The sequence below is a fragment of the Pseudoxanthomonas sp. JC1303 genome (assembly GCF_058448525.1).
In genome coordinates this window covers 56,307-112,587 of sequence record NZ_CP185958.1, presented here as the reverse complement: position 1 = coordinate 112,587, position 56,281 = coordinate 56,307, and the positions used below count along the sequence as shown (strand labels likewise).

Below are 56,281 nucleotides of genomic sequence, written 5' to 3'. Positions count from 1 at the left end.
CGCACGAGGACATCAACCTGATCACGCTGCTGGTCGGGGCCAGCGCCGCGGGCCTGGAAGTGAAGTCCAAGCAGGGCCAGTGGGTGCCGTTCACCAGCGATGCGGACACCATCGTGGTCAACATCGGCGACATGCTGCAGCGCCTGACCAACCACGTGTATCCCTCGACCACGCACCGGGTGACCAATCCGCCGGGCGAGGAAGCGCGCAAGCCGCGTTACTCGGTGCCGTTCTTCCTGCACCCCAATCCGGATTTCCTGATCGACGTGCTGCCCTCGACGATCACCCCGGACAATCCCAAGCGCTATGCCGAGCCGATCACCGCCCAGGGCTACCTGGAAGAGCGCCTGCGCGAGATCAAACTGAAGTAAGCGGCATCGCGCGCAGGCTCATGTCTGCGCGCGCACCTTGCGGGAGCTGCGTGCCATCAGTTTCAACAGCCAGGCCTGCGGCAGGTGGCGCACCACCCGGTACAGCCAGCGGTAGCGCCAGCCCGGGATGACCAGCACCTGGCCGCGCTCGACGCCGTCGATGCCGGCGCGCACGACCTCCTCGGCGGTCAACCAGATCCAGCCGGGCATGCGCGACATCTGCTCGCGGGTGCCGGTGACATCGTGAAACTCCGACCAGGTGAAGCCTGGACACAGGGCGCAGACGTGCAGGCCGCGGTCGGCGTATTCCAGCGCCAGCGATTCGCTCATCGCTACCAGCCAGGCCTTGGCGGGGGCGTAGAGGGTCTGCCCGTCCGCACCCGGCACCAAGGCCGCGAACGAGGCCACGTTGATGACGTGTCCAGCGTCGCTGTCCAGCAGGTCCGGCAGCACCCGCCAGGTCAGCTCGCACAGCGAGGTCACCATCAGCTGCACGAAGCGTGCATGGGTGGCCCAGTCGCGGGTGAGGTAGCGTCCCGGCACGCCGTAGCCGGCGTTGTTCACCAGGATGCGCACTGACAGCCCGCGGCGCTGGATTTCCGCGTGGATGCGAGCAGGTGCGGCCGGGTCCTCCAGGTCCTCGGCGATGACCTGGACGTCCACCTGCGCGCCCAGTTCTGCGGCCAGCGCCTGGAGCCGGTCGAGCCGGCGTGCGGTGAGGATCAGCGGGACGCCGGCGGCAGCGTACTGACGGGCGAACTCGGCCCCGATCCCGCTGGATGCACCAGTGATCAGGGCGTAGCCCCTGGCGGATCGGGATGGCATCGTGACGGTCTCGGCGGGAGCGGGCAGCCAGTGTGCCTGAGCCCGTCCGCTTCCCGCAGGCGCCATGAAGACCGCAGCCGCGGCGGTGTGTGCCGCGGGCGTGCGCTCGTCGATATGCCTGATTGGTGGGGAATTTCCGCGATGTCACCGTGCTGGCTGCCGACCGTGCGGTGCGGCTGTCCCCAGCAGTCATCCGGGAGCGGGGCGGTCGCCACTCGCGCACCGCCGATGCCGCAGACGCCGGCGCGAAATCCGCACATGGCCCGACGCAGGAAGTGAGGTGCCTCCGCTTGCTGGCGGTCTGACCGGCGACCCGCGCAGCGGGGCATCCTCGCAGGGCCGCGACAGGGCGCACGGTATTCTGTCGTGCCCGAATCAGACAGGAGCTCCCATGCGCCGCAAGATCGTCGCTGGAAACTGGAAACTGCACGGCAGCCGCGGCTTCGCCACCCAATTGGTGGGCGAGGTGGTCCAGGCCCTTCCGCTTGAGGGCGTGGACGTGGTCGTCATGCCACCCCTGCCGTACCTGGGCGATCTGATCGAGGATTTCGAGGGCAAGGCGATCAGTTTCGGCGCCCAGGATGTCAGCCCCAACGAGAAGGGGGCCTACACCGGCGAGGTGTCCGCCTCGATGCTGGTGGATGTGGGGGCGCGCTACGGCCTTGTCGGTCATTCCGAGCGTCGCCAGTACCATCATGAGAGCAGCGAGCTGGTCGCCCGCAAGTTCCTGGCCGCCCGCAACGCTGGCCTGATGCCGGTGCTGTGTGTGGGCGAATCCCTGGAGCAGCGCGAAGCAGGGCAGACCGAAGCGGTGATCGCGTCCCAGCTCGAACCGGTCCTGGCGCTGGTGGGCGTGGGCGGGTTCGATGGCGCCGTGGTGGCCTACGAGCCGGTCTGGGCCATCGGCACCGGGCGCACGGCGTCGCCTCAGCAGGCGCAGGAGGTGCACGCGTTCATCCGTGGCATTGTGGCCAAGCACGATGCTAGAATCGCCGATTCGCTGCCCCTGCTGTATGGCGGCAGCGTCAAGCCCGACAACGCTGCGGAACTGTTTGCCCAGTCCGATGTCGATGGAGGGCTGGTCGGAGGCGCCTCGCTGGTGGCCGACGACTTTCTGGCCATCGCCCGTGCGGCGGCCAGGTGACCAGATGACTTTGCGGCCTCGTCGACCTTGTCGGCGGGGTCTTTGACGAGATGCCAGATCCATGTCGATGTTGATGCTGATCCTGAATGTGGTCTACGTGCTGGTGGCGGTTGCCATCATCGGCCTGGTGCTGATGCAGCGCGGGACCGGTGCCCAGGCGGGCTCCGGCTTTGGCGCGGGTGCGTCGGGGACGGTGTTCGGTTCGCGTGGTGCTTCCAACTTCCTGTCCAAGAGCACCAAGTGGCTGGCCGTGGCCTTCTTCGCCATCAGCCTGTTCATGGCATGGAGCGCCTCGCGCACCTCGCACACCACCTCTGTTGAGCAGGATCTTGGCCTGATGTCCGAGCAGCCCGCCGCGGCCGCGCCGGCGGCCCCGGGCGAAGTGGCGCCGTCGGCCAGCACGCCTCCGGCCATCCAGACTCCGGCCGCCTCCGCCCCGGCGACATCGGCTCCGGCCGAGTCGACGCCTGCCACCGGTTCGCCGGAACAGGCTCCCACTCAGGGCCAGTGACACGTACAATGCCGCCCCGGCCAAACGCCGGAACGGTGTAGCAGCTTTGCCCAGGTGGCGGAATTGGTAGACGCACTACCTTGAGGTGGTAGCGACGAGAGTCGTAGGGGTTCGAGTCCCCTCTTGGGCACCATATCCAGATGCAGGATCACGCTAGGGCCCTCCGGGGCCCTTTCGCGTATGAAGGCGATTGCGCAATGAGGCGCCGTGCCGTGGATCAGGTCGTCATGGACTGACGGAATCCTCATAAATCGTTTACTCAACAGTTCAGTGACCGCTACAATTGACGGGTTCGCAGCAGCGTCCGGTACGACACCGGAAGGGCGCGTTGCGAAGCGCCCGGCTTGGCCGGACCGGAGGACGGAGGACGCAAGGTCGTGTCCTTCTGGCGCCAGGCTCCTGCCAACACAGGGCCGCAAGCCCGGACCCGAATGCGACCGTCGCATGTTTCTGCCGCGCTGCAGCAGTAGACTTGCGGTGGCTGCCGGAACCCAAAGAGAGAACTGCGAGTGCTGGCCAACTATCTGCCGAACCTGCTTTTCCTGATTGTCGCCACCGGTATCGGCATTGCGCTGATGATCATCGGTCGCCTCATCGGCCCGCGGCGTCCTGACGCCGAAAAGCTCTCCCCCTACGAGTGCGGTTTCGAAGCATTCGAGGACGCGCGCATGAAGTTCGATGTGCGCTACTACCTGATCGCCATCCAGTTCATCGTCTTCGACCTGGAAATCATCTTCATCGTGCCGTGGACCCAGGTGTTCATGGACATCGGTGCGCGCTCCCTGGTCACCATGGGCCTGTTCGTGGGCATGCTGTTCCTGGGCTTCATTTACGTCTGGAAGAAGGGAGCGCTCGAATGGGAGTGATCCAAACCCTCGACAAGCTGATGACCAACCCGATCCCGGAAGGGCGGGTGGACGACATCTTGCGTCCCGAAGGGGAAAACCCGCTGCTGGAGAAGGGCTACGTCACCACCAGCGTCGATGCGCTGATGAACTGGGCCCGCACCGGTTCGATGTGGCCGATGACCTTCGGCCTGGCCTGCTGCGCGGTCGAGATGATGCATGCCGGCGCCGCGCGCCTGGACCTGGATCGCTACGGCGTCGTCTTCCGACCCAGCCCGCGCCAGTCCGACGTGATGATCGTGGCCGGCACCCTGGTCAATAAGATGGCCCCGGCGCTGCGCAAGGTCTACGACCAGATGCCCGAGCCCAAGTGGGTCATCTCGATGGGCAGCTGCGCCAACGGCGGTGGCTACTACCACTATTCCTACTCGGTGGTGCGCGGCTGCGACCGCATCGTGCCGGTCGACGTCTACGTGCCGGGCTGTCCGCCGACGGCCGAGGCGCTGGTCTACGGCATCCTGCAGCTGCAGAAGAAGATCTGGCGTACCCAGACCATCGCCCGCTGATCCACTCATCAAGAGCACGCAAAGCCCCCATGGCAGAGCAAGCCGATTACATCGACGAGTTGCGCACGCGTTTCACCGACGCGGCCGTGACCGTATCGCCCTCGGGCGAGACCACCATCGAAGTGCCGCACGCACAGTGGCATGACCTGTGCCTGGCGTTGCGCGACAGCTTTGGCTTCGAACAGCTGACCGATCTGTGCGGCGTGGACTATCTGGGTTTCGGCAGTGACGAGTGGGATACCTCGGACGTGTCGTCCCAGGGCTTCTCGCGCGGCGTGGAAGGCAAGGCCGTGGGTCGCTTCGCCTGGGGCGAGATGCCCACGGGGGAGGGCGCGGACCATGCCACCGGCCTGCCGATGCCGACCAATCGCTTCGCGGCGGTCGCCCACCTGATCTCCTACCAATACAACCGGCGCGTGCGCGTCCGCTGCTACGCCCCCAACGATGATGTGCCGGTGGTGGCCTCGGTCACCGACATCTGGCCGGGCGCCAACTGGTTCGAGCGCGAGGCCTTCGATCTGTTCGGTATCGTGTTCGCCGGGCATCCGGATCTGCGCCGCATCCTGACCGACTACGGCTTTGTCGGGCACCCGTTCCGAAAGGACTTCCCGCTGATCGGTAACGTCGAAGTGCGCTACGACGAGGAGCGCAAACGCGTGGTGTACGAGCCGGTCACCTCGGTCGAGCCGCGCGTCGGCGTGCCACGTGTGATCCGCGAGGACGCGCGCTACCAGACCGCCGCCGGCGAGACCGCGGCGCGGGAGAGCAGCAAGTGAACGCACACATCAAGCCATCCCACGTGGGCGCGGCCGGCGAGCCGGGCCAGGACAAGCAGGAAATCCGCAACTACACGATGAACTTCGGACCGCAGCATCCTGCGGCCCACGGCGTGTTGCGTTTGATCCTGGAAATGGACGGCGAGACCATCGTCCGCGCCGATCCCCATATCGGCCTGCTGCATCGGGGCACCGAGAAGCTGGCCGAATCCAAGCCCTTCAACCAGTCGATCGGCTACATGGATCGCCTGGACTACGTCTCGATGATGTGCAACGAGCATGCCTACGTGCGCGCGATCGAGACCCTGATGGGGATCCAGGCCCCCGAACGCGCGCAGTACATCCGCACGATGTTCGACGAGATCACCCGCATCCTGAACCACCTGATGTGGCTGGGCTCCAATGCGCTGGACCTGGGCGCGATGGCGGTGATGCTGTACTGCTTCCGCGAGCGCGAAGAGTTGATGGACTGCTATGAAGCGGTCTCCGGTGCGCGCATGCATGCCACCTACTATCGGCCGGGTGGCGTCTATCGCGACCTGCCGGGGCAGATGCCCAAGTACAAGGAGTCGCCCTGGCACAAGGGTGCGGCGCTCAAGCACCTCAATGCCGCGCGCGAAGGCTCGCTGCTGGACTTCCTCGAGGAGTTCACCCGCACCTTCCCCTCGCGCGTGGACGAATACGAGACCCTGCTGACCGACAACCGCATCTGGAAGCAGCGCACCGTCGGCATCGGCGTGGTCACGCCCGAACAGGCGCGCGCCTGGGGCATGACCGGGGTGATGCTGCGCGGTTCGGAGATCGAGTGGGACCTGCGCAAGAAGCAGCCCTACGCCAAGTACGACGCGGTGGATTTCGACATCCCGGTCGGCGTCAACGGCGACTGCTACGACCGCTATTTGGTCCGCGTGGCCGAGATGCGCGAGTCCAACCGCATCATCGCCCAGTGCGTGAAGTGGCTGAAGGCCAATCCGGGCCCGGTGATGGTCGAGAACTTCAAGGTCGCCCCGCCCAAGCGCGAGGCGATGAAGGACGACATGGAAGCGCTGATCCACCACTTCAAGCTGTTCTCCGAAGGCTATTGCGTGCCGGCCGGCGAGACCTACAGCGCGGTGGAGGCGCCCAAGGGCGAATTCGGCTGCTACCTGTTGTCCGACGGTGCCAACAAGCCCTTCCGCGTGCACCTGCGCGCGCCGGGCTTCGTGCACCTTTCTTCGATGGACGCGATCGTGGTCGGGCACATGCTGCCGGACGTGGTCGCGATGATCGGCACTTATGATCTTGTCTTTGGTGAGGTGGACCGATGAGGGCCACGGGTAATTTCGAGAACGCGCGCCATGTCGACCCGCAGGTCGTCCTGAGCGAGAAGACGCGCGCCCACATCGATCACTGGCTGACCAAGTTTCCGCCGGATCGCAAGCGCTCGGCCGTGCTGCAGGGCCTGCATGCCGCGCAGGAGCAGAACGGGGGCTGGCTGACCGACGAATTGATCGCCGGCGTGGCCAAGTACCTGGAGCTGCCGCCGGTGTGGGCCTACGAGGTGGCCAGCTTCTACTCGATGTTCGAGCTGGAGAAGGTCGGCCGCCACAACGTCGCCTTCTGCACCAACATCAGCTGCTGGCTCAACGGTGGTGAGGAACTGGCGCAGCACGCCGAGCGAAAGCTCGGCTGCAAGCGCGGGCAGTCCACCGCCGACGGCCGCATCTTCCTCAAGCGCGAGGAAGAGTGCCTGGCCGCGTGTTCGGCGGCACCGATGATGGTGATCAACGGCCACTACCACGAGCACCTCACGCCCGAAAAGGTCGATGAGTTGCTGGACGGCCTGGAGTAAGCGCATGGCACATTCCCACCACGCCCCCACCGGCCCGGTCGGTCCCGCACCGCAGCCGCACCAGGTGGTCTACACCACGCTGCATTACGACACCCCGTGGTCGTACGAAAGCTACCTCAAGACCGGTGGTTACGCCGCGCTGCGCAAGATCCTCGAAGAGAAGATCAGCCCGGCCGACGTGATCGAGATGGTCAAGGCTTCCAACCTGCGCGGCCGTGGCGGCGCCGGGTTCCCGACCGGCCTGAAGTGGTCCTTCATGCCCAAGGGCGACATGCAGAAGTACATCCTGTGCAACTCGGACGAGTCCGAGCCGGGCACCTGCAAGGATCGCGACATCCTGCGTTACAACCCGCATTCGGTGGTGGAGGGCATGGCCATCGCTTGCTACGCCACCGGTTCGACCGTGGGCTACAACTACCTGCGCGGCGAGTTCCACCACGAGCCCTTCGAGCATTTCGAGCAGGCCCTGGCCGATGCGTACGAGCATGGCTGGCTGGGCAAGGACATCCTTGGCAGCGGCGTGAACATCGACATCTACGGTGCGCTGGGTGCCGGTGCCTACATCTGTGGTGAAGAGACCGCGCTGATGGAGTCGCTGGAAGGCAAGAAGGGCCAGCCACGCTACAAGCCACCGTTCCCGGCCAATTTCGGCCTGTACGGCAAGCCCTCGACGATCAACAACACCGAGACCTATGCCTCGGTGCCGGCGATCATCCGCAACGGCCCGGAATGGTTCCTGGGCCTGTCCAAGACCAAGAACGGCGGCCCGAAGATCTTCTCGGTGTCCGGTTGCGTGGCCAAGGGCGGCAATTTCGAGGTGCCGCTGGGCACCACCTTCGACGAACTGCTGGAAATGGCCGGCGGTCTCAAGCCGGGCCGCACGCTCAAGGGCGCCGTCCCCGGCGGCGTCTCGATGCCGGTGCTCAAGGCCGAGGAACTCAAGGGCCTGCAGATGGACTACGACACCCTGCGCGCGCTGGGCACCGGGCTGGGCTCGGGCGCCATCGTGGTGCTGGACGACAGCGTGTGCTGCGTGAAGTTCGCCTGCCGCATCAGCCAGTTCTTCCACAAGGAATCCTGCGGCCAGTGCACGCCCTGCCGCGAGGGCACCGGCTGGATGCACCGCGTGCTGGAGCGCATCGTGGCCGGCAAGGGCACGATGGAAGACCTGCACCAGCTCAAGGCCGTGGCCGGCCAGATCGAAGGCCACACCATCTGCGCGTTCGGCGAGGCGGCGGCATGGCCCATTCAGGGCTTCCTGCGCCAGTTCTGGGACGAGTTCGAGTACTACATCGTCAACGGTCATTCGATGGTTGACGGCCAGCTGGAGGCTGCCGCATGAGCGCCCAACCGGTCGACCCCAATGTCCCACCGGATCATGTGACCATCGAGATCGACGGGCGCACGCTGTACGCGCCCAAGGGCTCGATGATCATCCAGGCCGCCGACAAGGCCGGCATCCCGATTCCGCGGTTCTGCTATCACGACAAGCTGTCCATCGCGGCCAACTGCCGCATGTGCCTGGTCGATACCGAGATGGGCGGGCGCGCCGCGCCCAAGCCGTCGCCTGCTTGCGCCACGCCCGTGGGCGATGGTTTGAAGGTCTTCACCCGCAACGAGAAAGCGCTCAAGTACCAGCGCAGCGTGATGGAATTCCTGCTGATCAACCATCCGCTGGATTGCCCGATCTGCGATCAGGGCGGCGAGTGCGAACTGCAGGACGTCTCGCTGGGCTATGGCCGTTCGGTGAGCCGTTTCAACGAGCGCAAGCGCACCGTGCCGGACGAGGACATCGGGCCGCTGGTGGCTACCGAGATGACCCGCTGCATCCAGTGCACGCGTTGCGTGCGCTTCACCGCGGAAGTCGCCGGCACCTACGAGCTGGGCGGCATGTACCGCGGCGAGAACTTGCAGATCGGCACCTACGACGGCAAGCCGTTGACCACCGAGCTGTCGGGCAATGTCGTGGACGTGTGTCCGGTCGGCGCGCTGACCAACAAGGTGTTCCAGTTCCGCGCCCGTCCGTGGGAGCTGCAGGCGCGCGAGTCGCTGGGTTTCCACGATGCGATGGGCTCGAACCTGTTCGTGCACGTGCGTCGTGGTGAAGTGCTGCGCACCGTGCCGCGCGACAACGAGGCGGTCAACGAGTGCTGGCTGTCCGATCGCGACCGCTATTCGCACCAGGGCCTGTACGCCGAAGACCGCGCGGTCAAGCCGCTGCAGAAGGTCAGTGGCGAGTGGAAGGAAGTGAGCTGGGCCGAAGGCCTGGCCGCCGCGGTCGAGATCCTCAAGGCCCATCAGGGCGATGATCTGGGCGTGCTGGTGCATCCGGCCACCTCGAACGAGGAGGGCGGCCTGCTGGCCAAGCTCGCCTCCGGCCTGGGCACCGGCAACCTCGACCATCGCATCACGTCCAACGACCTGTCCGATGGCGCCGTCGCGCAGCCTTTCGGGCTGCCGCTGGCGCAGATCGAACAGGCCGGTGCGATCGTGGTGTTCGGCAGCAACGTGCGCCACGAGCTGCCGCTGCTGCACCAGCGCATCCGCAAGGCGGTGCGCAACGGTGCCAAGGTCCATGTGGTCAATCCGGTCGACTTCGACTTCACCTTCAGCGCAGCGGGCAAGCACATCGTGGCGCCGTCGCAGCTGGCCGATGCACTTGGCAATGCGGCGCTGCGCGAGGCGGTGCAGGGCGCCAGCTCGTCGGTGGTGATCGTCGGTGCCATCGCCGAGAACCACCCGCAGGCCGCCACGCTGCGTAAGGCCGCTGCGGACTTTGCGTCGGCGACCGGCGCGGCGCTGTGCCGCATCCCGCAGGGGGCCAATGCCGTGGGCCTGGCCCGTGCCGGCGTGCTGCCCAGCGGCAGCGACGCGGTGGACATGGTCGCCAAGCCGCGCGGTGCCTACGTGATCTACGGGATCGAGCCGGGCCTGGACTTCGCTCATGGCTTCGCCACCCAGAAGGCGCTGACGGCGGCCAAGGTCGTGGCGTTCAGCCACTTCGCCTGTGCTTCTACGCGCCGCATGGCCGATGTGATCCTGCCGATCGGCGCGCTGCCGGAGATCGAAGCCACGCTGACCAACCTGGATGGCGTCGAGCAGCGCGCCCAGGCCGGCGGCAAACTGCCGGGCGAAGCCCGCGAGGGCTGGCGTGTGCTGCGTGCCCTGGGTGGCGCGCTGGGGCTGGCCGGCTTCGAGTTCACCGATTTGTCCGGTGCGCGCGCAAGCCTGGCGGGCGCCGCGCCCGTCGCGCCCAAGACCTCCGCCGCGCCGGCACTGGCCGGGGAGGGGCTGGAGGTCGTGGCCACCGCGGGCATCTATCGCACCGACGGATTCGTGCGCCGGGCCACGGCCCTGCAGTCGCATCCGCTCAATGCCGCGCCGGCCATCAGTCTGCATCCGGACGACGCGCAGCGCCTGTCCCTCACGGACGGGCAGGTGGCCAAGGTGCAGGCCGGTGACGGTACGGCCACCTTGCCGGTGGTGATCAATGATCGGGTCGCGCCGGGATCGGTGTGGATCGAGTCGGGCCATGGCGCCACCGCGCCCATCGGGGCCGATCGGGTGAAGGTGGTGGCGGCATGAACGAGTTGTTGATCAATGGTGTCGGCCCGCTGCGCGACTGGCTCATCGGCCTGGGCGCCGGGGGACTGATCGCGTGGATCGTGCTGAAGATCCTGGTGATCGCGGTCCCGGTGATCGTGACCGTGGCCTTCTACGTGGTCTGGGAGCGCAAGCTCATCGGCTGGATGCATGTGCGCCACGGGCCGATGTACGTCGGCATGGGCATCTTTCAGGCCTTCGCGGACGTCTTCAAGCTGCTGTTCAAGGAGATCATCCAGCCGGCCAGCGCGCAGAAGGCGATCTATATCATCGCGCCGCTGATCACCCTGGCCCCGGCCTTCGCGGCCTGGGCAGTGGTGCCCTTCGACGGCAAGCTGGTGCTGTCCAACGCCAATGTCGGTCTGCTGTACCTGCTGGCGATGACCTCGCTGGGCGTGTACGGCATCATCCTGGCGGGCTGGGCTTCCAACTCGAAGTACGCCTTCCTGGGCGCGCTGCGCTCGGCGGCCCAGGTGGTCAGCTACGAGATCGCGATGGGCTTTGCGCTGGTCGGCGTGATGATCGCCGCTGGTAGCCTCAACCTGTCGTCCATCGTCGAGGCGCAGCGCGGCAACGCCGGCTTCTTCGAGTGGTACTGGCTGCCGCTGTTCCCCTTGTTCATCGTCTACTGGGTTTCGGGTGTGGCCGAGACCAACCGTGCGCCGTTCGACGTGGTCGAGGGCGAGTCGGAAATCGTGGCGGGCCACATGGTGGAGTACTCTGGCTCGGCGTTCGCGCTGTTCTTCCTGGCCGAATACGCCAACATGATCCTGGTGAGCTTCCTGGTCGCGCTGTTCTTCATGGGCGGCTGGCTGAGCCCCATCCAGGGCTGGGTGACCGGGGATGTGTCGCCCTGGGTCAACTGGATCTGGGATGGCGGTTGGCCGTGGCTGTTCGCCAAGGTGTTCTTCTTCGCCAGTGCCTTCATCTGGTTCCGCGCCAGCTTCCCGCGCTACCGCTATGACCAGATCATGCGGCTGGGCTGGAAGGTCTTCATTCCCCTGACCATCGTGTGGATCGCAGTGACCGCGCTGATGGTCTTCTACGGCGTCATCCAACGAGGCGCCTGACCTGTCATGAACAAGATCACCCATTACTTCAAGAGCCTGCTGCTGCTCGAGCTGCTGCAGGGCCTGTGGCTGACGTTGAAGTACACGTTCAAGCCCAAGTACACCATGATGTACCCGATGGAGAAGTTCCCGCAGTCGCCGCGCTTCCGCGGCCTGCATGCGCTCCGTCGCTACCCGAACGGGGAAGAGCGTTGCATCGCCTGCAAGCTGTGCGAGGCGGTGTGCCCGGCGCTGGCGATCACCATCGATTCGACCAAGCGCGAGGACGGCACCCGCCGCACCACGCGCTACGACATCGACCTGTTCAAGTGCATCTACTGCGGCTTCTGCGAAGAAAGCTGCCCGGTGGATTCCATCGTGGAAACCCACGTCCTGGAATATCACTTCGAAAACCGTGGCGAGAACATCGTCAACAAGCAGCAGCTGCTGGCCATTGGCGACCGACTCGAGTCGGAAATCGCCGAGCGCCGTGCTGCCGACGCCGCATTCCGCTGAGGACGAGATGGACTGGATCAACATCAGCTTCTGGATCTTTGCCGCCGTCGCCGCTGTCTCGGGCGCCGCGGTGATCAGCGTGCGCAATCCCGTGCACGCGGTCCTGTTCCTCATCCTGACCTTCTTCAGCGTCGCCTGCGTCTGGCTGCTGGTCGGCGCCGAGTTCCTCGGCGTGGCCCTGATCCTGGTGTACGTCGGCGCGGTGATGGTGCTGTTCCTGTTCGTGGTGATGATGCTGGACATCGACGTGGCGTACCTGCGCCAGGGGTGGGTCAAGTTCCTGCCGGTGGGCATCCTGGTCGCCGTGATCATGCTGGTGCAGATGCTGATCCTGATCGGCATCAAGGCCAAGACCGGCGCGGTCCTGCCGGACAACGCCGCAGCGGCGGCGGCGGAGACCTCCAACATCACCTGGCTTGCCCGCACGCTGTTCACCGAGTTCCTGCTGCCGTTCGAGTTCGCGGCGGTGATCCTGACCGTGGCGGTGATCGCCGCGGTGATGTTGACCCTGCGCAAGCGCGAAGGCGTCAAGACACAGAATCCTTCCGAGCAGACCCGGGTCAAGGCGGCTGGCCGCTTCCGCATGGTGCGCATGGAGGCCGTGCGTCCGGCGCCCGTACCGCAGCCCCCGGCCGATGCGCCATCCCAGGAGGCCAAATCGTGATCACCCTCGGACACCTGCTGGCGCTTGGCGCGGTGCTGTTCTGCATCTCGCTGGCCGGCATCTTCCTCAACCGCAAGAACGTGATCATCCTGCTGATGTCGATCGAGCTGATGTTGCTGTCGGTCAACATCAACTTCGTGGCCTTCTCGCGCCAGCTGGGCGACCCGGCCGGGCAGCTGTTCGTGTTCTTCATTCTCACCGTGGCAGCGGCCGAGGCCGCGATCGGCCTGGCGATCCTGGTCGCGCTGTTCCGCAGCCGGCGCACGATCAACGTGGCCGATGTCGACTCCCTGAAGGGCTGATGTACTGATGATGGGCGAACTCCTCCTCTCCAAGTCCATGCTGGTGGCCGTGGTGCTCGCGCCGCTGCTGGGCAGCATCATCGCCGGCCTGTTCGGGCGTCAGGTCGGGCGCGCCGGTGCGCACACGGTCACCATCCTGGGTGTGGCGGTCAGCTGCGCGCTGTCTTGCTGGGTGCTCTACCAGTTGGCCTGGCAGGGTGCGGCGCCGTTCAACCAGAACCTCTACACCTTCTTCGACATCGGCAATTTCCAGGGGCACGTCGGCTTCATGGTCGATCGCCTGACCGCGATGATGATGGTCGTGGTGACCTTCGTGTCGCTGCTGGTACACATCTACACCATCGGTTACATGGCCGATGACCCGGGCTATCAGCGCTTCTTCAGCTATATCTCGCTGTTCACCTTCTCGATGTTGATGCTCGTGATGAGCAACAACTTCCTGCAGCTGTTCTTCGGCTGGGAAGCGGTCGGCCTGGTGTCCTACCTGCTGATCGGTTTCTGGTTCAAGCGCCCGACGGCCGTCTTCGCCAACATGAAGGCGTTCCTGGTCAACCGCGTGGGCGATTTCGGTTTCCTGCTGGGCATCGCCGCCATCCTGCTGTGGTTCCGCACACTGGATTACAGCGAGGTGTTCGCCAGCGCGCCGATGCTCAAGAACATGTCGCTGACCCTGATTGAGGGCCATCCCTGGCAGGTCGCGACGGTCATCTGCATCTGTCTGTTCATCGGTGCGATGGGCAAGTCGGCACAGGTGCCGCTGCACGTGTGGCTGCCCGACTCGATGGAAGGCCCGACCCCGATTTCGGCCCTGATCCACGCCGCGACGATGGTGACAGCCGGCATCTTCATGGTCGCGCGCATGTCACCGCTGTTCGAGCTGTCGCAGACGGCGCTGAACTTCGTGCTGTTCATCGGTGCCACCACGGCGTTCTTCACCGGCCTGATCGGTGTCATCCAGAACGACATCAAGCGCGTGGTGGCGTACTCCACGCTGTCCCAGCTGGGGTACATGACCGTTGCGCTGGGTGTATCGGCCTATAGCGCGGGCGTGTTCCACCTGATGACGCACGCGTTCTTCAAGGCGCTGCTGTTCCTGGGCGCCGGCTCGGTCATCATCGGCATGCACCACGAGCAGGACATGCGCAAGATGGGCGGCCTGCGCAAGTACATGCCGATCACCTACGTGACGATGATCATCGGCACCCTGGCCCTGGTCGGGACGCCGTTCTTCAGCGGCTTCTATTCCAAGGACACCATCATCGAGGCCGCCGCGCATCATGCGCACGAGGCGGACAACTGGATCGCCACCTATGGCTACTGGGCGGTGCTGGGCGGCGTCATCATCACCAGTTTCTACAGCTTCCGCCTGCTGTTCCTGACCTTCCATGGTGCCGAACGCTTCCGCGACGCCCATGCCCATGGCGAGCAGCACGGTGCTGCAGCCCATACCGACGCCGAGGCGCAGCTCCATGGCGACGGGCACGATGCCCACGGTCATGACGAGGATCATGGGCACGGGCATCACGGCGCGCATGAGCCGCACGAATCGCCCTGGGTGGTGACTGTGCCGCTCATCCTGCTGGCGATCCCGTCGGTGCTGATCGGCTTCTTCACCATCGGTCCGATGCTGTTCGGCACCGACTGGGCCGGCCATCATGCCGAGTCGAGCGTGCCGGGCCAGGCGGTCGGTTTCTTCACCGGGATCATCGACTTCCACGACTCCGCACGCGATACGGTGGGGGCGTTGGCCGAAGAGTTCCACAGCCCGTGGTCGTTCGCCCTGCATGGCCTGACCGGTGCGCCGTTCTGGTTGACGCTGGCCGGTTTCATCCTCGCGGTGGTGCTGTACCTGGTGCTTTCGCCCGAGTGGCCAGCCAAGTTGCGTGCTCGCCTGTCGGTGCTGGTCCGCATCCTGGAGGCCAAGTTCGGCTTCGACATCCTCTGGATCGACGGCTTCGCCGGGGGCGGCCTGGAGCTGGGCAAGATTTCGCGCTGGATCGATACCCGCATCATCGATGGTGTCTTCGTCAACGGCAGCGCCCGCGTGGTCGATCTGGCCTCGCAATTGCTGCGCCGCACCCAATCCGGTTTCCTCTACCACTACGCCTTCGCCATGATTCTCGGCCTGATCGCACTGCTGGCCGCAGTCATGACGTACTGGCGCTGATCTGTACGGATACGAACACGTGTCGAACCTGCTGAGCATTCTGATCTGGCTGCCGATTCTCGGTGGCGCCCTGGCCCTGCTGATGGGAGGCGGGCGTGCGCGAGCGGCTCGCTGGCTGGCCTTAGGTGTGGCCTTGCTGACGTTCCTGGCGAGCCTGCCGCTGCTGGTGCATTTCCAGTGGGGCAATGGCGACATGCAGTTCGTCGAGAAGCACGCCTGGGTGCCTGCGTTCGACATCTGGTATGCGCTGGGGGCCGACGGCATCTCGGTGGCGCTGATCGTGCTGACCACGCTCACCACCGTGCTGGCCCTGATCGGCGCGTGGACCTCGGTGGACAAGCGCGTCAACCAGTACGTCGCGGCGTTCCTGATGCTCGAAGGCATGATGGTCGGCGTGTTCTGCGCCACCGACGCGATGCTGTTCTACGTGTTCTTCGAGGCGATGCTGATCCCGATGTTCCTGATCATCGGTGTCTGGGGCGGTCCGCGCCGCATCTACGCCTCGGTCAAGTTCTTCCTGTACACCTTCCTCGGCTCGGTGCTGATGCTGGTCGGGCTGATCTACCTGTACCTCAAGGGTGCGCAGCTGGGCCATGCGAGCTTTCAGTTCGCCGACCTGTACATCCTGCCGCTGACCGCCAAGGAGCAGACCTGGCTGTTCTTCGCCTTCCTGATCGCCTTCGCGGTCAAGGTGCCGATGTTCCCGGTCCACACCTGGCTGCCCGATGCGCACGTGGAGGCGCCCACCGCCGGTTCGGTGATCCTGGCGGCCATCATGCTGAAGATCGGTGGCTACGGCTTCCTGCGCTTCTCGTTGCCGATCACGCCTGATGCCGCGCACGAGTGGGGCCAGCTGGTCATCGTGCTCTCGTTGATCGGCGTGGTGTACGTGGGTCTGGTCGCGCTGGTGCAGGAGGACATGAAGAAGCTCATCGCGTATTCGTCCGTTTCGCACATGGGCTTCGTGACCCTGGGTACGTTCATTGCCGCCGGCCTGTTGCGCGACTACGACAACGTCGACGCCGCGCGCCTGGGCCTCCAGGGCGCCATGGTGCAGATGATCTCGCACGGCTTCGTCTCCGGCGCGATGTTCTCGTGCGTGGGCGTGGTCTACGACCGAATGCACACACGCATGATCAAGGACTACGGCGGCGTGGCGAACGTGATGCCCTGGTTCGCCGTGTTCTTCGTGTTCTTCGGCATGGCCAACTCGGGCCTGCCGGGGACCAGCGGCTTCGTCGGTGAGTTCATGGTCATCCTGGCCAGCTTCCAGAAGCACCCCTACATTGCCTTCGTGGCCGCCCTGACCCTGATCATCGGCGCCGCTTATACGCTGTGGCTGGTCAAGCGCGTGCTCTACGGCGAGGTGGCCAACAGCCACGTCGCCGAATTGAAGGACATCAACTGGCGCGAAGCCCTGGTGCTGGGCGTGTTTGCCGCGGGCACCCTGGCGATCGGCGTGTATCCCAAGCCGCTCACCGACCTGCTTGAACCGTCGATCGCGAATCTGGCGATGCAGCTCGCCACCAGCAAGCTGTAAGGAATTACGTCATGGCCGCCCCGATGCTTCCCTCCGCCCCCGCCACCGACCTGCTGTCGATCATTCCCGAGCTGGTCGTCATCGCCGGCGCGTTCGTGCTGCTCATCCTGGATGTCTTTCTGGATGCGCGGCGTCGCGTGATCACCCATGGCCTGACCCTGCTCGTGCTGGCCATTGCCTTCGTGCTGCTGTTCGCGCACGTGGGCGAGGGCACCCAGGCGGTGACGGTCTTCAACGGCATGTTCGTGCATGACGCCATGGCCGACGTGGTCAAGGCCACGATTGTCCTGGTCAGCGGGCTGTCGCTGATCTACGGCTGGCCGTACCTGCGCGAACGCGACCTTTACCCCGGCGAGTTCCCGGTTCTGGTGCTGTTCGCCACCGCCGGCATGATGATGCTGACCTCGGCCGGCAGCCTGGTGATGGTGTATCTCGGTCTGGAGCTGCTGTCGCTGTGTTCCTATGCCATGGTGGGCATGAACCGCGACAACGGCCTGTCGACCGAGGCGGCGATGAAGTACATCGTCCTGGGGTCCATCGCCTCGGGCCTGCTGCTGTACGGCATGTCGCTGGTCTATGGCGCGACCGGCTCGCTGGAGCTGTCCCAGATCAGTGCCGCCATCGCGGGCATCACCGACCGGCCGATGCTGCTGACCGGCGTGGTCTTCATGGTGTGCGGCATCGCCTTCAAGCTGGGCGCGGCACCGTTCCACATGTGGTTGCCTGACGTCTATCAGGGTGCGCCGACGCCGATCACGCTGTTCATCAGCACCGGCCCCAAGCTGGCGGCCTTCGCCATGGCCTATCGCGTGCTCGAGCAGGGCGTCGGGCCGACCGCCGAACAGTGGCACCTGCTGCTGGCCGCGCTCGCGGCGCTGTCGCTGATCATTGGCAACGTGGTGGCCATCGCCCAGACCAATCTCAAGCGCATGCTGGCGTATTCGACCGTCTCGCACGTCGGGTTTTTGCTGCTTGGCCTGGCCGGCGGCGGTCCTGAGGGGTATTCGGCTGCACTGTTCTACGGCATCGCCTATGCGCTGATGTCCGCAGCGTCCTTCGGCGGCATCCTGGTGCTCTCGCGCAAGGGTTTCGAAGCCGACACCATCGATGACTTCAAGGGTCTCAGTGCACGCAGCCCGTGGATGGCGTGGATGGTGCTGTGTGTCATGGCTTCGCTTGCAGGCGTTCCGCCGTTCCTGGGTTTCTGGGCCAAGCTGGTGGTGCTGCGCGCCGCCTTGCACGGCGATCTGATGTGGCTGGCCCTGCTGGGCGTGATCTGTGCGGTGATCGGTGCGTTCTACTACCTGCGCGTGATGAAAGTGATGTTCTTTGACGAGCCGGTGGGTTCCCTTCCGGATGCGCGTTCAGGTACACTAGTCCCCGTTGTTTTTGGCATCAATGCCCTGGGTCTTCTGGCCCTTGGACTGGCTTGGAACCCAGTCATGACGTGGTGCAAGACCGCGTTCGGCATCTGATGTAACGGAAGGTTCTAAGGGTTGCAAAAAATCCTCAATACCTTCATAATTCCGCTTCTGCTGCGGGGTGGAGCAGTCTGGCAGCTCGTCGGGCTCATAACCCGAAGGTCGCAGGTTCAAATCCTGCCCCCGCTACCAAGAAAGAAGTCGCTTTATCTGCTCCAGAGCGACTGTTGAATACGATGCGGCGATCTCGGTAACGAGGTCGCCGTTTTCGTTTGGGGTAGTGCTTGGTTTTTGTCCAACGCCTGCTTCGAGGCGTATCTCACTGGCATCTGACCAGAGAGGATTCGGCTTCCTCCTTCGCGGTGTGTTGGCTGGCGGCGAGCGGCACTCGCCAAGGGACTTGCGGCGAGCACTGTTCCGATCGTGACTGGGTTGCCTTCCAGGTCGCAGTCGACCGAAGCCTTCCAAGATCGCCTTGATCTGTGTGCGATGGTCGTCATGGCCTTGCGCAAGCGCATCGCATCATCGCGTGCGCGTCCGGGAAAGGGAGGAGGTTCGGCCCAGAACCGTCCCCCCGGGCCGGGACGCCGCGTCGCGGCCGGTGGCGTCTCGGCCGCGTCACCGGCGGCGGGCTCGCGCGCCCTCCGGCGTGAAGTCGGCGCTCGCCTTGCGCTGGCAACTCGCTCATGTGAGTGGCTCGATCGGGGCAGCAGCTCGATAGGAGACGCCCGCGCGCGCTAATGGCCCGGTCTTGCCCGCGACATCAGGGCCTTCACGGGCGCCGAGGAACCGGGTACCTTGCTCGAGGGGAGTGATGCCGGATCGGGGTGCGCATTCTTGCAGCGGGTCACCTCGTGTCTTCGAGGCTGCGTCCGGATGTTGCTATGCTGTGAAGGTCACTGGTGGTTCGCCAGTCGTTTGGATTTGGGTATGGCCTGCGATCTCAAGACGCCGGAATCAAGCGACGTGGCCGTTGGCGTTTCCCGGCGGGCGGCGCACGAAGTGTTGTCCGCCGATGAACTGGCCCTGTTCTGCAGGTTTGGCCGCGAGCGGTCGTTCATGGCGGGCGAGCGGATCTTCGAGCGTGGACAGGTCGGGACGCAGATGTACGTCTGCCTGGAGGGTGGCGTCGATCTGGACTTCGGCCGCGACCTGATCGTCAAGCGGATCGGCGCGGGCGGCTTCTTCGGGGAACTCGGATTGCTGATCGGAGGGCATGCGCGCAGCGCCGATGCCAGCGCCGCCAGCGCGTGCCGGCTACTCGAGCTGGATCACCACGACTTCGAGCGTCTGGTTGCGCATGATCCGGCACTGACCGCGCATTTCCTGCGCGCTGCGATCGTGCGGGTTGTTCACAGCGAACAGTCGCTGATCCATCAATTGCGCCGTCGCAATCATGAATTGGAGGCGGCGCTGGAGAGCCTGGACGCCACTTCGCGCCAGCTCAATCAGTCCGAAGTGCTGGCCGGCACCGATGAGCTGACCGGTCTCTACAACCGTCGCGCACTGGCGTCCTACCTGCAGACGTCTCGTCTCAAGGGGGGACTGCCCGCGCTGGGCCTGTTGCTGATCGACTGCGACCGATTCAAACGTGTCAACGACCAGTATGGGCACGTGGTGGGCGATCGCGTGCTGCAGAACGTGGCGCATGCGCTGCGTGCGCGGATGCGGCCCGGTGACTTCGCCTGCAGGCTTGGTGGCGACGAATTCTGTGTGTTGGTCAGTGCGGATGATGCCGCCGAGGTGAGTCGTTTCGCGGAGGATCTTCTGGCACAGGTGCGCAGCGGAATGAACCAGGCCGGTCAAGTGCCACCGCACATTTGTCCGGTCAGCATCGGCATGAGCCTGATCGATGCGCAGGGCGGTTGGAATGACTGGTACGCGCGCGCCGACGATGCGCTTTATGAAGCCAAGCGTCTGGGGGGCGATCGTGTGCATGGTGCTGATCCGCTTCCGTTCGCTCCAATCTGAGGATCGGCTTTCGGCCTCTGCATGAGTGGTGTCGATCCGCAGCAACTCCAGGCGCCGCAGGTCCGAGCGCTGGTGCTCACCGATCTATGCGGCTACACCGCCCTGGTCGAACGACTTGGCGATGCCGCCGCCGCAGAGGTGCTGCGCGAGCATGATCGTCTGGTCCTCGGGTTGCAGAGGCGTTGGCGCGGACAGCTGATCGATCGCTCCGATGGCTTGCTGCTGCTGTTCGAGCGCCCTGTCGACGGGCTGGGGTTCATCTTGGACTTCACGCGCGGTCTGCACGAGTTGGCCCAGGCGCGTGGGCTTGATCTGAAGGCGAGGGCGGGTCTGCATGTTGGCGAGGTCCTGACCTGGCAAAACGATCCGGACGCGATCAGCGCCGGTGCCAAACCTGTCGAGGTGGAGGGCCTGGCCAAGCCGGTCGCTGCGCGCCTGATGGCGCTGGCGCGTCCCGGCCAGATCCTGATGTCCGCCGTGGCCGAGTCGCTCACCCGGCGTGGTGCGCGCGAGTTGGGCAAGGAGCTACGCTGGAAATCGCACGGGCGATGGCATTTCAAGGGCGTGCCCGAGGCGCAGGAAGTCGTCGAAGTGGGCGAGCCCGCGCTGATGCCGTCGCGCAGCCCGGCCGGGTCGGCCAAGGCCAAGCGCGCGCAGCCGCTCTGGCGCCGGCCCGTCTGGCTGGCCGCGGGCGGGGCCCTGGTGTTGCTTATCGCGCTCGGGGCTTGGTTGGCGATGCGTCCGACGCTTGCCTTTGCAGAGCGGGATTGGGTGGTAGTGGCGCAGCTGCAGAATCAGACCGGCGACGCGCTGCTGGATGACTCGCTCGAGCAGGCGTTCCTGATCGGGCTTCAGCAGTCCCGCTACCTCAATGTCGTCTCGCCGCTCACGATCCGCGAGATCGTCCAGCGGATGCGCTTGGAACCGGACCGCCCGATCGATCGCAAGCTCGCCGGTGAGATCGCGGTGCGCCAGGGGGCGCAGGTGGTTCTGGCGCCGAGTGTGTCCGAGGTCGGCAATCGAATCCTGGTCACGGTGGATGTGGTTGATCCGGCGTCTGGCGCGACCATGCTCACGTTGTCCAAGGAGGGCGCGGGACTTGGTTCGGTGCTGCAGACGGTCGATGCGGTCGTGGCCAGCCTGCGTGACGACCTGGGTGAGCAATTGGAGTCGATCCAGAAGGATTCGGCGCCACTGCCTACGGTGACGACGTCCAGCTTGCTGGCGCTCAAGGCCTATGCCCTGGGACAGAAGGCACGTGCCTCGCGCCAGTGCGGACCGGCGCAGGCCTACTATCAACAGGCCATTGAGCTCGACTCCCGGTTCGCTCTGGCTTATGTCGGCATGGCCTTTTGCTATGAGATCCAGGTCGATACTCCCCATGCCCAGGAGGCGTTGGACGCCGCCCTGCGCTTGATCGGGCATCTTCCCGAGCGCGAGCGCCTGTATGTCCAGGCCTGGAAGAGTCGTCTTGACGGAGACTCGTATACGGCGACCGAGCGCCTGCGGGTGTTGGCGCATCTGTTCCCGGATGACGATGAGGCGTTTGGCCAGTACGTATGGCTGACGCTGTCGCAGGCCGGTTACAGCGAGGTCGAGGAGACGGTGACCTCCGTCCTGAGCAAGCACGGCCCTGAGCGTGGCGACATCCTCTCGTATCTCGGGCGCGCGCAATTGGCGTTGGGCAAGCTGGATGCTGCGCGGCAGTCCTTCCAGCAGTCCGATCAGATCCGGGGCAACGGTACGGGCAGCCAGGAAGCGTTGGTCGATGCTGCCCGCGGGCAGGCCCAGGTTGCCTTGGACAAGCTCAGTGCAGCGATAGCCGGACGCAGCATGACCAGTTCGGAGTCGGTCACCATGATCGATCTGGCGGTGCAGCGGGGCTGCGCTGCGTGTGCGGAGCAGATCATCGAGACGCAACTGGCCGCGTATGCGCAGGAGGATCCAGAGAGTTTCATGCCGCGGCTCTATCGCTTCATGCAACTTTCCGTCCGTGCGTCGAGCGGCGACCAAAGCAATGCGGCGGATCTGTTGAAGTACCTGGGCCAGGCCCGTCACGCGGTGACCGACGGATTGGCGGGCGACCGGGAGGACAATGCCTACCTGCTGCTGGCGACCTACTACCTGCTGCAGCGCTTTCATCCGCAGCACGCCGACCAAGCCTTGTTGGATCAGGTGGCCGGGCTGGCGTCAGGCTCCAGGAACGCCACGGTCCTGGCCTTGGTCAACCTGGTCAAGGCCCAGCAACTGGTGATCGAGCGACGCCCCGACCAGGCCATCGCGCTGCTGGAGCAGTGGCGGGGTCGCCCGAACCTGCTGCAGGCCGGCGTTGTCCTGCATGCGGCCCATCTGGCGGCCGGGCACGACCAGGACGCATTGGCCGTGGAGCAACAGGTCGCCTCGGAACTCCCGTTGGCGTATGCCGAGGTCGCCGGAGCATTTTCGCTGCAGCCTCTCAACGTGGCCGATGTCATGGCCATGCGTGGAGAGGCTGTGCCGCGCTAGGCCTGGATCAGTGTTGGGCCAGGGCGGCCTGGACCTTGCCGGATTCGAACACCGGCGTTCCCTGCATGTGGACCTGACTGCCGAAGTAGCGCAGCAGCTGCTCGCGCGCCTCGGCCAGTTCGCTCTTGGATGCCAGGACATCGCAGCAGCTGCACGGCGGTGGCTTCGTCCCGCAGTCGATGCCGAGTTCGCCCAGCGCCGCGGCCGGGTCGGCAGCGAAACGCGTCCGGAAATCGTCGTCGCCGCTGAGCAGGTCCAGCAATGCAATGGCTTGTTCGCTGGTCAGGGTAGGGGATTCGGTGCTCAAGGTTGGGTCTCCGTGTGGTGGTTGTGGACGGCAGTATGCCGAGGTTTCAGCGTTCTGGATCCTGGGTCACTCATGTGCCGGCAATGCTTCCCAGAGGGCGCCGGCGGGGTCGAACTCCGTCGTGGTCATCAGTCCGGATCGCCAGCCAAAGCCACAGACTGCGAGGGGGCTGTCGGCAAGCGGCTGCAGGTCGAGGACCTGCTCGATGTCCACTTCATTGATCGCGGCGGTCACGAATGCGCCCAGTCCTGCCTGAGTGGCGGCCAGGTACAGCAGTTGCGACAGATGCCCAGCATCCAGGATCGCGACTCGATATGCCTTGTTGTGGCGGCGATACTTCCAGAAGGTCCTGGGGAAATTCGCCACCAGCATGACCAGCACGTGCGCCTCGGCAAACCAGTGTTGTTGCGACACGGCGCGCCGCGCGAAAGCCTCCAGTCCTTCGGGCGGCGCCGGCAATGGCTGCAGCGCGTGTTCCAAGGGGGCATGGCGATATAGCCCCGGGCGGATGCCATCCACGTCGCGCACCAGCAGGTAAGCGTCGATCGGATGCAGTCCGCCGCCGGAGGGGGCATTGCGTTTGAAGAGCAGGGCCCCGTTGCGCATGCGGACCTGGCCCTGTGCGGCGAAGGTCCGCTGCAGCAGTTGGGCAAGCAGTTCCGAAGGAAGCGACCTGGACGTGTCGAAGTTGCGACAGGTCACCCGCCGGGCAAGCAGCGCGTCGAAATCATCGGCCGGAACCCGGGGCAGGGCGTGCAGGATGGCGTCGGTGGCCGGTGACGCCGTGGGCATCGGGCCGCGGCGCGCGGTCATGGCGGCCATGTCCAGCACCTCCGCTCGCACCGAGGCATGGGTGCTGTCCACGCCTTGCCAGCGGCTCATGCGATGCATCACCGCCGCCAGGGGCCACCATTCCTGATCGGCAGGATGACCGCGATGCGCCGGCATGTTGGGGCGGGCGGGAACCACCAGGGCGTGCGCCAGCAACTCCTGCAGCGCGTGTTGTAACGCGTCTTCCTGCAGCGCCAACGTCGTCCCTGGGTTGGTCAAGGCCGAGAGCACATGCCATTGATCCGGGGTCAGGGTCACCGGGGTTTCCAGGTGCGGCGCCAGCGCGCGCCAGGCGCGACGGACGGTCAGCCCGGTCTTGCCCGCCAGCAGACCGTGAAGTTTCACCCCTGGCTCCTCATGCCATTGCAGGTGCAATCCATCACAACAGCGCAGATCGGCGAAGCTGGGCATAGAGGGCGCCGTGATTTCCGGCGTGGACGCACTGGTATCGAGTGGCATGGTCAGGCAAGGCTGGCTTTCATCTAGCTTAATGCAAGGTCAGGCACGGAACGGCACCGCAGGCGGCAGGACGCGACAGAGTGCAGGTAGGGCGTGCGCCTCAAGGGTATCGGGTCGTCAGCACGGTCCCACCGCCGAAAGGCGGGCATCAGGTTGCTAATTTGCCCTCTGCGTCTTAAGATTTGCGGCTTACGGCGGTTTGGGTCTGGTCTCGGCGATGTTCAATTGCCGTCCATGGTCTGTTCTCGCCACCAGTTTCCGGGTGTCTGAGGGTTACCTCATCCGCCTGAAGCCTGGGCTCGTAGAGGCGTATTTCCCGCTTCTACATCCAGCGTCATCGGACAAGGGCCCTCTGGGCCCTTTTCCGTTTCCGAAGATAAAACACAGGACGAGACCTCCGCGACGTGACTGACAAGGCGACCGAGATTGCGCAGCTGCTGCAGCCGACCGTCCAGGCCCTGGGCCTGGAGTTGCTGGGCGTGGAATACCTGCCGGCTTCGGGCAATGCCACGCTGCGTCTGTACATCGACGTGGCCGAAGCCGAGCGCGAGACGCGCGTGGTCAATGTCGACGACTGCGAGTCGGTGAGCCGCGAGGTCTCGGCCCAGCTCGATGTCGAGGATCCGATCAGCGGCAACTACACCCTGGAGGTTTCGTCTCCCGGTGTCGACCGGCCGCTGTTCACGCCCGCCCAGTTCGCGCGTTTCATCGGCGAGCAGGCCAAGGTGGTGCTGAAGCTTCCACAGGAAGGCCGGCGCCGGCTGCAGGGGCACATCGTGTCCGTCGAGGCGGACCAGGTCACCCTGGCCGTGGACAACCAGCAGCTCACGGTGGCAGGCGACAATATCGACAAGGCCCGGCTGGTGCCGGACTGGGTCGCGCTGGGCATGGCACCCCAACCCAAGAAGAACCTCGGCGCGGGCAAGGGCGGCAAGAAGGCCCCGGCCGCACCGAAGAAGAAACTGCACTGAAATCAACCCAACCCAACGACGGCCCCTGGCGGGTCGCGCGCGGAGTGAAAGATGAGTAAGGAATTGTTGCTGGTGGTGGACGCGGTCGCCAACGAAAAGGGCGTCCCGCGCGAGGTGATCTTCGACGCCATCGAAGCCGCCCTGGCTTCGGCCGCCAAGAAGCGCTACCCCGATCAGGACGTGCTGGCACGCGTGACCATCGACCACAAGGACGGCACCTACGAAACCTTCCGTCGCTGGGAAGTGGTGGCCGACGATGTGGTCATGGAGTCGCCGGATCGCCAGATCCGCCTGATGGACGCGGTCGACGAGGCCGACGGCGTGGACGTGGGCGATTACATCGAAGAGCAGATCGAGAACCCCGATTTCGGCCGTATCGCCGCGCAGGCCGCCAAGCAGGTCATCGTCCAGCGCGTGCGCGAGGCCGAGCGCGCCCAGGTCGTGGACGCGTGGAAGGACCGCGTGGGCGAGCTGGTCACCGGCATCGTCAAGCGGGCTGAGCGCGGCAACATCTACGTGGACCTGGGCGGCAACGCCGAGGCCTTCATCGCCAAGGACAAGGGCATCCCGCGCGACGTGCTGCGCGCCGGTGACCGCGTCCGCGGCTATCTGTTCGACGTACGTTCCGAACCGCGCGGGCCGCAGCTGTTCATCAGCCGCGCCGCGCCGGAATTCATGATGGAGCTGTTCAAGCTGGAAGTGCCGGAAGTGGGCCAGGGCCTGGTCGAGATCAAGGCCTGCGCACGCGATCCGGGCGATCGCGCCAAGATCGCGGTGCTGGCCCACGACACCCGCACCGACCCGATCGGCGCGTGCATCGGCATGCGTGGTTCGCGCGTGCAGGCGGTGAGCAACGAGCTGAACGGCGAGCGCGTGGACATCGTGTTGTGGAACGACAACCCGGCCAACTTCGTCATCAACGCGATGGCGCCGGCCGAAGTGCAGTCGATCATCGTCGACGAGGATCGCCACTCGATGGATCTGGCCGTGGCCGAGGATCGCCTGGCCCAGGCCATCGGCAAGGGCGGCCAGAACGTGCGCCTGGCCAGCCGACTGACCGGCTGGCAGCTCAACGTGATGACTCAGGACCAGGTTTCGGCCAAGTCCGAGGCCGAGCAGGCCGTCGCCCGCCAGTTGTTCATGGACAAGCTGGAAGTGGACGAGGAGATCTCGGCCATCCTGGTGTCCGAGGGCTTCAATACCGTCGAGGAAATCGCCTACGTCCCGGTCGGCGAACTGCTGGCGGTGGAAGGGTTCGACGAGGACATCGTCGAAGAACTGCGCGCCCGTGCCCGCGACGCGCTGCTCAACGAAGCCCTGGCCGCCGAGGAAGGCGCCGAGGGTGAAGGTCCGGCAGAAGACCTGCTGGCCCTGGAGGGCATGGACGAGGAAACGGCCGAGGCCCTGGCGGCCCATGGCGTGCGTACCAGCGAGGACCTGTCCGACCTGGCCGCCGACGAAGTGGTCGAATTCGGCATCGAGGGCCTGGACGAGGCGCGCGCCGCCGCGCTGATCCTGGCCGCACGCGCCGAGGAGATCGCCCGTTTGGAGCGTGGCGAATGAGCCAGCCATGAACATCGCCCTGATCCCGTCAGGGCTTAGAATCCGCGTTTCCCTTGCTCTGGGCGAGGGGGCGCCAACCAGATCATAGGATCCGAATGTCGCAGCAAACCACCATCCGCAAGCTCGCCGCACTGGTCAACACGCCGGTCGAAAAACTGATCGAACAGCTGGCCGAGGCCGGCATGAAGTTCAACGATCCCGACCAGGAAGTCTCCAGCACCGAGAAGATGAAGCTCCTGGGCTTCCTGCGCCGGACCCACGGCAAGGGAGACCTTGGCGAGGAAGAGACCAGCGCGCCGAAGAAGATCACCCTGGCGCGTCGCAAGGTGCAGGAAGTGACGGTCAAGTCCGGGCGCAGCAACTCCACCGTGGCGGTGGAAGTACGTCAGAAGCGGACCTACGTCAAGCCGACCGAGGCACAGGCCAAGGAGGCACGGCGTGCCGGCGCCGCAGCGGGTGGCGATGACGAGCGCGCGGAGATCCTGCGCAAGCTGGAAGAGTCGCGCCAGCGCAACCTGGAAGAGCAGCAGCGCCTGGCCGAAATGGACCGTGCGCGCGCCGAGGAACAGGAGCGCAAGCGCAAGGAAGAAGAGGCCGTCAAGGCGCAGGCCGAGGCCGAGGCGCGCGCGGCAGCCGAAGAGGCGGCCGCCGCCGAGGCGCCGGTCGAGGCCGGAGCACCGGCCCGGACCCCGGCCAAGCCCAGCGCCCCGCGCAGTGCGCCGCCTGCGCCGCGCAAGGAGCCCGAGCGCGCCACCCCCGCTTCCAAGCACAAGACCCGTGGCTCGCATGCCATGGTCGCCGGGGTCGAGGACGACGACAGCACCCAGCGTTTCGCCGGTCAGCTGCACCTGTCGGCCGCCGACCGCGCGCGCCGTGGCGCGGCCCGTGGCAAGCCCAAGCCCCGTCGCCACATGGAGCAGAGCCGTGGCGGCTCGGGTAACCATCAATTCGAGCGTCCCACCGCACCGGTGGTGCGCGAAGTCGCCATCGGCGAGGCGATCACGGTCGGCGACCTGGCCCAGAAGCTGGCGCTCAAGGGCGGTGACGTGGTCAAGGCGTTGTTCAAGATGGGCGTGATGGCCACCATCACCCAGACCATCGACCACGACACCGCCGCGCTGATCACCGAAGAACTGGGTCACAAGGTCGTGCGCGCCGAGAGCGAGGACGCCGAGGACGCGCTGCTGGCCCACGTCGAGGAAGCGCAGGGTGACCAGACCCCGCGTCCGCCGGTGGTGACCATCATGGGTCATGTCGACCACGGCAAGACCTCGCTGCTGGATTACATCCGCCGCACCAAGGTCGCCACGGGCGAGGCCGGTGGCATCACCCAGCACATCGGCGCCTACCACGTCGAAACCGACAACGGCGTCATCAGCTTCCTGGATACCCCGGGCCATGCGGCGTTCACCGCCATGCGTGCCCGCGGCGCCAAGCTGACCGATATCGTCGTGCTGGTCGTCGCCGCCGACGATGGCGTGATGCCGCAGACCATCGAGTCGGTACAGCAGGCCCGTGCGGCCGGCGTGCCGGTGATCGTGGCGGTCAACAAGATGGACAAGTCCGACGCCGATCCGATGCGGGTCAAGAACGAACTGCTGGCCCAGGAAGTGGTGGCCGAGGAGTTCGGTGGCGATACGCAGTTCGTCGAGCTGTCGGCCAAGACCGGGCAGGGCATCGATACCCTGCTGGACGCCATCAACCTGCAGGCCGAAGTGCTGGAGCTGAAGGCGGTGCCGGATGGCCGCGCCAGCGGCACGGTCATCGAATCCTCGCTGGACAAGGGCCGTGGCCCGGTGGCCACCGTGCTGGTCCAGCAGGGCGAGTTGAAGAAGGGCGACTACCTGGTCTGTGGCGTGCAGTACGGCCGCGTGCGCGCGCTGTTCGACGAGACCGGCGGTCAGCCGGCCTCGGCCGGCCCGTCGATTCCGGTGCAGGTCCTGGGCCTGTCCGGGGTGCCGGACGCGGGCGATGACTTCGTGGTCGTCGACGACGAGCGCTTGGCCAAGGAGGTCGCGCAGCAGCGCGACGCCAAGCGTCGCGAGTCGCGCCTGGTGGCTTCGGCCGGCAGCCGCATGGAAGACATCATGGCCCAGCTGGGCAAGGGCGAGGGCCAGCTGAGCCTCAACCTGATCATCAAGGCCGACGTGCAGGGTTCGGTGGAGGCGCTGCGGCATTCGCTGGTGGCGCTGTCCAACGAGGACATCCGCATCAACATCATCAGCGCGGGCGTGGGTGGCATCACCGAGTCCGACGCCAACTCGGCCCTGGCGTCCAAGGCCACGCTGATCGGCTTCAACGTGCGTGCCGACGCCTCGGCGCGGCGGATTGTCGAATCCAACGGCGTGGACATGCGCTACTTCTCGATCATCTATGACGTGATCGATCAGGTGAAGCAGGTGGCGTCCGGCCTGCTGGGCGTGGAGATCCGCGAGGAGATCATCGGTATCGCCCAGGTGCGCGACGTCTTCCGCAGCTCCAAGTTCGGCGCGGTGGCCGGCTGCATGATCATCGAAGGCGTGGTCAAGCGCTCCAAGCCGATCCGCGTGCTGCGCGACAACACCGTGATCTTCGAGGGCGAGCTGGAATCGCTGCGCCGCTTCAAGGAAAACGTGGACGAGGTGCGCAACGGCACCGAGTGCGGTATCGGCGTGAAGGCCTACAACGACGTCAAGGCCGGCGACCAGATCGAATGCTTCGAGCGGATCGAGGTGCAGCGCACGCTGTGATCGCACCAGCCCGCGCGACCGCGGCTCCGCAAGGAGCCGCCGGTCCAGCGGGCGCCGTGATCGCCGCATTGCCTTGATGCCATGCCAAGCAAATCCTTCCATCGTACCGACCGCGTTTCCGCCCAGCTCCGCCGTGAGCTGGGGACCCTGGTTCATGCCGCCGTGCGTGAGCACGGCCTGCCTTCGGTCAGCGTCTCCGACGTGGAGGTCAGTCGTGACCTGGCCCACGCCAAGGTCTTCGTGACCGCCCTGATGCCAGAGCGTTCGGCCGAGGCGGTCAAGGGCCTGAAGGAACTGGCGCCACAGATCCGTTACGGCCTGGGCCGGGCGGTGAAGATGCGCCACGTGCCCGAACTGCATTTCCATTACGACGACTCGGTCGACAAGGGCGAGCGCATCGAGACCCTGCTGCGCGAGAACCCGCTGCCGCCCAGCACCGAGTCAGACGAAGACTGATGGCCCACGACGATTCCGCCGCGACTCCGGACGCCGACGGCGCCGGCCGCGGCGGCAAGCGCCGTGCCGGGAAAGGGCGTGTGCAGCGGCCGCGGACCAGATTTCGGCGGGTCGACGGCATCCTGTTGCTGGACAAGCCCACGGGCATGAGTTCCAACCAGGCGCTGCAGCGTGTGCGGCACCTGTTCTGTGCCGAGAAAGGCGGTCACACCGGCGCGCTGGACCCGTTGGCGACGGGGCTGCTGCCCATCTGCTTTGGTGAGGCGACCAAGATCGCCGGCAGCCTGCTCGGTGCGAGCAAGGCCTACGACACCGTGGCCCGCCTGGGCCAGGTCACCGATACCGATGATGCCGAAGGCGTGGTGCTGCGCGAGCGCGAGGTCGGCGCCTATCCGATCGATCGGCTTGATGCCGCCCTGCGCGGGCTGACCGGGAACATCCAGCAGCGGCCGCCGATCTATTCCGCGCTCAAGCGCGGGGGGGAGCCGCTCTACGCCAAGGCCCGTCGCGGGGAACTGGTCGAGGTGGACGCCCGCGAGGTCCAGGTGCGCGTGTTCGAACTGCAGGCCGCCGACGACCTGCTCGACCAGGGGCGCCCCCTGCTGCGGCTGCACGTGGAGTGCGGCTCGGGAACCTATGTGCGCAGCCTGGTCCGTGATCTGGGCGAAGCGCTGGGCTGCGGTGCGCATGTGGCCGAACTGCGCCGGCTGTGGGTCGAGCCGTTCCGGGAGCCGCGCATGTGGACCATCGAACAGCTCGAGGCCCTGGCCAGCCGCGATGCCCAGTCGCTGCACGCGTGTCTGCTGCCGCTGGAAGCAGGCCTGGTCGGTTGGCCGCGGATCGACCTCACCGACGAGGCGGCGGCGCGGTTCAGCCAGGGACAGCGGCTCAACCACGTGCCCGGCCCGGCCGGGGCGGTGGCGGCGTTTTCGGCGTCCGGCACTGTCCTGGGCCTGGCCCAGCTGTCCCGCGACGGGGTCCTGGCACCCCAGCGATTGTTCAACTGGCCGACCGGCGGTGGATTGCCACACGGCTGAAACCTTGTGCCGCAGGGGGGCGGAGCCTACAATGCTGCGGCCTTTTCAGGCACCCGGGCCGCACGACGGCCATTCCTCAATCGCAAGCGGCGGACCAGGCGGTGCGCGCGGTGGACAGTCCGCGTTCCTGCAGGTTTCGCATCAACCAGAGAAGTCACATGTCCATTGATACCCAGAAAGTCATCGAAGAGAACAAGCGCGGCGCCAACGACACCGGCTCCCCGGAAGTCCAGGTCGCCCTGTTGACCGCCCGCATCGAGTTGCTCTCCGGTCACTTCAAGACCCACAAGAAGGATCACCACAGCCGCCGCGGCCTGCTGCAGCTGGTGAACCAGCGCCGCAGCCTGCTGGATTACCTGCATCGCAAGGACGCCCCGCGCTACAAGGCGCTCATCGAAAAGCTGGGTCTGCGTCGCTAAAACCAGACGAACAACCGCGGCGCAGTGATGCGCCGCGGTTCGTTTTTTCCGGGCTCCGGAAAAATCGCACTGCAACATGGCCGCATACGGTGGCCGCCCGCGCGCGACAGGGGTCGCAGACGGGACAACCAGATTCGAGACCCTAGGAAACCCACGTGGCAAAAATCACTAAGACCTTCCAGTACGGCAAACACACCGTCACCCTCGAGACCGGCGAGATCGCCCGTCAGGCCAGTGGTGCCGTCATCGTCAAGATGGACGACACCGTGCTGCTGGTCAGTGCCGTCGCCGCCAAGAGCGCGCGAGAAGGGCAGGACTTCTTCCCGCTGACGGTGGATTACCAGGAAAAGTTCTACGCCGGCGGCCGTATCCCCGGTGGCTTCTTCAAGCGTGAAGGCCGCGCCACGGAGAAGGAAACCCTGATCTCGCGCCTGATCGACCGCCCGATCCGTCCGCTGTTCCCGGAGGACTACAAGAACGAGGTCCAGATCATCGCCACGGTGATGTCGCTGAACCCCGAGATCGACGGCGACATCGCCGCCCTGATCGGCGCCTCGGCCGCCCTGTCGCTGGCCGGCACCCCGTTCAAGGGCCCGATCGGTGCCGCCAAGGTCGGTTACAAGAACGGTGAGTACATCCTCAACCCGACCGTGTCTGAGCTGAAGGACTCGCAGCTGGAGCTGGTCGTGGCCGGCACCGCCAACGCCGTGCTGATGGTCGAATCCGAAGCCGCGCTGCTGTCCGAAGACGTCATGCTGGGCGCGGTGACCTTTGGCCATCGCGAGATGCAGAAGGTGATCAACGCGATCAACGAGCTGACCGTGGAAGCCGGCACCAAGCCGTCGACCTGGGTGGCCCCGGCCAAGAACGAAGTGCTGATCGCCGCGCTGAAGGAAGCCGTTGGCGGCAAGCTGGCCGAAGCCTTCCAGGTGCGCGACAAGCTGCAGCGCCGCGACGCCATCGCCGCGATCAAGAAGGACGTGACCGAGGCCCTGGCCGGCCGCGTCGAGTCCGAAGGCTGGAACCCGGCCGAGCTGTCCAAGGAATTCGGCGAGCTGGAATACCGCACCATGCGCGACTCGGTGCTGGACACCAAGATCCGCATCGACGGCCGCGCCCTGGACACCGTGCGTCCGATCTCGGCGCAGGCCAGCGTGCTGCCGCGTACCCACGGTTCGGCGTTGTTCACCCGTGGCGAGACCCAGGCCATCGTGGTCACCACGCTGGGCACCGCCCGCGACGGCCAGGTGATCGACGCGGTCAGCGGCGAGTACAAGGACAACTTCCTGTTCCACTACAACTTCCCGCCCTACTCGGTGGGTGAGTGCGGCCGTTTCGGCGCGCCCAAGCGTCGCGAGATCGGCCACGGCCGCCTGGCCAAGCGCGGCGTGCTGGCCGTGATGCCGACCATGGAAGAGTTCCCCTACACCATCCGCGTGGTCTCGGAAATCACCGAGTCCAACGGTTCCTCGTCGATGGCCTCGGTCTGCGGCTCCTCGCTGGCCCTGATGGACGCCGGCGTGCCGGTCAAGGCACCGGTCGCGGGCATCGCGATGGGCCTGGTGAAGGAAGAAGACCGCTTCGTGGTCCTGTCCGACATCCTGGGTGACGAAGATCACCTGGGCGACATGGACTTCAAGGTCGCCGGTACCTCCGAAGGCGTGTCCGCGCTGCAGATGGACATCAAGATCGAAGGCATCACCGAAGAGATCATGAAGCAGGCACTGGAGCAGGCCAAGGCCGGCCGTCTGCACATCCTCGGCGAGATGTCCAAGGCCCTGACCGGCCCGCGTGCCGAGCTGTCGGATTACGCGCCGCGCCTGATCACCATCAAGATCCACCCCGACAAGATCCGCGAAGTCATCGGCAAGGGCGGTTCGGTCATCCAGGGCATCACCAAGGAGACCGGCACCCAGATCGACATCCAGGACGACGGCACCATCACCATCGCCTCGGTGAACGGCGCCGCCGGCCAGGCCGCCAAGTCGCGCATCGAGCAGATCACCTCGGACATCGAGCCGGGCCGCATCTACGAGGGCAAGGTCGCCAAGCTGATGGATTTCGGCGCGTTCGTGACCATCGCCCCGGGCAAGGACGGCCTGGTCCACGTCTCGCAGATTTCCGCCGAGCGCGTGGAGAAGGTCTCCGACAAGCTCAAGGAAGGCGATGTGGTCAAGGTCAAGGTGCTGGAAGTGGACAAGCAGGGCCGCATCCGCCTGTCCATGAAGGCCGTGGAAGAAGGCGAGGGCGTGGCCACCGAGTAATCGGTCGCCGCAACGACGTGCTGCAAGCGAAAGGCGGGCCATGGGCCCGCCTTTTGCGTTTTGTGGGCCTGCTTCAAGGGCGGACGCACGGCGCAGGACCTCTACAATGCACTGTCTTCCGATTCGCTAAGCCCAGCCATGCCCTATACGCCCATCGTCGCCACGCTCGGTTACGTGCTGTCCCCGGACGGGAAGCAGGTGCTGATGATCCATCGCAATGCGCGACCCAACGACCATCACCTGGGCAAGTACAACGGGCTGGGCGGGAAGATGGAGCCGGACGAGGACGCGCTGGCCTGCATGCGTCGCGAGATTCGCGAAGAAGCCGGCATCGAGTGCGATGCGATCTCACTGCGCGGCACGCTGAGCTGGCCCGGCTTCGGCAAGCATGGCGAGGATTGGCTGGCCTTCGTGTTCGTCGTCAGCGCCTGGAGCGGGACGCCGATGACGTCCAATCCCGAAGGCACGCTGGAATGGGTCGACGTGGACCGGCTGCTTGAGCTGCCGCTGTGGGAGGGCGACCGGCACTTCCTGCCCCTGGTGTTCGACGACGACCCGCGTAGCTTCCACGGCGTGATGCCTTACAAAGAAGGACGCATGATCTCGTGGAACGTCAGCCGCTGTTGAAGGCGGTGCCCGTGCACTTCATCCACAGCAGGTGTGGATGAGTGTTGGGGCAATCGTGTGGATAACCCGCGCGCGCCCTTGCCAGTCCTGCGATGTAACGACGATGGCGAAAAAATGACCATCCGGTGTCGGTTGATCCACAGGACATGTGGATGACTTCAGGACAAAGATGTGGATAACCGACGGAGCGCTTTGCAGGGCAGGCGTGTCAAGCGGAATGGCGAAAAAATGACCGCGCCAATTTGCGCTGATCCCAACAGTGGCGTGGAACATCGCGGTGGGTGTGTCGCTGAGATGAAGCGATCTTGATTGCCGCATGACAGCCGGACAGGCACGCTGGCGCCTCCCTTGAACACTCCGGTCGCCGCCATGTCCCGACAACGCCACTTCTCCATGCTGCGTGACTTCCGCCTGGCCGACTGGTTCACCCTGGGTAACGCGTTCTGTGGGACCGGGGCGGTGTTCGCCGCGTTGCATTACATGCAACAGGGGCGCCGCGGCGTCCTGCTGGCCGGCATGGCGCTGATCCCGCTGGCCTTCATCTTCGATGCGCTCGATGGCCGCGTGGCACGCTGGCGTAAGACCTCCTCCACCCTGGGGCGCGAACTGGACTCGCTGGCCGATGTGATTTCCTTCGGGGTGGCGCCGGCCGCGCTGGCCTATGCCTGCGGGCTGCAGGGCGGCTGGGACTGGCTGGTGCTGAGCTATTTCGTCTGCTGCGGCGTGAGTCGGCTGGCACGCTACAACGTCACCGCCGAGTCGCTGTCCGGGGATGAGGGCAAGGTGACCTATTTCGAAGGCACGCCGATCCCGACCAGTCTGGGACTGGTGATCGTGCTGGCCATTGCCGCAGCGATGGGACATATCGGGGCGAACCTGTGGTGGGGGCAGTGGCAGCTCGGCCCCTGGCAGTTGCACCCGCTGGTGGCGCTGTTCGCCGTGTCCGGCTCGCTGATGATCAGCAAGACCATTCACATTCCCAAACCCTAGGCCGGGCGCCTGCGTCCAGCGTTGCTATCATCGAGTCACCACTGGGAGACCGTGATGTCGGGTACGCAATCGGGTTGGGGCGAAGGTGTGGACGCCATGGCGCAGCAGGTCTGGGAGACCTGGGGCGAGGCGCTGCGCAAGATGGCCTCGGCACCGCTGGAGTCCGCCGCCCCGGCTTGGCAGCAGGTGCCAGGCGGTTGGCCGGGCTGGACTCCGCCCGAAGGCGTCGGTGCTGGCGATGTGATGGAGCGCTTCGACGGCATGGCCCGGCATTGGTTCGGACGCATGCAGCACGTCGCCGCGCGGTTCGCCGATCGCGACAACACGCCCGCCGAGATCGTGGCGGCCTGGCGCGAGGCGCTTGGCGCAACCGAGGCGCGCCCGTATCCGGATCTGTTCGGTGATCTGTTCGGCCAGGGCGCGACGGGACTGGACGGCTTCAGCGAGCAGTGGATGCCATGGCTGGAATCGCTGCGCGGTCCGTTGGAGGACTGGGCCAGGACACCGGCGTTCGGGCCGGCGCGTGAGCACCAGCAGCGCTGGAAGACCTTGTTGCAGACCCAGCAGCTGCTGCGCGAAGCCAATGCCGCCTACCAGGCCATGCTGGAGGAGGCCTCGCGACAGGCCTACGCATTGTTCGAAGAGAAACTCGGCGCGCGCGCTGGGCAGGGCAATCCGCTGGATAGTGCGCGGGCGTTGTTCGATGAGTGGATCGATGCGGCCGAGGACGCCTATGCCCGCATGGCGCTGTCCGAGGAGTTTCGCGAGGTGTACGGCCAACTGGCCAATGCACAGATGCGCATGCGTGCGGGCCTGCAGCGTGAGGTCGAGCAACTGGGGGGCATGCTGGGCCTGCCCACCCGCAGCGAGGTCGATGCGGCCCATCGCAAGATCGCCGAGCTCGAACGGCTGCTGCGCCGGATGATGCGCGAGCCCGGTGCGGCGCGTGCCGGAGCAGAGCCGGCGGGAACGCGTGCTCCGCCCAAGCGCGCATCCACCACCGGGCGCCCACGGGCCGGCGCCACGAAAGGCAAGGCCACGCCGAGGCCGCCGGCGGCCGGGAAGTCCCCGCGCGCGCAGGCGTCCGCCAAGCCAGCTGCCACACAAACCACTACGAAAGCCGCCAAGAAAGCCAGCAAGAAGGCCGCTAAGAAGGCAACCAAGAAGGCAACCAAGAAGGCAACTGCCGGCAAGTCCACTGCGGCTTCCGGAAGCAAGCCCAGTAAAGCGACTTCGAAGCCTGGGCGCCGTGCCTCCAGCAGGAAGCCGGCCCGATGATCAGTCCCCTGAACGTCACCGCCGACGCGTTGGCCGCCGAGGCGGCTTCCTTGCGGCGCAAGCTGGGCGAGGGGCTGCGCACGCTACCGGAAGTGGGCAATGTGCATTACGGCGTCACCCCGCGTCAGGAAGTCTGGCGCGATGGCAAGGTGGTCCTGTACCGCTTCATCGGCGAGAGCGCACCGACCGAACAGGTGCCGTTGCTGATCACCTACGCCCTGGTCAATCGCCCCTACATGGTCGACCTGCAGCAAGACCGGTCGCTGGTGAGGGGCCTGCTGGCCCAGGGCCAGGATGTGTACCTGATCGACTGGGGCTATCCGGACCGCTCGGATCGCTTCCTGCTGCTGGACGATTACGTCAACCGCTTCATCGATGGCGCGGTGGATCACCTGCGCCAGGCCAGCGGGCAGGATGCGATCAATGTGCTGGGCATCTGCCAGGGCGGGGCGCTGTCGCTGTGCCATGCGGCCTTGCACCCGCACAAAGTGCGCAACCTGATCACCATGGTCACGCCGGTGGATTTCCACACGCCGGACAACATGCTGTCCAACTGGGCGCGCCTGGTCGATGTGGACCTGCTGGTGGACACGCTGGGCAACGTGCCGGCCGACTTGATGAACCTCAGCTACCTCATGCTCAAGCCGTTCCGGCTGAACGTGCAGAAGTACGTCGGCCTGCTGGACATCCTGGACGATGCCCGCGCGGTGCAGGATTTCCTGCGCATGGAAAAGTGGATCTTCGATTCGCCCGATCAGGTGGGCGAGGCCTTCCGCCAGTTCATCAAGCAGTTCTACCAGGGCAACGGGTTCGTCGAGGGTGGCATCGTCCTGGATGGCGAGGAGATCGATCTGGCCCGGGTGGACATGCCGGTGCTCAACATCTACGCCGAGCAGGATCACCTGGTTCCGCCGGCCGCCTCCAAGGCGCTGCGCGACCTGGTCGGGACCGATGACTATGCCGAACTGAGCTTCCGTGGAGGTCACATCGGCATCTATGTGTCCAGCCGTGCCCAGCGCGAAGTGCCCAGCGCGATCGCGGAATGGCTCGCTGCCCGCTGAGCGGCGTCCCTGATCGCTGTGAGCGCATCGTGGATGCGCCAGATGTCCACGGCGCTAGACTCCGTCACAACGTTCCCTGCTGCCGCGAGGCATCGCCATGAATACTCCCGCCGCGACCCGTCCCCTGGCCCGTTCGCTCAATGACCGCATGATCGCCGGCGTCATGGGCGGGATTGCGCGCCGCTTCGGCTGGAACGCCACCCTGGTGCGGGTGCTGTTCGTGGTCATCTCGATCGCCTCGGTCGCCTTCCCCGGCATCCTGGTCTATCTGCTGCTGTGGCTGCTGATGCCCAACGAGGCCTGAGAGCAGGCGTGACGCCTGCCGCGCGGGCGCTGCTGTTCGTGCTTGGCGTCGCATGGACGGTGCCCAATACGCTGCTGGGGCTGGTACTGGGCCTGGTGGGTATGCCGTTTGGCGCGCGGGCGAGTCTCAGCAAGCGCGAACAGGCTCTGGTTTTCGCCGCTTGGCCTTGGGGGCCAGGGGGGGCGATCACGCTGGGCAATGTCATCGTCCACACCGGCGCGTCGCTGGACGTTCAGTGCCACACCTATGCGCATCGCGCCGGCCGCTGCCAGGAGCCGACCATGCGCCTGGGGGATCACGAACGCGCCCACGTTTTCCAGGCCATGGTCCTGGGGCCCTTGTTTCTGCCGGTCTACCTGCTCAGCGGTGGGATCAGCGTGCGCAACCCGTTCGAACGCGCCGCCGACCGCTATGCCCTGTCCGGGTATGGCTGGTGGCCGGGAGGCGCGGACTAGCCGCGCCGCTCAGTGCCGCGACAAGCGGTCGAACGAGAACAGCGCCGCAAGCGGGTGCGGACGTCCTTCGATGGTGGCCCGCAGCAGGCCCGCGCCCAGCATGCTGTAGGTGATGCCGTTGCCGCCGTAGGCCATTGCGAACAGGACGCGTGGCCCGTGCTGGGCATGTGCACCGAAGAAGGGCAGGCCGTCGTCGGTCTCGGCGAAGGTGCCCGCCCAGGCGAACGCCGGCTCCAGCGCGACATCCTGCAGCACGCGGGCGAACTTTCGCTTCAGCACCCGCGCCTTGCGCAGGACGCGGGCATCGCGCCGGGCGGGGATGTCGACGCGATCGTCTTCTCCGCCGACCACGAGGCGTCCGTCTTCGGTGCTGCGCACGTAGAGGTAGGGGCGCGCCGATTCCCAGAGCAGCGTGTCACGCAGGAAGCCCAACTGCTCGGCCGGCATGGGTTCACTGACCAGGGCGTAGCTGCTGTGGTTGCGGGCGACGGGCTTGTCGAGCCAGCGCTGGTTGGCGTAGCCGGCCGCCAGGACCAGATGCGCAGCCTGCACCTGGCATCCTCGCTCGGTCATCAGGCGAACCCCGTGGGAACCGGTCTGGATGCGGGTGATCCTGCTGCGGTCGTGGATCGCGGCGCCCTGCGCTTGCAGGCGGGCGAAAAGCCCATAGGTCAGGCGGTAGGGGTCCACACGCGCGGCCTGATGACTCAGGATCGCGCCCGGTGCGCGGATCCCATAGCGGAGCAACAGGGGCACCGGATCCAGCCATTCCACCTCCAGCCCATGCCGGTGCCGCAGTGCGAACTCGCGCTGCAGGGCGGGCCGGTCCTGTCCTGTGCTGGCGTAATAAAGGCTGTCGTTGCGGGCGTAGCCGACGTCGCCCACCTGAAGCGCCACCTCGGCCAGCAGGTCCAGGGCCTGTGCGCATGCGCCGTAGGCGCGCCACGCATCGTCCAGGCCATAGCGTCGTGCCAGCGCGGTCATGTGGGTATCGATCTCGTACTGGAGCAGCGCCGTACTGGCGGCCGTGCTGCCCCAGCCGATGTCCCGCTCCTCCAGCACGACCACCGAATGACCATGGGTCACCAGTTCGTTGGCGATCAGCGCGGCGGTGATTCCCCCGCCCACGATGGCCACGTCGGCAACGATGTCGTCCGTCGCAGGAGGAAAGGCCTGCAGCAGCCCGTTGCGTACCGGCCACCAGGGATAACCACTCTTGAGATCGAGCATCGTTCCAGCCGCAGTCCTGAGGGCGGCAGGATGAGGCGGCGCCGATGCAGGCTGTGTGCAGGGCTCAGCGCGGGAGCGAGCCGTACAGGAACTGGTCTACGGCGCCGTCGGTGAAGGACATGATCTCCTCCATGTCCGGATTGTCCATGTAGCCGCAGGCCGTGCGGATGGTCAGGTCGCCGAACAGCATCATGAAGAACTGCTTGGCCGTCAGTTCCGGGGTGGTGTGCAGCACCATCGCACCGGCATCGACCTGGCGCTGGAAATACACGCCCAGACGGCTGCGGATCTTGGCCACGGCGTGGTCGAAGTAAAAGTCGCGCAGTTCTGGGAACGCGCGCCCTTCGCCGATGACGATCCGGGCGACCAGATAGGCATCGCGCGTGGTGAGGCTTTCGGCGATCGAGCGCGCCGCGGTGCGCAGGGCCTTGTCCGGGGGCAGGCCGTCCAGTTCCATCGCATCGAGCTGGTCGGCCATGTACTGCAGGCGCCGCTCGATGATGGCGAAGGCCAGGCCTTCCTTGTCGCCGAAGGCGCGGTAGAGCGTGGCCAGCGAGCCTCCGGCGCGTGCCACGATCTCGCTCAGCCGGGCGTGCTGGTAGCCCTTTTCGGTGAAGACGTCGGTGGCCGCGTCGAGAAATTTCTCGACGCGCAGTTCGCCACGTCGGCAGAGCTCGACGCTGCGTGACGCGCGGGCCGCCGGCAATGTGGATTTTGGCGCGGGCATGGACATGCGGGGGACCGTCCTGTGAGGAGTTGCCGAAACCAATCTAGCAAGATTGTCAGACCGGACATGCTGCGTCGCAATAGCGACACGTGTCGCCAGGCACTGCATGGTCCAACGCGGTCCACACAGCAAAAAGGCCGGCAATCGCCGGCCTTGTCGAGAATCTGTTTTGGTGCCGAAGGTGGGACTCGAACCCACACGCTTTTAAGGGCGGCGGATTTTGAGTCCGCTGCGTCTACCATTCCGCCACTTCGGCGCGGCCGCGCAGTATAGCCGGCGGGAAGGAATGGCGATATCCCTGTCATCGCCATTTCGCCGGGAGCTGGGGTGCGCGATGACGTTGCTGACAGACAGAGCCGTTTTGCCGCGCTGCAGAATGCAATTCTGGGAGGTCTGGGTATCGTGACAGCGCTGTCACCGCGGCGTTTGCAGGCCATGCAGCGCCCGGGGCTTCCCAGAAACCGAGCCAAGGCCTTGACCCAAGCTGCACGTGTGACCCGATCCCGCTGGCAACGACCGGCGCCAGACCGTTCACGGATGTGGGGGTGGGGCGGCGGTCGACTCGCGCAGCTGCAACGCGTAGTCCATGCGCAGCATGTCGCCCTGGTCCGGGGCGCGGATGACCTTGAGGACCTCCAGCGTGGCGATGCGGCCCATGTCGCGTGTGGGCTGACGCACGGTGGTCAAGGAGGGAAAGATGTGGCGCGAGATCGGCGTGTCGTCGAAGCCGCAGACCGACAGATCGTGCGGAATGCGCAGCCCGCGCTCGCCTGCCACCCGAACCACGCCGGCCGCAGTGTCGTCGTTGGCGGCGAAGATCGCGGTGGGAGGCTCGGGCAGGTCGAGCAGCTGCCGCGCGGCGATCACCCCCGACTCGAAGGTGAACTCGCCCTTGACCACCAGCGCGGGTTCGTAGGCGATCCCCGCGGTGCGCAGGGCTTCGCGATAACCCGCGTAGCGCCACTCGGCCGCGCCGTGCGTGGGCGGCCCCTTGATGTGGCCGATGCGGCGGTGGCCCAGCGCGATCAGGTGCGCCATCAGTTCGCACACCGCGGCATGCTCGTCGACGGTCACCCCGATGCGCCCACGCGGCGTGCGCGGAGCGATGCTGGCGAAGGGCAGGGTGGCATCGTCCAGGAACGCCAGCAGTTCCATGTCGTCGGTCAGTGGCGGGGTCAGGACGAAGCCGTCGACGCCGTAGTTCTGCGCCAGTTCGCGCAGTTCGGCGATGGCGCTGCCCTCGCCGTACATGACCGGGGCCAGCACCAGGTTGTAGTGGCTGGCCCGGCAGGCATCCAGCACGCCGCCCTGGATCTCCATCAGGTAGTTGCGCGAGGGATTGTCGTAGGCCAGCGCGACCACGTAGGTGCGCCGGCTCGCCAGGCTGCGCGCGGACAGGTTGGGCTTGTACTGCAGCCGGTCCACCACTTCCTGCACGCGTTGCCGCGTCTCCTCGCTGACGCGCGGCTCCTGGTTGAGCACGCGCGATACCGTCTTCATCGAAACACCGGCCGCGGCGGCCACGTCTTCCAGTCTTACCCGCATCGCCCGGATGTCCTTGCTGTCAGTCGGACGTCATCTTGCCAAACTCCGCGTCCTGGTCCTGCTGCACTCGCAGCATGGATCTTGGCGTCCACCTACTTGGGGAGCACTCCATGAGTCATCAACGCACCGGCGCCCGGCGCCAATTCCGGCCCCGCGCCTTGCCATTGCTGCTGGGCGTCGGCACGCTGATCTGCGGCGCCGCCCTGGCGGCCGATCCATCGGACGGTCCGGGCACGGCCCATCCCGACCTGTGGCCGAAGCTGCAGTCGCCGATCAAACCCGACCCGCAGCTGGAAGCGCGCATCACCGCGCTGATCCGCAAGATGAGCGTGGCCGAGAAGGTCGGGCAGGTGGTCCAGGCCGATATCGCCAGCATCGCCCCGGATGATCTGAAGACCTATCGCCTGGGCTCGATCCTGGCGGGCGGCAGCTCGGACCCGGGCGGCCAGTACAACGCGCCGGCCCAGGCCTGGCTGCAGCTGGCCGATGATTTCTACGCGGCCTCGATGGACACCGCCGGCGGCAAATACAACGCGATCCCGGTGATCTTCGGCATCGATGCGGTGCATGGCCACAACAACGTGGTCGGCGCGACGCTGTTCCCGCACAACATCGGCCTGGGCGCCACCCACGACCCGGCGCTGATGGGTCAGATTGCGCAGGCCACTGCCGCGGAGATGCGCGCCACCGGCGTGGACTGGACGTTCGCACCGACCCTGGCCGTGCCGCAGGACGACCGCTGGGGCCGCACCTACGAGGGTTACTCGGAGAATCCGGAGGTGGTGCGCTCCTACGCCGGCCCGCTGATCCAGGGCCTGCAGGGCAAGCCGGGCGCCAAGGACTTCCTCAAGGGCGCGCATGTGGTGGCCACGGCCAAGCACTTCCTGGCCGATGGCGGCACCTTCGAAGGCCGCGACCAGGGCGATGCGCGCATCGACGAGGCCACGCTGCGCGACGTGCATGGCGCCGGCTATCCGCCTGCCCTGAAGGCCGGCGTGCAGGCGGTGATGGTGTCGTTCTCCAGCTGGAACGGGGTCAAGATGAGCGGCAATGCCTCGCTGCTCGATGCGGTGCTGAAAAAGCGCATGGGCTTTGACGGCTTCGTGGTCAGTGACTGGAACGGCCACGCCAGTGTGCCCGGCGGCAGCCGCGAGAACTGTGTGCCGGCCTTCGTGGCCGGGGTGGACATGATCATGGCGCCGGACACCTGGAAGGGCTGCTACGAGCACCTGCTGGCGGCGGAAAACGACCACACGCTGCCGGCCGGGCGCCTGGACGAAGCGGTACGCCGCGTCCTGCGGGTGAAGTTCCGTGCCGGCATGTTCGAGGCGGGCAAGCCGTCCACGCGTGGCGTAGCCGGGCAGTTCGAGCTTCTGGGAAGCCCCGAGCACCGCGCCATCGCGCGTCGCGCGGTCCGCGAGTCGCTGGTGCTGCTGAAGAACAACGACGGCGTGCTGCCGCTGGACCCGCGCAAGACGCTGCTGATCGCCGGCGACGGCGCGGACGACATGATGATGCAGTCCGGCGGCTGGACGTTGAGCTGGCAGGGCACCGGCCTGACCCCGGCGGACTTCCCGCATGCGCAGACCATCGGCGCGGCCCTGCGCGAGCAGGTCGGCAAGGCCGGCGGCAGCGCGGAGCTCTCGGCCGACGGCACGTATACGCGCAAGCCCGATGCCGCGGTCGTGGTGTTCGGGGAGACCCCTTACGCCGAGTTCCAGGGTGATCTGAAGGTGCTGGCCTATCGCCCGGGCGATGACCACGACCTCAAGCTGTTGAAGAAGCTCAAGGCCGAGGGTATCCCGGTGGTGGCGGTGTTCCTGTCAGGCCGTCCGTTGTGGATGAACCGCGAGATCAACGCCAGCGATGCCTTCGTGGCGGCGTGGCTGCCGGGCTCGGAAGGCGGTGGCGTGGCCGATGTGCTGCTGCGCGACGCCAGCGGCAAGGTGCAGCATGATTTTCACGGACGCCTGTCCTACTCATGGCCGCGCACGGTGGTGCAGACCCCACTCAATGTTGGCCAGCCTGGCTACGATCCGCAGTTCGCCTACGGCTATGGGCTGACCTACGCGCATCCGCAGCAGGTGGCCATGCTGTCCGAGGACGCCGGGATGGACCTGGCGACGCTGGGGTCACAGAGCTTCTTTGCGCGTGGCGCGCCGGCCACCGGGTGGACCGTGCGCGTGCAGGCCGGCCAGGCCGCTCCGCGCGTGGTTTCCCAGCCCTCCGGGCAGAAGGACGCGGCCGATGTGACCATCGTGCCGGTGGATCGCAAGGCGCAGGAAGACTCCTGGCGCTTCGCTTGGAAGCAGGACGCCAGCATCGCTTTCGTCGCCCCGCGTCCGCTGGAGCTGGTGCGCGAGACCAACGGCGACGTGATGTTGGTGATGACCCTGCGTGTGGACCACGCGCCTGCCGCGCCCGGCGCGGCCCTGTTCGTCGAATGCGGACCGGGCTGCGGCGCATCGCTGTCGCTGGACGCCGCGATGGCCTCCGCGCCGGCAGGGACCTGGGGTACGGTCGGTGTGCCGCTGAAGTGTCTTGCTGCGCACGGCGCGCAGATGGGCAACCTCAGCGTGCCACTGGGCCTGCGCATGCCGGCGGGCACGTCGCTCTCGCTGGGTGACTCCGGTTTCGGCACCGACGCCCAGCACGTGCTGGACTGCCCGGCGCCGTGAATGCGGCCGGTGGCCTGCCCGCGTGCTCCGGCATGCGGGCAGGGTCACCCGGTCACGCGCCCCGGAGGCGGCAGGCATAGGTCTAGTGAGTGGGCGTGGGTGGAGCGTGTGGTGCTAGTCGATGGCGCAGGGAATGCGCCAGTCGCTGCGGCGAACCTGGACGATGTGCTCAGTGCTCGCTGCCGCTGGTCCAGGCGTGCACCGTGACCGGCGGCACGCCGTCGCGGCCGTCCCAGCGCGCCAGGCTGCCGTAGGTCCGCACGTCCAGGATCTGGCCCGCCTTGCCGAAGCGCATCAGGCAGGTGTCGTCGGCGCTGCAGGATTCGAGCTCGGGCAGGCGGGCGCAGGCCTGTCCGCTTGGCGTGCAGATATGGCCATCCAGCGGCTTCCAGCCCGCCTGCAGCAGGGCGACGCGGGCGCGCGCATAGGGCATGGCCGGTTCCAATGGCACGGCAGGTGCGCCACGCGAGGCCTGCACCGTGGAGGTGGCCGGGACCGGGACGCCCTGTGCCTCAAGCGCGGCCGTGCTGCCCACGGCCGGTGGCTCGACCTGGCAGGCAACGAGCAGCACACAGCCGAGGAGCGGAAGGAGGCGGAAAGCGTTCATGCGATGCGGCAGACGGTCGGACAGAGCCATGGGTGTTCGCGCCCTGAGCGCGCGAGGAAAAGGTGAATCCAGGTAGCCGGATGCCGGCGGCGGCGAGTCTAGCAGCGTCGCGTTAAGAGTCCGCTGGACCCTCGTGCCACCGCACGGTCGGTGGCCTAGAGCCCGTCGAGAAAGCCCCTCACCGCTGGATCGAACCGTCCGAAGTCGACCAGGAACGCGTCATGCCCCTGCGGCGAGGGCAGCGGTACGAACAGGCTCTCGGCACCACCGGCGCGCAGGCCATCGGCGATTTGCTCCTGCTGCTGCAGCGGGAACAGGATGTCGGTGGTCGCCCCGATGGTCATGGCCTTCTCCAGTCGGATCGTGGCCAGCGCCGCCATGACGTCGCCGCCGGCGTATTCGGCCAGGTCGAACCAGTCCATCGAGCGGCTCAGATAGAGATAGCAGTTGGGATCGAACTGGCGCACGAAGCGGCGCGCATGGCCTTCCAGGTAGCTCTCCACCTGGAACTCCAGGCCGAACGGATCCTCGTCCGGGCGATCGGATTCCAGCCGCACCCGGCCGAAGCGGCCGTCCCATTCCAGCGCCGAACGATAGGTGATCACGCCGAGCTTGCGTGCCATGCGCATGCCGCTTTCCGGATAGGCCTCATCGGTGTAGTCGCCGCCGTTCCACAGCGGGTCCAGCCGGATGGCCTCGCGCTGCAGCGAGCGGATCGCGATGGAAAACGGCAGGGCCTGCGCGCTGCCGGAGATGTTGATGTGGCTGCGGGCGATGCCCGGGTTGGCGTGCAGCAGCGCCAGTGCGGTCATGCCGCCCATGGAGTTGCCGATCACGCAAGCCAGCCGCTCGATCCCTAGTGCGCGCACGACGTCCAGCGCCGCGGCCGCGCCGTCTTCGATCGACAGGTCGGGGAAGGCCAGGCGATAGGGAACCTCGCTGCCGGGCATCGGCGAGGCTGGCCCGGTCGAGCCCTTGCAGCTGCCCAGCGAATTGACGCAGATCACGAACCAGCGATCGGTATCGATGGCCTTGCCCGGGCCGAGCATCGACTCCCACCAGCCCGGCGCCGGGTTGTCCGCATTGGCGGCGGCGTGGGCATCGGGCGACAGCCCGGTGACGATGAGGATGGCATTGTTGCGGGCCTGCGACAGCGTGCCCCAGGTCTCGTAGGCGACACGGGCATCTTGCAGTGCGCCGCCGCGCTTCATTGGAAAGGGCGAGGGCAGGGCGTGCCAGCGCGAGCCGGGCGGGATGAATTCGGTCATCTGCGCAGTTTAGCCCGTGGCGAAATCATGGCGGTCGTATCGGGCTGTGCTCAGGCGGCAACGCAGCGTGCTGCGCTGGGAATGGCTTGGGATTCGTCTTGTTGGGGGCGGAATTTCCTTTCGAGCAAAAGCGTTCATGCCGCTTCGCGGCCCGACCTAGCTTTCTTGCTCGTGCAAGAACGCCAGGCAAAGAACACGCCTCCGGGCGGCATGCCCTCGCGTTGCGAGGGTTCGCTGCGTGCCGAGGCATTTTCCGAAGGGACATCCTGTCCCTTCGGAAAATGCTGCACATCCTTGTGCAGCGCCCTGCGGCTCTAGTCCTCGGCCCTCCGCCGTGCCTCACGGAGGGAGTAAGGGCAGAAGAAAAGACAAGAGCAACGTCCCTGGATGACCAGACATTCGTCTGTTGTAAAGCGCTTCGCGCGTTCGCGGGGATGACGCGTTAGGGTCTTTGTGCGGGCTGTTACCACGCACTAGCTTTTGATTTTGCTTTTGCTGTTGTTTGAGGCAGTTGCGCTTCCGCTTTCCTGTCTGAGCCGTAAAGCGAGCCGAGCATCGGAGAAGAAGACGGCCGAAGAGTCGCCCTGTTTGAGCGTAGCGAGTTTGGGCGACGTGCCGTCTTCTTCGAGAAGCGCAGGGGACCGCCGCGCAGCGGCGGCGAGTGTTTTCAATCCCCTTTTTGGGACCGGCGAGTAGCGGTTTTGCCTTCTTTTGCCGCGACAAAAGAAGGTCGCGCCCGTAGGCGCGAAAGCCTTTGCTTCAAGGTAAAAAAGACCGCGGCGCGGGGAAGCAAGGCATGGCGCGTGATGTTCGCGAATGAAGCCGCGCCTTACGGCTTGGCGCCGATCACCAGTTTCACTGGATCCTTGGCCGGCAGCGTGACGCGGACCGGGGCCGACTCCAGGTCGCCCTCGCTGCGCATGGCATCCCCGCTGCTGGAGATGCGGGCGATCAGCTCGACATCCTTCAGCGCTGAGAGCGTCTGGGTCGGCATCGGGCTGTCGGCATCGCTCAAGGTGATGTCCAGCGGCAGCTCCTGCAGGGTGTGCTTCTGCACCGCGACCGGCATCGGCGCACCGTTGGTCGCGCGGGCGATGACGAAAACCGTGGCGTCACCGCGCAGGCGGACGCGGGCGGCGAAATCCGGATCCAGCGCAACCTGGACGCGCAGCGCATTGGCGGGTGTCGACGAAGCGGGAACATCGGCCAGGGCCGGCTCGCCGGCCTCGGTGCGAGCCGCATTGATCTGCTCCAGCAGGCTCTTGGCCGTGGCCGCGTCGACCTGGGCCAGCAGCGGCGTCCAGGTGTCCGCCGCCTTGGCCGGCTGGTTGCGCTGGCGCTGGGCCACGCCGAGGAACCAGCGCGCGCGCTGCTGGGTGGGATCCACCTGCAGGGCGTGCTCGAGCATGGACACGGCGGTGTCGTCCAGGCGCCGGTTGGGATCGGCCAAGCTGCGGGCCTGGGCGGCTTCGACCAGGGCGCCGGGATCGTCGGGCAGCAGCTTGGCCGCGCGCTCGAAGGCGTCGCGGGCCTCAGTGGCCTTGCCCTGCGAGGCCAGGGCGCGTCCGAGCAGCTGCCAGCCTTCCGCTGCCTGTGGATCACGCTGCAGTTGGTCCTTGAGTTGGGTGATGGCGCCGTCCAGGGTCACTGGTGCCTGCGTGGCCTGCGGCTGCAGCGCCTGCGGGGTGCCGACGATGCGGTACAGGGCAAAGGCGCACAGGCCCAGGGCGACCAGCAGGCCGCTGGCGGTCCTGGGCGCGCCGCGCCACAGCGGCCACAGCGCGCTGCCCAGCACCAGCAGGCCGATGAGCACGGCGGCGATCACGAATCCGGTCATCACCACTCCTGCCCGTCGTCGGGCATCGGGACCTGGCGTCCACTGCGCCAGCGCACCACGCGCCACACCACCAGCGCGCCGCCGACCAGCAGCAGGGCCGGGCCGAACCACAGCAGCCAGGTGCTGCGCTCGACCTGCGGGCGGTACAGGACGAACTCGCCATAGCGGTCCACCAGGTAAGCCTTGATCTGGTCGTCGCTCTGGCCGGCATTCATCAGGGTGAGGACTTCGCGGCGCAGGTCATGGGCGATCTGCGCATTGGAATCGGCCAGCGACTGGTTCTGGCACATCACGCAGCGCAGCTCGTGGGTCAGTGCGTTGAAGCGCGTCTCCTGCACGGCGTCCTTGAACTGCAGGGGCGTCGGGTCGCTGACCTGGGCCAGCGCGGCGCACGACACCAGCAGCAGGCAGGTGCACAGGGCCAGACGCAGCCAACGCAGCGCCCAGTGTTCCCGTAGAGCGGAGCTTGCTCCGCTGCTTTCCGGCCAGCGCATTGCCCGGCGTTGTTGTAGAGCGGAGCTTGCTCCGCTGCTTTTCGCTCCGCTGCGTTCCGGACGGAGCGTGGAGGAAAGCCCCAGCGGAGCGAGCTCCGCTCTACGGGGCGCTTGGGAACCGGCGCTCATCGCGAGGCCTCCGCCGCGGCCAGGGCCGGCAGCAGCTCGCGCTCGATCAGGGCCTCATCCAGCGGGCCGACATGCTTCCAGCGGATGATGCCGTCGGCGTCGACCAGGAAGGTCTCCGGCGCGCCGTAGATGCCCCAGTTGAGCGAGGCCTTGCCCTGGACGTCGGTCACCACGGTCTCGTAGGGATTCCCGAACTGCTGCAGCCAGCGCAGGGCGTCGGCAGGCTCGTCCTTGAGGTCGTAGCCGATCACGCGGACCTTGCCGCTCCTGGCGAAGGCGCTGATCACCGGATGCTCGACGCGGCATTCCGGGCACCAGCTGCCCCAGACGTTGAGCAGGTAGGGCTTGCCGCGCAGGGTGGCGAAATCGAGCGACTTGTCGGGCTCGTGCAGCAGCGGCAGCACCGTAGCCGGCGCCGGTTTGCCGATCAGCGCCGAAGGTAGCGCCTGCCGGTCGGGACGGTCCGAGCGCTTGACCGCGACCAGCAGCAGCGCGAAGACAGCCAACAGGCACACCACGCCGATCACCAGCGCAGGCCGCGACACGCCGCGACGTTCGGGTGCTGCGCTCATGCGCGGGCCTCCTGGCGGCGGCGGAAGCGGCGGTCGGTGGCGCTGACCAAGCCACCCAACGCCATCAGCACCGCGCCGGCCCAGATCCAGCGCACCATCGGCTTGATCTGGACGCGCACCGCCCAGGCCCCATCGCCCAGTGATTCGCCCAGTGCGACGTAGACATCGCCCAGCACGCCGGGACGCACCGCCGACTCGGTCATGACCTGGCCACCGCTGGCGTAGGCGCGCTTCTCCGGATGCAGGGTCTGCAGCGCCTGTCCGGCCTTGCTCAGCTGCAAGGTGCCGTAGTCGGCGGTGTAGTTGGGTCCACGGGTTTCTTCGACGCCCTCGAACGTGAAGCCATAGTGGCCGATCTCCAGGGTCTGTCCGGGCCGCATGGCGACCTCGCGTTGCACGTTGAGCGCTTCCACCAGCAGCGCGCCGACCAGGAACACCGCCAACCCGAAGTGGGCCAGGCTCATGCCCAGCATCTCGGCGGTCATGCGTCCCTGCGCGCGCAGGCGCTGCCACACGAAGCGCAGCGTGCCGCCGGCCACCCACAGCGCACCGGCGATGCCGGCGGCGGTCTTCCACTGGCCCTGCGGCGCCAGGAAATAGGCGATGCCGCCACCGACCACGGCCACGACCGCCCACGGCGCCAGCAGCGCGGTGACGCGCGAGGCCTGCTCGCGCTGCCACTTGAACAACGGGCCGAACGGCAGCAGCAGCACCAGCGGCGTCATCAGCAGCACGAACAGCAGGCTGAAGTAGGGCGGCCCGACCGAGATCTTGCCCAGGTCCAGCGCGTCTGCCAGCAGCGGATAGAGGGTGCCCAGCGCGACCATGGCGCAGGCGCAGCCCAGCAGCACGTTGTTGGCCAGCAGCAGCGTCTCGCGCGAGCTGGCCGCGAACGGCGCGCCGTCGGCGACCTGCGGCGCGCGCAAGGCATACAGCAGCAGCGAACCGCCCACCACGAGCCCTAAGAAGATCAGGACGAACAGGCCCCGGGTGGGATCGGCAGCAAAGGCGTGCACGCTGGTCAGCACGCCCGAGCGCACCAGGAAGGTCCCCAGCAGCGACAGCGAGAACGCGGCGATGGCCAGCAGCAGGGTCCAGCCGCGGAAACTTCCGCGTTTCTCGGTCACCGCCTGCGAATGCAGCAGGGCCGCGCCGGCCAGCCACGGCATGAAGCTGGCGTTTTCCACCGGGTCCCAGAACCACCAGCCGCCCCAGCCCAGCTCCGAATACGCCCACCAGCTGCCCAGGGTGATACCGCCGGTCAGGAATGCCCAGGCCACGTTGGTCCACGGGCGGGTCCAGCGCAGCCAGCGCGCATCGACCTCGCCGTCCAGCAGCGCGGCGATGGCGAAGGCGAACGGCACCGAGAACCCGACGTAGCCCAGGTACAGCATCGGCGGATGGATGATCATCCCCGGGTCCTGCAGCAGCGGATTGAGGTCGCGGCCTTCCGGCGCGGCCGGCAGCAGGCGCGCGAACGGGTCGGAGGTGAAGATCAGGAAGGACAGGAAGCCCACGCTCACCAGGCCCATCACCCCCAGCACGCGGGCGATCACCCGCTCGGGCAGGGTCTGGGAGAACAGCGCGACCGCCGCGGTCCACAGTGCCAGCACCAGCGCCCACAGCAGCAGCGAGCCCTCGTGCGAGCCCCACACCGCGGTGTAGCGGTAGACCAGCGGCAGCAGCGAGTTGGAGTTCTCGGCCACGTAGCGCACCGAGAAGTCCTGGGTGACGAAAGACACCGTCAGCACCGCGAACGCCAGGCCCACGGCCACCAGTTGGGCCAGCGCCGCCGGGCGGGCCACGCCCATCAGCGCGGCATGCCCCTTGTGCGCTCCGGCCAGCGGCAGGGCGGCCTGCAGCACTGCCACCAGCAGGGCCAGGATCAGGGCGAGTTGCCCGAGTTCAGGCAGCACGGCTTTGCCTCGCGATCAGGGGGGAGCGCCTCGCGCCCGCGAGGCCCGGACATGCCCGCATCAGGGTGCGTCCGCGGCGACGGTGGGCGCCTGCACGTCGTGCTTGAGGTGCGCCTTGGCCATCTTGTCGGCCACTTCCTTTGGCATGTAGGTCTCGTCGTGCTTGGCGAGCACCTCGGTGGCCACGAAATGGCCGCCCTGCATCGAGCCGGTGGCGATCACCGCCTGATCCTCGCGGAACAGGTCCGGCAGGATCCCGGTGTACAGGACCGGCAGCTGTGCATCGCCATCGGTGACGCTGAAATGCGCTTCCATCGAGCCCTGCGCGCGCTTGAACGAGCCGCGCTCGACCATGCCGCCCAGGCGGAAGCGCGCCTGCTGGCCGGCCTGGCCCTTGAGCACCTCGGACGGGGTGTAGAGGTAGGCCACATTGCGCTGCAGGGCCATGGCCACCAGCGTGGTGGCGATGGCGGCGGCGGCCACCAGGACCAGGACCAGCAACAAGCGACGGCGCCGGACCGGATTCATCGCGCCAACTCGGTATCGGTGGCGGCCGTGGCCGCGCGACGCTGGCGCTGGCGGCTGCCGCGCAGGCGCGCGGCTCGCAGCAGGCGGCGGATCTGCAGCCGTGGGACGACGAAGTCCCAGGCCAGCACGAGCGCAAACACCGCGTAGGCGGCGATGACGTAGTGCAGGTAGGTCATGCGCGCTCCTCGGCCAGGCGGGCGACCCAGTCCTTGCCCGATTCGCGGCGTAGGTTGTCCGCGCGCGCGCGCGACAGCAGCGAGCCGGCGAACCAGCACTTGGTCGCCAGGACCATGATCCACAGCGGCGTGATCATGCTGGCATCCATGTGCGACTTGCCGAACAGGTTGATCGTCTGGCCCTGGTGCAGCGAGTTCCACCACACCACCGAGTAGCGGATCACCGGCAGCAGGGCGACCCCGACGATGGCCAGCAGTCCTGCAGCGCGCGCGGCGGCGCGACGGTCCTCGATGGCGCCGTACAGGCCCATCACGCCCAGGTACAGGAACAGCAGGATCAGCTCGGTGGTCAGGCGCGGGTCCCAGTCCCACCAGGTGCCCCACATCGGTTTGCCCCAGATCGAACCGGTGAGCAGGGTGATCAGCGTGAACGCAGCCCCGATCGGCGCGCAGGCCATGGCCAGGATCTCGCACAGCTTGATCCGCCACACCAGGGCAATGGCCGCGTACAGCGCCATCAGGCCGAACACGAACAGGCTCATCCAGGCACTGGGCACGTGGATGTAGAGAATGCGGAAGCTATCCCCCTGCTGGTAGTCGGCCGGTACCACGAACAGCGCCTGCCACAGTCCGAGCGCCATCAGCAGCACGCCGGCCAGATAGCACCATGGCGTCCAGCGCGCGGCGAACCGGTCGAAGATGGGTGGAGACCCCAGTCGGTGGAACCACAGCACCACCGCATTCTTGTTGGACATCGCAAGCTGCTCGCTTTATCGGAGGAGCCGCATCCGGGGGCGGGGGCGGAGCGCGGCACGAACCGTCACGCACGTCGGCGTGGCTGGCATCCGCTGTATCTTTTCAGAAAGCACGCTGCCACGCCAATGCATGGCGCGGCAGCGGTTGACGCGACGAGATCGCGCGGGTGCAGGCTTACTTGAGCGTCAGGGTGCCCTTCATCAGGGACGAGTGCCCCGGGAAGCTGCAGAAGAACGAATACGGCGCGCCGGTGATCTTGGTCACCGGGAACGTGAGCGAGGTCTTCTCGCCGCCGCCGATCACCTTGCTGTGGGCGACCACGCGGGCATCGCCGGCCTTGACGTAGTCGTTGGCCAGGCCTGCGCCCATGCCCTCGCTGGCCACCGCCGAGATGTCGGCGGTCTTCGCGATCACCACGTTGTGGCCCATGATGTTCTTGGCCAGCTTGCCCGGATGGCTGAAGTTGATGGTGAACTCCTTGCAGCTCTTGGGCACGTCGATGTTGGTCTTGTCGAACTTCATCGCGTCATCGCCGGCCAGGTCGGCCGAACAGGTCGCGGCCTGGGCGGCCAGCGGCGCCGACAGCAGCAGGGTCATCGCGATCAGGATCTTGCGCAGCATGTGGATCTCCGGAAAAAAACACGTGGGTTGAGTCAGACACCCCCAATCCTGGCAGAGCCGGACACGTTTGTGCGCATCCGGCGCGCGCCAACGTCGCTGAATGCCAGACGGCCGCGCGCGCGGACCAGGGGCATCACCCGCTGTGACTTGGCCTGTCGCCAAGGCCAGGGGACGCGTTTGCAGGGGTTGCGTCGGCCGCCTCAGACCAAGGTCTAACGCCGCCGATCAGTTCAGGGCGATGCGGATCGCGGCAGCGGCGGCGAGCGGTGCCAGCACCGTGGCGATCACCAGGCCGGCCGCCAGCAGCAGCAAGGCGCCGTCCACGGGCAGACCCTGCGCACTGGCGGCCACGCTGCCGGCCCCGAACACCAGCACCGGGACGTAGAGCGGCAGCGCCAGCAGCGCCAGCAGGATGCCGGCCCGGCGCATGCCCACCGTCAATGCCGCCACGACCGCGCCGAGCAGGCTCAGCAGTGGCGTGCCCAGCAGCAGGGACGCCATCAACACCGGCAATTGCCCGTGCGGCAACTGCATCAGTTCGGCCAACAGCGGGGTCACGATGATCAGCGGCAGCGCGGTAGTCAGCCAGTGGCTGAACACACGCACGGTGACCAGCCAGGCTAGGGGGACCGGCGCCAGGATCCACTGCTCCAGCGAGCCATCCTCGGCGTCGCCGCGGAACAGCGTATCCAGCGCCAGCAGTCCGGCCAGCAGGACCGCCAGCCACAGCACGCCGCCGGCGACCTGGGCCAGCAGCTTGGGGCTGCCTCCCAACGAGAGCGCGAACAGGATCACCACCAGCAGGGCGAACAGCGCCGGCTGCAGGGCGTCGCCGCGGCGACGCCACATCAGGCGCAGGTCGCGCACGAGCAGGGCGCGCGCCACGCCGGGCAGGGTCGGAAGACTCATGCGGCGACTCCAGCAAGCTCAGCGATGCCGACCATGGCGCTACGCCTTCGCCTCTTGATGCCCTGGCCTCGCCATCCGTGGCTGAGCGCCCGCCGTCGCGTCCGACGCCGATTGGGCATCGGCAAAGCGCGCCGGCTCACCCATGTCCAGCAGGCGGGTGCGCACCGGCGGCGCCGCATAGGCGCCATGGGTGGTGACCAGGGCCGCGCCACCGCCGCGCAGGTGGGCGTCGACCATCCGGTTGACCAGGGTGATGCCGTCCAGATCCAGGTTGGCGTAGGGCTCGTCCAGCAGCCACAGCGGCGCGGGCGAAAGCCACATGCGGGCCAGCGACAGGCGTTTCTTCTGCCCGGCCGAGAGCTGCCGGGCCGGAGTGTCCTCGTAGCCGGCTAGCCCGGTCATGGCCATGGCGGCGGTCGGCTCCGGCGTCTGCCGGCGTCCGTGCAGGCCGCACAGGAATTCCAGGTTCTCCAATGCGCCCAGATCGCCTTTCAGCGCGGGCAGGTGACCCAGGTAAGCCAGCGCATGGGCGCGTCCCTGCACGTCGGCTGGCTTGCCTTCCAGGGTGATGGTGCCGGCATCGGCCCGCAGCAGGCCGGCCAGCACGCGCAGCAGGGTGGTCTTGCCGACCCCGTTGCCGCCCTGGACCAGCAGCGCCTCGCCAGCGTCGACCTGGAAATCGAGCGGGCCGAACACGGGGTCCTCGTTACGGCTGAAACACAGTCCCTGCACCGACAGCAGGGGGGGGCGGGAAGCGGGGGCGGTCATCGCGCGCATTGTAGGGGCGCCCGCGCACCTGAATGACCCGATCAGCCGATCCAGTCGGTGAACGCGTCCTCTGCGCAGTCGTGCGGGCGGGGGTGCTGCATGCGCAGCCGGACCGCTTCGCCCGCGCGCCAGTAGACCGTGCTGGCCTGGCCGAACTGGCGCGCCAGCGCATCGGCGGCCTCCGCTGCGATATCCAGCACCAGCCACCCTTGCTCGGCGGCCTCCCCCGGGGCGTTGCAGCCCAAGGCGCGATGCATGGACAGGCCGGTGGCGCGCAGGTGCTGCTCCAGGATGTCGCCCGCGTCCAGATTGCCCTGGCCAGCGGGGACGCGGGAGTGCGGATTCCAGGCGGTGATGAACTGGTAACTGGAGCCGCCCAGCTCGCGCTCGATCTCAGCGGCGCACTGGCCGACCTGGAACAACCATTCCCGGCGACCGGCCACGGCAAAATAGTGCGCACAGGCATACCGCCGCGCCAACTGGCCCAGCGACAGCTGCCCTGGATCTTCTTCCCCTATCATGGCGCGATCATGGCGTGGGCGTGTCAGCGCTGCCATCGTCCGAAGGTCGAGCGGTCCTGGGTGGCGACCGGCGGCTGCGCGGGTCCAGCGAGGTCATGGATTGACCGGTGTGCGCGGTGGCATTGCGTACACTTGCCGGCCACCCCACGAACTGGCCCGGACCCCGGATCGATGCAGCCGCAGACCAAGTTGCCCCGCGTGGGCACGACCATTTTCACCGTGATGTCCCAACTGGCCGCCGAGCACGGTGCGGTCAATCTGGGCCAGGGCTTTCCGGATTTCCCGGTGCCGCAGCGGCTGGTGGACGAGCTGGACAAGGCCATGCGCGCCGGCCACAACCAGTACCCGCCGATGACCGGCGTGGCCCCGCTGCGCCAGGCCATCGCCGCCAAGGTGTTGCGCTGCTACGGCGCTCAGGTCAATCCGGACACCGAGATCACCGTGACCAGCGGCGCCACCGAGGCGTTGTTCAACGCCATCCATGCGGTGGTGCGCCCGGGCGAGGAGGTGATCGTGCTCGACCCGGCCTACGACAGCTACGAACCTGCGATCGAGCTGGCCGGCGCCCGCGCGGTGCACGTGGCGCTGGACCCGCAGACCTTCGCGGTGGACTGGGACAAGGTGCGCGCGGCGATCACTCC

The 56,281-nt window shown here is 66.6% G+C and carries 53 protein-coding genes and 3 tRNA genes (2 of these 56 only partly in view); 36 read left to right on the top strand and 20 right to left on the bottom strand.

The features are described from left to right. Nucleotides 1-371 carry the 3' end of an isopenicillin N synthase family dioxygenase gene (locus ACORQU_RS00545; protein WP_491642765.1) on the top strand. The gene continues 580 nt to the left of window position 1, outside the view, so only the last 371 of its 951 coding nucleotides appear in the window; the start codon falls outside the window, past its left edge; it ends in the stop codon at nt 369-371. 18 nt (nt 372-389) lie between these two features. Here the strand turns inward: ACORQU_RS00545 and ACORQU_RS00540 are convergent, their stop codons facing one another. Then, a complete protein-coding gene (locus tag ACORQU_RS00540) occupies nt 390-1,196 on the bottom strand; it encodes an SDR family NAD(P)-dependent oxidoreductase (protein WP_491642764.1) in 807 nt (268 codons plus the stop codon). Between the two features lie 391 nt (nt 1,197-1,587). On the opposite strand from ACORQU_RS00540, the gene tpiA reads away from it, so the two are divergent. The 20 genes from tpiA to ACORQU_RS00440 all read left to right on the top strand — a co-directional run bounded on the left by tpiA (nt 1,588) and on the right by ACORQU_RS00440 (nt 22,607). After that, nucleotides 1,588-2,340 carry a triose-phosphate isomerase gene (gene tpiA, locus ACORQU_RS00535; protein ID WP_271645318.1) on the top strand — a complete coding sequence of 251 codons (753 nt, stop codon included), beginning with the start codon at nt 1,588-1,590 and terminating at the stop codon, nt 2,338-2,340. Nucleotides 2,341-2,407: 67 nt separating this feature from the next. Next, nucleotides 2,408-2,851 carry a preprotein translocase subunit SecG gene (gene secG / locus ACORQU_RS00530; RefSeq protein WP_491645187.1) on the top strand — a complete coding sequence of 148 codons (444 nt, stop codon included), beginning with the start codon at nt 2,408-2,410 and terminating at the stop codon, nt 2,849-2,851. Nucleotides 2,852-2,899: 48 nt separating this feature from the next. Further along, nucleotides 2,900-2,984, top strand: a tRNA-Leu gene (locus ACORQU_RS00525). A gap of 376 nt (nt 2,985-3,360) precedes the next feature. Next, on the top strand, nt 3,361-3,717 hold the full coding sequence (locus ACORQU_RS00520; protein ID WP_130521787.1) for an NADH-quinone oxidoreductase subunit A: 357 nt from the start codon (nt 3,361-3,363) through the stop codon (nt 3,715-3,717). Continuing rightward, the gene (locus tag ACORQU_RS00515; RefSeq protein ID WP_271645319.1) at nt 3,708-4,262 is read left to right on the top strand and encodes a NuoB/complex I 20 kDa subunit family protein; all 555 of its coding nucleotides are present in this window, start codon (nt 3,708-3,710) and stop codon (nt 4,260-4,262) included. The genes ACORQU_RS00520 and ACORQU_RS00515 overlap by 10 nt, the downstream gene beginning before the upstream one ends. Before the next feature lie 29 nt (nt 4,263-4,291). After that, nucleotides 4,292-5,038: an NADH-quinone oxidoreductase subunit C gene (locus tag ACORQU_RS00510; protein ID WP_491642763.1), complete on the top strand. Its 747-nt coding sequence runs from the start codon at nt 4,292-4,294 to the stop codon at nt 5,036-5,038. Nucleotides 5,039-5,115: 77 nt separating this feature from the next. Beyond that, on the top strand, nt 5,116-6,345 hold the full coding sequence (locus tag ACORQU_RS00505) for an NADH-quinone oxidoreductase subunit D (RefSeq protein ID WP_271648663.1): 1,230 nt from the start codon (nt 5,116-5,118) through the stop codon (nt 6,343-6,345). Further along, complete coding sequence (nuoE, locus tag ACORQU_RS00500; RefSeq protein ID WP_271645321.1) at nt 6,342-6,869, top strand: NADH-quinone oxidoreductase subunit NuoE; 528 nt, start codon at nt 6,342-6,344, stop codon at nt 6,867-6,869. Before ACORQU_RS00505 ends, nuoE begins: the two co-directional genes overlap by 4 nt. Nucleotides 6,870-6,873: 4 nt before the next feature. Beyond that, nucleotides 6,874-8,211, top strand: a complete 1,338-nt coding sequence (gene nuoF, locus ACORQU_RS00495; RefSeq protein ID WP_271645322.1) for an NADH-quinone oxidoreductase subunit NuoF — start codon at nt 6,874-6,876, stop codon at nt 8,209-8,211. Beyond that, nucleotides 8,208-10,454 (top strand): NADH-quinone oxidoreductase subunit NuoG, encoded by a 2,247-nt coding sequence (gene nuoG, locus ACORQU_RS00490; RefSeq protein WP_491642762.1) that lies wholly within the window; start codon nt 8,208-8,210, stop codon nt 10,452-10,454. The genes nuoF and nuoG overlap by 4 nt, the downstream gene beginning before the upstream one ends. Beyond that, a complete protein-coding gene (gene nuoH / locus ACORQU_RS00485; RefSeq protein WP_271645324.1) occupies nt 10,451-11,542 on the top strand; it encodes an NADH-quinone oxidoreductase subunit NuoH in 1,092 nt (363 codons plus the stop codon). Before nuoG ends, nuoH begins: the two co-directional genes overlap by 4 nt. 6 nt (nt 11,543-11,548) lie before the next feature. Beyond that, nucleotides 11,549-12,037 carry an NADH-quinone oxidoreductase subunit NuoI gene (gene nuoI, locus ACORQU_RS00480; protein WP_271645325.1) on the top strand — a complete coding sequence of 163 codons (489 nt, stop codon included), beginning with the start codon at nt 11,549-11,551 and terminating at the stop codon, nt 12,035-12,037. A gap of 7 nt (nt 12,038-12,044) precedes the next feature. Continuing rightward, nucleotides 12,045-12,701 carry an NADH-quinone oxidoreductase subunit J gene (locus ACORQU_RS00475; protein ID WP_491642761.1) on the top strand — a complete coding sequence of 219 codons (657 nt, stop codon included), beginning with the start codon at nt 12,045-12,047 and terminating at the stop codon, nt 12,699-12,701. Further along, nucleotides 12,698-13,003 carry an NADH-quinone oxidoreductase subunit NuoK gene (gene nuoK / locus ACORQU_RS00470; RefSeq protein ID WP_491642760.1) on the top strand — a complete coding sequence of 102 codons (306 nt, stop codon included), beginning with the start codon at nt 12,698-12,700 and terminating at the stop codon, nt 13,001-13,003. The genes ACORQU_RS00475 and nuoK overlap by 4 nt, the downstream gene beginning before the upstream one ends. A 7-nt stretch (nt 13,004-13,010) precedes the next feature. Then, the gene (gene nuoL / locus ACORQU_RS00465; protein ID WP_491642758.1) at nt 13,011-15,170 is read left to right on the top strand and encodes an NADH-quinone oxidoreductase subunit L; all 2,160 of its coding nucleotides are present in this window, start codon (nt 13,011-13,013) and stop codon (nt 15,168-15,170) included. Nucleotides 15,171-15,189: 19 nt separating this feature from the next. Continuing rightward, nucleotides 15,190-16,710: an NADH-quinone oxidoreductase subunit M gene (locus tag ACORQU_RS00460; protein ID WP_491642757.1), complete on the top strand. Its 1,521-nt coding sequence runs from the start codon at nt 15,190-15,192 to the stop codon at nt 16,708-16,710. 11 nt (nt 16,711-16,721) lie between these two features. Beyond that, complete coding sequence (gene nuoN, locus ACORQU_RS00455; RefSeq protein ID WP_491642756.1) at nt 16,722-18,185, top strand: NADH-quinone oxidoreductase subunit NuoN; 1,464 nt, start codon at nt 16,722-16,724, stop codon at nt 18,183-18,185. Nucleotides 18,186-18,246: 61 nt separating this feature from the next. Continuing rightward, nucleotides 18,247-18,323, top strand: a tRNA-Met gene (locus tag ACORQU_RS00450). An 867-nt stretch (nt 18,324-19,190) separates the two neighbouring features. After that, the gene (locus tag ACORQU_RS00445) at nt 19,191-20,102 is read left to right on the top strand and encodes a GGDEF domain-containing protein (RefSeq protein ID WP_491645186.1); all 912 of its coding nucleotides are present in this window, start codon (nt 19,191-19,193) and stop codon (nt 20,100-20,102) included. A 21-nt stretch (nt 20,103-20,123) separates the two neighbouring features. Further along, complete coding sequence (locus tag ACORQU_RS00440) at nt 20,124-22,607, top strand: putative peptide modification system cyclase (RefSeq protein ID WP_491642755.1); 2,484 nt, start codon at nt 20,124-20,126, stop codon at nt 22,605-22,607. 7 nt (nt 22,608-22,614) lie between these two features. On the opposite strand, the gene ACORQU_RS00435 is transcribed toward ACORQU_RS00440, so the two are convergent. Further along, a complete protein-coding gene (locus ACORQU_RS00435; RefSeq protein ID WP_491642754.1) occupies nt 22,615-22,914 on the bottom strand; it encodes an NHLP-related RiPP peptide in 300 nt (99 codons plus the stop codon). Nucleotides 22,915-22,980: 66 nt separating this feature from the next. Continuing rightward, a complete protein-coding gene (locus ACORQU_RS00430; RefSeq protein ID WP_491642753.1) occupies nt 22,981-24,156 on the bottom strand; it encodes a putative peptide maturation dehydrogenase in 1,176 nt (391 codons plus the stop codon). 452 nt (nt 24,157-24,608) lie between these two features. On the opposite strand from ACORQU_RS00430, the gene rimP reads away from it, so the two are divergent. The 13 genes from rimP to ACORQU_RS00365 all read left to right on the top strand — a co-directional run bounded on the left by rimP (nt 24,609) and on the right by ACORQU_RS00365 (nt 38,358). Further along, complete coding sequence (gene rimP / locus ACORQU_RS00425) at nt 24,609-25,175, top strand: ribosome maturation factor RimP (RefSeq protein ID WP_271645335.1); 567 nt, start codon at nt 24,609-24,611, stop codon at nt 25,173-25,175. A 51-nt stretch (nt 25,176-25,226) separates the two neighbouring features. Then, nucleotides 25,227-26,738: a transcription termination factor NusA gene (nusA, locus tag ACORQU_RS00420; RefSeq protein ID WP_271645336.1), complete on the top strand. Its 1,512-nt coding sequence runs from the start codon at nt 25,227-25,229 to the stop codon at nt 26,736-26,738. 95 nt (nt 26,739-26,833) lie between these two features. Beyond that, nucleotides 26,834-29,467, top strand: coding sequence for a translation initiation factor IF-2 (gene infB, locus ACORQU_RS00415; RefSeq protein ID WP_491642751.1), 2,634 nt, complete (start codon nt 26,834-26,836; stop codon nt 29,465-29,467). Between the two features lie 81 nt (nt 29,468-29,548). Continuing rightward, nucleotides 29,549-29,923, top strand: a complete 375-nt coding sequence (rbfA, locus tag ACORQU_RS00410) for a 30S ribosome-binding factor RbfA (RefSeq protein ID WP_491642750.1) — start codon at nt 29,549-29,551, stop codon at nt 29,921-29,923. Continuing rightward, nucleotides 29,923-30,960 (top strand): tRNA pseudouridine(55) synthase TruB, encoded by a 1,038-nt coding sequence (truB, locus tag ACORQU_RS00405; RefSeq protein ID WP_491642749.1) that lies wholly within the window; start codon nt 29,923-29,925, stop codon nt 30,958-30,960. Before rbfA ends, truB begins: the two co-directional genes overlap by 1 nt. A 158-nt stretch (nt 30,961-31,118) precedes the next feature. Beyond that, nucleotides 31,119-31,379: a 30S ribosomal protein S15 gene (gene rpsO / locus ACORQU_RS00400; RefSeq protein WP_271645340.1), complete on the top strand. Its 261-nt coding sequence runs from the start codon at nt 31,119-31,121 to the stop codon at nt 31,377-31,379. A 155-nt stretch (nt 31,380-31,534) separates the two neighbouring features. After that, entirely contained in the window at nt 31,535-33,643 is a 2,109-nt protein-coding gene (gene pnp / locus ACORQU_RS00395; protein ID WP_491642747.1) for a polyribonucleotide nucleotidyltransferase, read from the top strand. 138 nt (nt 33,644-33,781) lie between these two features. Next, the gene (locus ACORQU_RS00390) at nt 33,782-34,270 is read left to right on the top strand and encodes an NUDIX hydrolase (protein ID WP_271645342.1); all 489 of its coding nucleotides are present in this window, start codon (nt 33,782-33,784) and stop codon (nt 34,268-34,270) included. 369 nt (nt 34,271-34,639) lie between these two features. Then, entirely contained in the window at nt 34,640-35,260 is a 621-nt protein-coding gene (gene pssA, locus ACORQU_RS00385; protein ID WP_271645343.1) for a CDP-diacylglycerol--serine O-phosphatidyltransferase, read from the top strand. Between the two features lie 54 nt (nt 35,261-35,314). Further along, nucleotides 35,315-36,538, top strand: coding sequence for a class III poly(R)-hydroxyalkanoic acid synthase subunit PhaE (gene phaE, locus ACORQU_RS00380; protein ID WP_491642746.1), 1,224 nt, complete (start codon nt 35,315-35,317; stop codon nt 36,536-36,538). Further along, complete coding sequence (locus ACORQU_RS00375; protein ID WP_491642745.1) at nt 36,535-37,599, top strand: class III poly(R)-hydroxyalkanoic acid synthase subunit PhaC; 1,065 nt, start codon at nt 36,535-36,537, stop codon at nt 37,597-37,599. Before phaE ends, ACORQU_RS00375 begins: the two co-directional genes overlap by 4 nt. Nucleotides 37,600-37,696: 97 nt before the next feature. Beyond that, nucleotides 37,697-37,903, top strand: coding sequence for a PspC domain-containing protein (locus ACORQU_RS00370; protein WP_491642744.1), 207 nt, complete (start codon nt 37,697-37,699; stop codon nt 37,901-37,903). Nucleotides 37,904-37,911: 8 nt separating this feature from the next. Further along, nucleotides 37,912-38,358, top strand: a complete 447-nt coding sequence (locus ACORQU_RS00365) for a hypothetical protein (RefSeq protein ID WP_491642743.1) — start codon at nt 37,912-37,914, stop codon at nt 38,356-38,358. A 9-nt stretch (nt 38,359-38,367) separates the two neighbouring features. On the opposite strand, the gene ACORQU_RS00360 is transcribed toward ACORQU_RS00365, so the two are convergent. The 4 genes from ACORQU_RS00360 to ACORQU_RS00345 form a co-directional block, all read right to left on the bottom strand. Next, nucleotides 38,368-39,588: an NAD(P)/FAD-dependent oxidoreductase gene (locus ACORQU_RS00360; RefSeq protein ID WP_491642742.1), complete on the bottom strand. Its 1,221-nt coding sequence runs from the start codon at nt 39,586-39,588 to the stop codon at nt 38,368-38,370. A gap of 64 nt (nt 39,589-39,652) precedes the next feature. Continuing rightward, nucleotides 39,653-40,321, bottom strand: a complete 669-nt coding sequence (locus tag ACORQU_RS00355; RefSeq protein ID WP_491642741.1) for a TetR/AcrR family transcriptional regulator — start codon at nt 40,319-40,321, stop codon at nt 39,653-39,655. 164 nt (nt 40,322-40,485) lie between these two features. After that, nucleotides 40,486-40,571: transfer RNA gene (locus ACORQU_RS00350), tRNA-Leu, on the bottom strand. 275 nt (nt 40,572-40,846) lie between these two features. Continuing rightward, entirely contained in the window at nt 40,847-41,860 is a 1,014-nt protein-coding gene (locus tag ACORQU_RS00345; protein ID WP_491642740.1) for a LacI family DNA-binding transcriptional regulator, read from the bottom strand. A 110-nt stretch (nt 41,861-41,970) separates the two neighbouring features. Between ACORQU_RS00345 and ACORQU_RS00340 the strand changes: the two genes are divergently transcribed. Then, nucleotides 41,971-44,538 carry a glycoside hydrolase family 3 protein gene (locus ACORQU_RS00340; protein ID WP_491642739.1) on the top strand — a complete coding sequence of 856 codons (2,568 nt, stop codon included), beginning with the start codon at nt 41,971-41,973 and terminating at the stop codon, nt 44,536-44,538. Between the two features lie 169 nt (nt 44,539-44,707). Here the strand turns inward: ACORQU_RS00340 and ACORQU_RS00335 are convergent, their stop codons facing one another. The 13 genes from ACORQU_RS00335 to ACORQU_RS00275 all read right to left on the bottom strand — a co-directional run bounded on the left by ACORQU_RS00335 (nt 44,708) and on the right by ACORQU_RS00275 (nt 55,640). Next, nucleotides 44,708-45,145 carry a hypothetical protein gene (locus ACORQU_RS00335; protein WP_491642737.1) on the bottom strand — a complete coding sequence of 146 codons (438 nt, stop codon included), beginning with the start codon at nt 45,143-45,145 and terminating at the stop codon, nt 44,708-44,710. Between the two features lie 155 nt (nt 45,146-45,300). Next, on the bottom strand, nt 45,301-46,413 hold the full coding sequence (metX, locus tag ACORQU_RS00330) for a homoserine O-acetyltransferase MetX (protein WP_491642736.1): 1,113 nt from the start codon (nt 46,411-46,413) through the stop codon (nt 45,301-45,303). An 829-nt stretch (nt 46,414-47,242) separates the two neighbouring features. Then, nucleotides 47,243-48,250: a tetratricopeptide repeat protein gene (locus ACORQU_RS00325; protein WP_491642735.1), complete on the bottom strand. Its 1,008-nt coding sequence runs from the start codon at nt 48,248-48,250 to the stop codon at nt 47,243-47,245. Further along, nucleotides 48,250-48,744, bottom strand: coding sequence for a cytochrome c-type biogenesis protein (locus ACORQU_RS00320; RefSeq protein WP_491642734.1), 495 nt, complete (start codon nt 48,742-48,744; stop codon nt 48,250-48,252). The genes ACORQU_RS00325 and ACORQU_RS00320 overlap by 1 nt, the downstream gene beginning before the upstream one ends. A gap of 125 nt (nt 48,745-48,869) precedes the next feature. Then, entirely contained in the window at nt 48,870-49,445 is a 576-nt protein-coding gene (locus ACORQU_RS00315) for a DsbE family thiol:disulfide interchange protein (protein WP_491642733.1), read from the bottom strand. Further along, on the bottom strand, nt 49,442-51,361 hold the full coding sequence (locus ACORQU_RS00310) for a heme lyase CcmF/NrfE family subunit (RefSeq protein WP_491642732.1): 1,920 nt from the start codon (nt 51,359-51,361) through the stop codon (nt 49,442-49,444). The genes ACORQU_RS00315 and ACORQU_RS00310 overlap by 4 nt, the downstream gene beginning before the upstream one ends. 60 nt (nt 51,362-51,421) lie before the next feature. Next, nucleotides 51,422-51,889 carry a cytochrome c maturation protein CcmE gene (gene ccmE, locus ACORQU_RS00305; RefSeq protein WP_491642731.1) on the bottom strand — a complete coding sequence of 156 codons (468 nt, stop codon included), beginning with the start codon at nt 51,887-51,889 and terminating at the stop codon, nt 51,422-51,424. Next, nucleotides 51,886-52,065: a heme exporter protein CcmD gene (ccmD, locus tag ACORQU_RS00300; RefSeq protein WP_491642730.1), complete on the bottom strand. Its 180-nt coding sequence runs from the start codon at nt 52,063-52,065 to the stop codon at nt 51,886-51,888. Before ccmD ends, ccmE begins: the two co-directional genes overlap by 4 nt. Beyond that, nucleotides 52,062-52,820 carry a heme ABC transporter permease CcmC gene (gene ccmC / locus ACORQU_RS00295; protein WP_491642729.1) on the bottom strand — a complete coding sequence of 253 codons (759 nt, stop codon included), beginning with the start codon at nt 52,818-52,820 and terminating at the stop codon, nt 52,062-52,064. The genes ccmD and ccmC overlap by 4 nt, the downstream gene beginning before the upstream one ends. Before the next feature lie 175 nt (nt 52,821-52,995). After that, entirely contained in the window at nt 52,996-53,442 is a 447-nt protein-coding gene (azu, locus tag ACORQU_RS00290; RefSeq protein ID WP_491642728.1) for an azurin, read from the bottom strand. A 225-nt stretch (nt 53,443-53,667) separates the two neighbouring features. Beyond that, a complete protein-coding gene (gene ccmB / locus ACORQU_RS00285; protein WP_491642727.1) occupies nt 53,668-54,351 on the bottom strand; it encodes a heme exporter protein CcmB in 684 nt (227 codons plus the stop codon). 39 nt (nt 54,352-54,390) lie between these two features. After that, complete coding sequence (gene ccmA / locus ACORQU_RS00280) at nt 54,391-55,119, bottom strand: heme ABC exporter ATP-binding protein CcmA (protein WP_491642726.1); 729 nt, start codon at nt 55,117-55,119, stop codon at nt 54,391-54,393. A gap of 41 nt (nt 55,120-55,160) precedes the next feature. Continuing rightward, nucleotides 55,161-55,640, bottom strand: a complete 480-nt coding sequence (locus tag ACORQU_RS00275) for a DUF3293 domain-containing protein (RefSeq protein ID WP_491642724.1) — start codon at nt 55,638-55,640, stop codon at nt 55,161-55,163. Nucleotides 55,641-55,811: 171 nt separating this feature from the next. On the opposite strand from ACORQU_RS00275, the gene ACORQU_RS00270 reads away from it, so the two are divergent. After that, nucleotides 55,812-56,281 carry the start of a pyridoxal phosphate-dependent aminotransferase gene (locus tag ACORQU_RS00270; protein ID WP_491642723.1) on the top strand. The gene runs 679 nt beyond the window's last position, so 470 of the gene's 1,149 nt are visible here — the first part of the coding sequence; its start codon is at nt 55,812-55,814; the stop codon falls past the right edge of the window.

Bases quoted from the DNA above. Each gene is read 5' to 3' on its own strand.
- ACORQU_RS00475 (WP_491642761.1), top strand. From the start codon at position 12,045: ATGGACTGGATCAACATCAGCTTCTGGATCTTTGCCGCCGTCGCCGCT.
- rbfA (WP_491642750.1), top strand. From the start codon at position 29,549: ATGCCAAGCAAATCCTTCCATCGTACCGACCGCGTTTCCGCCCAGCTC.
- ccmB (WP_491642727.1), bottom strand. From the start codon at position 54,351: ATGAGTCTTCCGACCCTGCCCGGCGTGGCGCGCGCCCTGCTCGTGCGC.
- truB (WP_491642749.1), top strand. From the start codon at position 29,923: ATGGCCCACGACGATTCCGCCGCGACTCCGGACGCCGACGGCGCCGGC.
- nuoL (WP_491642758.1), top strand. From the start codon at position 13,011: ATGATGGGCGAACTCCTCCTCTCCAAGTCCATGCTGGTGGCCGTGGTG.
- nuoH (WP_271645324.1), top strand. From the start codon at position 10,451: ATGAACGAGTTGTTGATCAATGGTGTCGGCCCGCTGCGCGACTGGCTC.
- ccmC (WP_491642729.1), bottom strand. From the start codon at position 52,820: ATGTCCAACAAGAATGCGGTGGTGCTGTGGTTCCACCGACTGGGGTCT.
- ACORQU_RS00340 (WP_491642739.1), top strand. From the start codon at position 41,971: ATGAGTCATCAACGCACCGGCGCCCGGCGCCAATTCCGGCCCCGCGCC.
- ACORQU_RS00315 (WP_491642733.1), bottom strand. From the start codon at position 49,445: ATGAGCGCAGCACCCGAACGTCGCGGCGTGTCGCGGCCTGCGCTGGTG.
- ccmD (WP_491642730.1), bottom strand. From the start codon at position 52,065: ATGACCTACCTGCACTACGTCATCGCCGCCTACGCGGTGTTTGCGCTC.
- nuoF (WP_271645322.1), top strand. From the start codon at position 6,874: ATGGCACATTCCCACCACGCCCCCACCGGCCCGGTCGGTCCCGCACCG.
- ACORQU_RS00510 (WP_491642763.1), top strand. From the start codon at position 4,292: ATGGCAGAGCAAGCCGATTACATCGACGAGTTGCGCACGCGTTTCACC.
- ACORQU_RS00320 (WP_491642734.1), bottom strand. From the start codon at position 48,744: ATGCGCTGGCCGGAAAGCAGCGGAGCAAGCTCCGCTCTACGGGAACAC.
- ACORQU_RS00345 (WP_491642740.1), bottom strand. From the start codon at position 41,860: ATGCGGGTAAGACTGGAAGACGTGGCCGCCGCGGCCGGTGTTTCGATG.
- tpiA (WP_271645318.1), top strand. From the start codon at position 1,588: ATGCGCCGCAAGATCGTCGCTGGAAACTGGAAACTGCACGGCAGCCGC.
- nusA (WP_271645336.1), top strand. From the start codon at position 25,227: ATGAGTAAGGAATTGTTGCTGGTGGTGGACGCGGTCGCCAACGAAAAG.
- ACORQU_RS00325 (WP_491642735.1), bottom strand. From the start codon at position 48,250: ATGACCGGATTCGTGATCGCCGCCGTGCTCATCGGCCTGCTGGTGCTG.
- phaE (WP_491642746.1), top strand. From the start codon at position 35,315: ATGTCGGGTACGCAATCGGGTTGGGGCGAAGGTGTGGACGCCATGGCG.
- ACORQU_RS00375 (WP_491642745.1), top strand. From the start codon at position 36,535: ATGATCAGTCCCCTGAACGTCACCGCCGACGCGTTGGCCGCCGAGGCG.
- ACORQU_RS00505 (WP_271648663.1), top strand. From the start codon at position 5,116: ATGAACTTCGGACCGCAGCATCCTGCGGCCCACGGCGTGTTGCGTTTG.
- ACORQU_RS00275 (WP_491642724.1), bottom strand. From the start codon at position 55,640: ATGATAGGGGAAGAAGATCCAGGGCAGCTGTCGCTGGGCCAGTTGGCG.
- ACORQU_RS00335 (WP_491642737.1), bottom strand. From the start codon at position 45,145: ATGAACGCTTTCCGCCTCCTTCCGCTCCTCGGCTGTGTGCTGCTCGTT.
- ACORQU_RS00360 (WP_491642742.1), bottom strand. From the start codon at position 39,588: ATGCTCGATCTCAAGAGTGGTTATCCCTGGTGGCCGGTACGCAACGGG.
- nuoE (WP_271645321.1), top strand. From the start codon at position 6,342: ATGAGGGCCACGGGTAATTTCGAGAACGCGCGCCATGTCGACCCGCAG.
- ACORQU_RS00390 (WP_271645342.1), top strand. From the start codon at position 33,782: ATGCCCTATACGCCCATCGTCGCCACGCTCGGTTACGTGCTGTCCCCG.
- nuoG (WP_491642762.1), top strand. From the start codon at position 8,208: ATGAGCGCCCAACCGGTCGACCCCAATGTCCCACCGGATCATGTGACC.
- rpsO (WP_271645340.1), top strand. From the start codon at position 31,119: ATGTCCATTGATACCCAGAAAGTCATCGAAGAGAACAAGCGCGGCGCC.
- metX (WP_491642736.1), bottom strand. From the start codon at position 46,413: ATGACCGAATTCATCCCGCCCGGCTCGCGCTGGCACGCCCTGCCCTCG.
- ACORQU_RS00355 (WP_491642741.1), bottom strand. From the start codon at position 40,321: ATGTCCATGCCCGCGCCAAAATCCACATTGCCGGCGGCCCGCGCGTCA.
- secG (WP_491645187.1), top strand. From the start codon at position 2,408: ATGTTGATGCTGATCCTGAATGTGGTCTACGTGCTGGTGGCGGTTGCC.
- nuoN (WP_491642756.1), top strand. From the start codon at position 16,722: ATGGCCGCCCCGATGCTTCCCTCCGCCCCCGCCACCGACCTGCTGTCG.
- nuoI (WP_271645325.1), top strand. From the start codon at position 11,549: ATGAACAAGATCACCCATTACTTCAAGAGCCTGCTGCTGCTCGAGCTG.
- ACORQU_RS00540 (WP_491642764.1), bottom strand. From the start codon at position 1,196: ATGCCATCCCGATCCGCCAGGGGCTACGCCCTGATCACTGGTGCATCC.
- ccmE (WP_491642731.1), bottom strand. From the start codon at position 51,889: ATGAATCCGGTCCGGCGCCGTCGCTTGTTGCTGGTCCTGGTCCTGGTG.
- pssA (WP_271645343.1), top strand. From the start codon at position 34,640: ATGTCCCGACAACGCCACTTCTCCATGCTGCGTGACTTCCGCCTGGCC.
- azu (WP_491642728.1), bottom strand. From the start codon at position 53,442: ATGCTGCGCAAGATCCTGATCGCGATGACCCTGCTGCTGTCGGCGCCG.
- ACORQU_RS00445 (WP_491645186.1), top strand. From the start codon at position 19,191: ATGGCGGGCGAGCGGATCTTCGAGCGTGGACAGGTCGGGACGCAGATG.
- infB (WP_491642751.1), top strand. From the start codon at position 26,834: ATGTCGCAGCAAACCACCATCCGCAAGCTCGCCGCACTGGTCAACACG.
- ACORQU_RS00370 (WP_491642744.1), top strand. From the start codon at position 37,697: ATGAATACTCCCGCCGCGACCCGTCCCCTGGCCCGTTCGCTCAATGAC.
- ACORQU_RS00440 (WP_491642755.1), top strand. From the start codon at position 20,124: ATGAGTGGTGTCGATCCGCAGCAACTCCAGGCGCCGCAGGTCCGAGCG.
- ACORQU_RS00515 (WP_271645319.1), top strand. From the start codon at position 3,708: ATGGGAGTGATCCAAACCCTCGACAAGCTGATGACCAACCCGATCCCG.
- ACORQU_RS00430 (WP_491642753.1), bottom strand. From the start codon at position 24,156: ATGCCCAGCTTCGCCGATCTGCGCTGTTGTGATGGATTGCACCTGCAA.
- ccmA (WP_491642726.1), bottom strand. From the start codon at position 55,119: ATGACCGCCCCCGCTTCCCGCCCCCCCCTGCTGTCGGTGCAGGGACTG.